Below are 57671 nucleotides of genomic sequence, written 5' to 3' on the forward strand. Positions count from 1 at the left end.
TCGGTCAGTTCGTCCAGGGCGGCGCGGGCGTCGGCGACGACCGAGAGCCCGGCCATCTTGTGGGCGTCGAAGGAGGTGACGTTGATGTTCAGAAAGCGGACGGCGGGGTTCTGGAAGAGGGTGGAGGAGGCGGTGGTGAAGTCGGACCAGCGGGTGCCGACCCCGATCACGAGATCGGCGGTGCGGGCGAGTTCATCGGCCGTCGCCGTACCGGTATGGCCGATACCGCCGATATCGCGGGGATGGTCGTACGGCAGGGCGCCCTTGCCCGCCTGGGTGGCCGCGACGGGGATCCCGGTGGCCTCGGCGAGTCTGCGCAGCGCGTGCTCCGCCTCGGCGTGCCGGACACCGCCGCCCGCCACGATCAGCGGTCTCCGGGCCGCCGTGACGCCGTGGGCCGCGCCGTCGAGCACCGCCCGGTCGGGGCGGATCCTCGGCACCCGCCAGACGCGGTCGGCGAGAAACTCCTCCGGCCAGTCGTACGCCTCGGCCTGGACGTCCTGCGGCAACGCGAGGGTGACGGCGCCGGTCTCGGCGGGGTCGGCGAGTACCCGCATGGCGGCGAGGGCGGCCGGGATCAGCGCCTCGGGGCGGGTGATCCGGTCGAAGTAGCGGGAGACAGGCCGCAGCGCGTCATTGACCGACACATCGCCCGCGTACGGCACCTCCAGCTGCTGGAGCACCGGATCGGCGGGCCGGGTCGCGAAGACGTCACCGGGCAGCAGCAGCACCGGGAGCCGGTTGACGGTGGCGAGCGCGGCGCCGGTGACCAGATTGGTGGCCCCGGGACCGATGGAGGTGGTGACGGCCTGGGCGGAGAGACGCCGTGACTGACGGGCGTAGCCGGCCGCCGCATGGACCATGGCCTGCTCGTTGCGGCCCTGGTAGTAGGGCATCACGGCCCCGGGGCCGGTGCCGGACTCGACCAGCGCCTGGCCGATCCCGGCCACATTGCCGTGGCCGAAAATGCCCCAGGTGGCGGCGATCAGCCGATGGCGGCGGCCGTCGCGTTCGGTGTACTGGCGGCCGAGGAAGGCGACGAGCGCCTGGGCGACGGTGAGCCGACGGGTGGTCATCGGTGTTCCTCCTCGGGTGGTGGCGCGGCGGGCCCGGAGGCGGCCGGGGTGCCGGGGACGGTCCGGGGCCCGGAGGCCGTCGGCGTCTCCCCGGCGGCACCGGAACCCCGAACGGCCCCGGAACCGGGGGCGGTCCGGGTTCCGGGGGCGGAGCGGGGCGCCTCGTACAGCGGCAGTCTGGGGTCGACGGGCTGCTCCGGCCAGGTGTCGCGGATCCATTGGTGATCCGGATGGTCGCGGATCAGCCAGCGGCGCTCGGGCCCGGGGCCCGCCATCACATTGAGGTAGTACATGGTCCGGCCGGGCGGTGCGATCGACGGGCCGTGCCAGCCGTCGGGGATCAGTACGGCGTCGCCGTCGCGGACCTCCGCGAGTACCTCCGTACCGCCGGGCCGGGACGGGGAGACACGGTGGTATCCGAGTCCGCCGTGCTCGATCTCGAAGTAGTAGATCTCCTCCAGCTCGGACTCGGTGCCCGGCCGGTGTTCGTCGTGCTTGTGCGGAGGATAGGAGGACCAGTTGCCGCCCGGGGTCAGTACCTCGACCGCGATCAGCCGGTCGCAGTCGAAAACGTCCGCCGCGGCGAAGTTGTTGATCTGCCGGGAGCAGGGGCCCGAGCCCCGCAGCTCGACCGGTACCTCCGGCGCGGGGCCGTAGCGAGCGGGGAGTCGTCGCTCGCACTTCGCTCCTGCCAAGGCGAAGCGGCCTCCCGCACCGGAGGCGATCTGTGCCCGGGCGTCACGGGGTACGTAGGCGAAGTCGGAGACCCCGCTGAACACGTTTTCCCGGCCCAGCAGTTCGAAAAACTCACCGTCGACGGTGATCGTGCAACCGCCCTCCAGGGGCAGCACGATCCATTCGGCGTCTCCGGTGGTGAAGGAGTGCGCGGCGCCGGGGGCCAGCTCGACGACGCGCAGGCCGGTGTACTCCCGGCCGGGTCCGCCGGGGTCGAGCCGCAGGGCGTACGGTCCGTCGGCGGCCGTCCCGGCGGCCACGTACCGCTCCCCGTACCGTTCGCCCTCGTCGGTGCTCATCGGTCTGTGCACTCCCTGTCCGGATGGTCCGCCGTGCCGTGGTGCCCTGATACCCGTGGTGCCGTGTGATGGTGCGCCGTGCGGTGGTGCCGTGGGGCGCCGCCCCAGTCTTCCGTGTCCCCCGGGTACCGCCGCGTCCCCCGCCCGCGCCCCCGGCGACGGGGCCGGTCAGAGCAGGGAGACGGCCGTGTCGACGGCCTTGGCGACATCGCCGTCGACGGGGTAGAGCAAGGAGCGTCCCACCACCAGCCCCTGCACGGTGGGAAGTCGCAGCGCCGTCCGCCACCGCTCGTACGCGCCGTGCTGATCGTCCCCGATCTCGCCGCCGAGGATGACGGCGGGCAGGGTCGAGGTCTCCAGGACCGCCGCCATGTCGTCGGGGTCGTCGGTGACCGGGACCTTCAGCCAGGTGTACGCGGACGTCCCGGCCAGGCCCGACGCGATGGCTATCGACCGGGTGACGGCCTCGGCGGTCAGATCCGTCCGCAGCCGTCCGTCCACCCGGTGGCAGACAAACGGTTCGACGAAGACCGGAAGGTGATGCTCCGCCATCTCGTCGATCGTGCGGGCGGCGGTGTGCAGGGTGTCCAGCGACCCGGGGTCCCCGTAGTCGATCCGGAGCAGCAGCTTCCCGGCGTCGAAGCCGAGCCGGGCCAGATCGCGGGCGCGATGGCCGGTGAAGCGGTCGTCGAGTTCGAAGGCGGCCCCCGCGAGCCCGCCGCGGTTCATCGAGCCGATGACGGTCTTGTCTTCGAGGGCGCCGAGAAGCAGCAGGTCGTCGAGGATGTCGGCGGTCGCGAGGACGCCGTCGACCCCGGGGCGCGAGAGCGCGAGACAGAGCCTTTCCAGCAGATCGAGCCGGTTGGCCATGGCCAGTCGGCTCTCCCCGACGGCGAGGGCGCCCCGGGCGGGGTGGTCCGCCGCGATGATCATCAGCCGGCCGGAGTCGCCGAGGAGCCGGGATCGCCGGCTGCGCCGGACGGCGGCCTCGGCGACGGCTTCGGGGTGGCGGGTGCGGATCCCGGTCAGCTCGCCGATGGAGACCCGGCTCACGAAGGCTCCCCCGGGCCTGCCGACGGCCGTCCCCGGCCGGTCGTGGACGCGGCGGCGCGACCGGGCTCGGGAGCGGTGGATCCGGCGCCGGGCTGCGGAGCGGCGGAGGTACCGGGCTCCGGGGCCGGGGCGGGCTCGTCCCCGGGGGCGTGCTCCGGGGCGGGCCGCCCTTCCGTACGCTCCGGTTCCGTACGCCCCGGGCGCCCGGTCAGCTCCCCGCTCCCCGGCGGCCGCTCGCGCTCCGGTGGCACGGGGCCGCCGCCGAGGACCTGCTCGACCTCGGCCCCGTACGGCATGGCGCTGGAACACGCGAGCCGGGCCGCGACGATCGCCCCGGCCGCGTTGGCGTACCGCGTCACCCGCTCCAGGGGCCAGCCCGCCAGCAGTCCGTGGCAGAGCGCGCCGCCGAACGCGTCCCCCGCCCCCAGGCCGTTGACGACCTCGACGGGGACCGGCGGGACCTCGGCCCGGGCGCCGTCGCTCCGGAGCGCCAGCACGCCCTCGGGGCCGCGCTTGACCACCGCCAGCTCCACCCCGGCGGCCAGCAGCGCCCGGGCGGCCGCCTCCGGTTCGCGCTCCCCGGTGGCGATCTCGCACTCGTCGACATTGCCGACGGCGACGGTGGCGAAGCGCAGGGCCTCCCGGTAGTACGGCCGGGCCGTCTCGGGGTCCCGCCAGAACATCGGCCGCCAGTCGAGGTCGAAGACCGTGATCCCGGCGCGGTCGCGGTGGGCGAGCGCCGTCTGGGTGGCGCCCCGGCTGGGTTCGGCGCTCAGTCCGGTGCCGGTCGTCCAGAAGACCCGGGCGCGCCGGATCGCGTCCAGGTCGAGTTCGTCCGTCCGGATCTCCAGATCGGGGGCCTTGGGCCGCCGGTAGAAGTAGAGGGGGAAGTCGTCCGGCGGGAAGATCTCGCAGAAGGTGACGGGGGTGGGGTACTCGGCCACCGGGGTGACCCACCGGTCGTCGACTCCGAACTCGCGCAGCGCCTGGTGGAGATAGTCCCCGAAGGGGTCGAGGCCGGTCCGGGTGATGACGGCGGTACGGCGCCCGAGCCGGGCCGCGCCGACGGCCACATTGCTCGCGGAGCCGCCGAGGAACTTGCCGAAGGTCTCGACCCGGGCCAGCGGGACGCCGGTGCGCAGCGGGTAGAGGTCCACCCCGATCCGCCCCATGGTGATCACGTCATGGGGTGCGGCGGCCGCGTCGTGCGGCGGTGGCCCGTCCGGCTGAGGCATGCGCGTCCCTTCGGTCCCTGCGGTTCGGCGCCCGGCCCCCAGATCTAAAGGCCCTCGCCGAGCCCTGTCAATATTTTGTCCTGACATTCGGACGAAGGCTTGACACCCTTTCGGCGTGGCCGGAAAGCTCGGCCGTATGACCACGCCCGTCGCTCCCCCGCACCGCATCCGGGTCGGCTCGGCCCCCGATTCCTGGGGCGTGTGGTTCCCCGACGATCCGCGCCAGGTGCCCTGGGGGCGCTTTCTGGACGAGGTCGCGGCGGCCGGGTACGAGTGGATCGAGCTGGGCCCCTACGGCTATCTCCCGACGGATCCCGCCGTCCTGGCGGAGGAGACGGCGCGCCGGGGGCTGAAGGTGTCGGCGGGGACGGTCTTCACCGGGCTGCACCACGGCCCCGCGGTCTGGGACGAGACCTGGGCCCGGGTCTCGGAGGTCGCGGCCCTCGCCCGGGCGACCGGCGCCGGTCATCTGGTGGTCATCCCGTCCTTCTGGCGGGACGACAAGACCGGCCGGGTGCTGGAGGACCGGACCCTGACGGCCGGACAATGGCGCGATCTCGCCGCTCAGACGGAGCGGCTGGGGCGGGAGGTACGGGAGCGGTACGGACTGAAGATCATGGTCCACCCGCATGCCGACACCCATATCGACGGCGAGGAGAACGTCCGGCGGTTCCTCGACGCCACGGATCCCGGGCTGGTCTCCCTCTGCCTCGACACGGGCCACTACGCGTACTGCGGCGGCGACAGCGTCAAGCTGATCGAGACCTACGGCGAGCGGATCGGCTATCTCCATCTGAAGCAGGTGGATCCGGCCGTACTCGCCGAAGTGGTTGCTGACGAGGTGCCGTTCGGCCCGGCGGTGGCCCGGGGTGTGATGTGCGAGCCACCGGGCGGCGTACCGGCGCTGGAGCCGGTCCTGGCCGCCGCGCGGGCGCTCGACGCGGAGCTGTTCGCGATCGTCGAGCAGGACATGTATCCGTGCCCGCCGGACCAGCCCTTCCCGATCGCCCGGCGCACCCGGCGTTTTCTGCGCTCCTGCGGGGTCTGACCAGGACCCCCGCAGGTCCGACCAGGACTTCCGCAGGGTTCTGACCAGGGCTTCGGCGGTAGCCGGCGGGGGCACTGCCCTACGATCCGGCCGCGCCCGGCGTTTTATGCCGATGATCGGATATATCTCCATTACGCGGGTCTTACGTCACAGCTGATCAACATCCCGGCACTTCCCCTCCCCGGAGAGGGGCCCCCGGCACCAGGCTCGGTGCACGCCAAGCGCATCCGCCGCAGGTCCCTCACGGTCCCCCAACCGCGACTGCGGCGCTCGCAAGGAGGTGTCGCGCAGATGTCGGACAGAAGGCTCTGGTCGTACAAGGAGATCGCCGCTCACATCCGGGTGCAGCCGGACACCGTTCGCTCCTATCGCAAGCACGGGCATCTCCCGCCGCCGGACCTGGTCGAGGCCGGGAAGCCGTACTGGTACGCGGACACGATCCGTTCCTGGGTGGCGAACCGGCCGGGCAACAACCGCGGACGGCGCTGACCCCCGGGCGCGCCGCCGGAGCCGCGTACGGCGGCCTCGGCGGCGCGCCCGGGCGCCGTACGGCCCGGAAGTCGGCACCGCCCCTCGGGTCCCGTACGGCGCGGCTCCGGAGCCGCGTCCCGGGGCTCCGGCCCCGCCCGGGGCGGAGCCCGGCCGGACCCCGCCGACCCGACGACGGGAGAGCGATATCCCCCACGGCGATTCCATACCCCCTAGGGGTATAGTATGGTGTGCAGCACGGGCCCCGGGGTCACCAACCGCCCCAAGTCCACCGTGCCATGCGGCCACACCGCCCGACCGTCCACGAGGAGAACGCCATGAGCACCAAGCCCGACATCGAGTTCATCGAGACGACCGAAGCGTCCGGCTGCTGCGGCGGCAGCTCCTGCGGTACGGGTGCCGCCCCGGCCGCCTCCGAGGGCGCCGTCACCACCGTCTACAAGGTCACCGGCATGACCTGCGGCCACTGCGAGGGCGCCATCTCCGCCGAGGTCTCCGCGATCGCGGGCGTCAGCTCGGTGACCGCCGTCGCCTCGACCGGGCTGGTCACCGTCGTCTCCGAGGCCCCGCTCGACGAGGCGGCCGTACGCGCCGCCGTGGACGAGGCGGGCTACGAGCTGGCGGGCACCGCCTGAGCCGGACGCCGCTCCAGGGCCGGGGCCGGGGCCGTACGGGAACGTCCTTCGCGACGGCCCCCGTACGGCCCGCCCGCGTTTCCGGGCGGACCCGGACTCCGGGGGATGCGACGCCTCGCACCCCCCGGGCGGCATCAGCGATATTTCGGACACGTGCGAACGTGATCCGTCTCTCATCGCACCCCTGAACCGAGGCATCCGAAAGCCGCCCCAAGACCACGTCCGAGCAGCCGGAACATCCCCTCGGCGATGGAATCCGGCCAGGTCAGCGGCATGATCACTAAATCTCTACGACCCCGGTCACCCCGGCCGGAACGGCCCGTCCGGCCGGGCCCCGACCCCACCTCGGGGCTATGTGTGATGCACAAGACCTTCACAAAGAGACCTAGATCACAGATATTGAGGGGTAACCATTGAGGCCCCTCCAGGGTCTAAATGGACGATGCCAGGAACGTCTTGGGGGACGTTCATGGGATGTCTTGGGGGACATCTCAGGCAAGCGTTGGCCGGGGCACGTGCCCGGGGAGCTTTGAGCGGCCCTCCCGTCGTACGTACCCCGGCATACCGCGCGAAATCTGCGGTCGCAGACACCCGGCCGGATCCCGTGGGGGGAATCCGCTCCGGGGATATGGGAAGCGCCCCGCTCGCCGACCCGTGGGGGGATCGGCGGTGGGGCGCTTTCCGCTATCGCGGCTGTGCGCTCGCGCGACTGTGCGCTCGCGCGACTCTGCGACGACGAGGTCAGCGGGCCTCGACCGGGACGAAGTCACGGAGGACCTCGCCGGTGTAGATCTGCCGCGGACGGCCGATCCGGGAGCCCGGCTCCTTGATCATCTCGTGCCACTGGGCGATCCAGCCGGGCAGCCGGCCGAGCGCGAAGAGCACGGTGAACATCTCGGTCGGGAAGCCCATGGCCCGGTAGATCAGACCGGTGTAGAAGTCGACGTTCGGGTAGAGCTTGCGCTCGACGAAGTAGTCGTCGGCGAGGGCGTGCTCCTCCAGCTTGAGGGCGATGTCGAGCAGCTCGTCGGACTTGCCGAGGGCCGAGAGGACATCGTGCGCCGCCGCCTTGATGATCTTCGCCCGGGGGTCGAAGTTCTTGTAGACGCGGTGCCCGAAGCCCATGAGCTTCACGCCGTCTTCCTTGTTCTTCACCTTGCGGATGAAGGAGTCGACGTCGCCGCCGGACGCCTGGATGCCCTCCAGCATCTCCAGCACCGACTGGTTGGCGCCGCCGTGCAGCGGACCCCAGAGGGCGGAGATGCCCGCCGAGATCGAGGCGAACATGTTCGCCTGCGAGGAGCCGACCAGCCGGACCGTGGAGGTCGAACAGTTCTGCTCGTGGTCCGCGTGCAGGATGAGCAGCTTGTCCAGGGCCGCGACGACGACCGGGTCCAGGTCGTACTCCTGCGCCGGGACCGAGAAGGTCATCCGCAGGAAGTTCTCCACGTACCCGAGGTCGTTGCGCGGGTAGACGAACGGGTGGCCGATCGACTTCTTGTACGCGTACGCCGCGATCGTGGGCAGCTTGGCCAGCAGCCGGATCGTGGAGAGGTGGCGCTGCTTCTCGTCGAACGGGTTGTGGCTGTCCTGGTAGAACGTGGACAGGGCGCTGACGACGGAGGAGAGCATCGCCATCGGGTGGGCGTCACGCGGGAAGCCGTCGAAGAACCGCTTGACGTCCTCGTGGAGCAGCGTGTGCTGCGTGATCTCGTTCTTGAAGGCGGCCAGCTCGTCGACCGTGGGCAGCTCGCCGTTGATCAGCAGATAGGCCACCTCGACGAAGGAGGAGCGCTCGGCCAGCTGCTCGATGGGGTAGCCGCGGTAGCGCAGGATGCCCTGCTCGCCGTCCAGGTAGGTGATCGCGGATTTGTAGGCGGCCGTATTGCCGTAGCCGCTGTCCAGGGTCACGAGTCCTGTCTGGGCCCGGAGCTTCCCGATGTCGAAGCCCTTGTCACCGACGGTGCTCTCGACCACCGGGTAGGTGTATTCACCGTCCGCGTACCGCAGTACTACAGAGTTGTCGCTCACGTCATCCCTCACCGACGTAGTGCCTCTTCTTCGAGGTGCCCTGACTGTCTCTACCATCCCCCATTTGGCGCATGAGAGTGCACTCGGGGTCGGCCTTTGAGCCCATTGGCGGCACTGAGTGCCGCCAACCTGCTCATCCTGCCCCGTTCGCCCGATTTCCGGAAGTCGGGGTGCCATTTCCCACCCCACCGGCGCGCGGGCTCCCCCGGCCGGACGAGCGCCCGGGATCAGCCGGCCGAGAGCCGGTGCGCCAGCGCCGTGAACCGTCTGCCTGCGGAAACCGTTCGGACCGCCTGCCCTATCGCCCGGCGGGAGCCCACCAGCACCACGAGTTTCTTGGCCCGGGTGACCGCGGTGTAGAGCAGGTTCCGCTGCAGCATCATCCAGGCCCCGGTAGTGACGGGGATCACCACGGCCGGGTACTCGCTGCCCTGGGAGCGGTGGATGGTGACCGCGTAGGCATGGGCCAGTTCGTCCAGTTCGTCGAAGTCGTACGGCACCTCCTCGTCCTCGTCGGTCAGCACGGTGAGCCGCTGGTCGTCGAGGTGAAGGGCGGTGACGACGCCCACCGTGCCGTTGAAGACCCCGTTCCGGCCCTTCTCGTAGTTGTTGCGGATCTGGGTGACCTTGTCGCCGACCCGGAAAACCCGGCTACCGAAGCGTTTCTCGGCCACATCGGGCCGGGCGGGTGTGACGGCCTGCTGGAGCAGTCCGTTCAGCGCTCCGGCGCCCGCCGGGCCGCGATGCATCGGGGCCAAAACCTGTACATCCCGACGAGGATCGAGACCGAATTTGGCCGGAATCCTTCGCGCGGCCACATCGACGGCCAGCTTCCCCGCGTCCTCGGTCTCCTCCTCCACGAAGAGGAAGAAGTCCGGCAGACCGGTGGTGATCGGCTGCTCACCGGAGTTGATGCGATGGGCGTTGGTGACGACCCCGGACTGCTGGGCCTGGCGGAAGATCCGGGTGAGCCGGACGTGCGGCACCGGGCTGCCTCCGGCCAGCAGATCGCGCAGCACCTCCCCGGCCCCGACGCTGGGCAGCTGGTCCACATCGCCCACCAGCAGCAGATGCGCCCCGGGCGCCACGGCCTTCACCAGCTTGTTGGCGAGCAGCAGATCGAGCATGGACGCCTCGTCCACCACCACCAGATCGGCGTCGAGCGGGCGGTCGCGGTCGTAGGCGGCGTCCCCGCCGGGCTTCAGCTCCAGCAGCCGGTGGACGGTGGACGCCTCGGCGCCGGTCAGTTCGGCGAGCCGTTTGGCGGCGCGCCCGGTCGGGGCCGCCAGTACGACCTTGGCCTTCTTGGCCCGGGCCAGCTCGACCACCGAACGGACGGTGAAGGACTTGCCGCAGCCCGGGCCGCCGGTCAGTACGGCGACCCGGCTGGTGAGCGCCAGTCGTACGGCCTCCTCCTGCCCGGGCGCCAGCTCGGCTCCCGTCCGGTCCGCGAGCCAGGACAGGGCCTTGTCCCAGGCCACGTCGTGGAAGGCCGCGAGACGGTCGTCGGGGGCCCTCAGCAGCCGTAGCGTCTGGGCCGCGAGGGACAGCTCGGCCCGGTGGAACGGGACCAGATAGACGGCCGTCACCGGCTCGCCGCCCTCAGGGCCCGGCAACCGCTCCCGGACGACCCCCTCCTCGTCGGCGGCGAGTTCACCGAGGCAGTCGATGACCAGGCCGGTATCGACCTGGAGCAGCTTCACCGCGTCGGCGATCAGCCGCTCCTCGGGCAGGAAGCAGTGGCCCTGGTCGGTGGATTGCGAGAGCGCGTACTGCAACCCGGCCTTGACCCGTTCGGGGCTGTCGTGCGGGATGCCGACGGCCTGCGCGATCCGGTCGGCGGTGAGGAAGCCGATACCCCAGACGTCGGCGGCCAGCCGGTAGGGCTGGTTCCTCACGACGGAGATCGAGGCGTCCTCGTACTTCTTGTAGATCCGCACCGCGACGGAGGTCGAGACACCGACGCCCTGGAGGAACACCATCACCTCCTTGATGGCCTTCTGCTCCTCCCAGGCCGAGCCGATGAGCCGGGTGCGCTTGGGGCCGAGGCCGGGGACCTCCACCAGCCGCGCGGGCTCCTGCTCGATCACCTCCAGGGTCTCCGTACCGAAGTGGTCGACGATCCGTTCGGCGATCCGGGGACCGATGCCCTTGATGAGGCCCGAGCCCAGATAGCGGCGGATGCCCTGGATCGTCGCGGGCAGCACCGTCGTGTAGTTCTCGACGGTGAACTGCTTGCCGTACTGCGGATGGGAACCCCATCGCCCTTCCATCCGCAGCGACTCGCCGGGCTGCGCGCCGAGGAGGGAGCCGACGACGGTCAGCAGGTCGCCGGAGCCGCGGCCGGTGTCGACGCGGGCGACCGTGTAGCCGTTCTCCTCGTTCGCGTAGGTGATCCGTTCGAGGACCCCTTCGAGTACTGACAGATTGGACATGGCACGACGCTACCGCCGTGGTCCGACAGCGTGGGGAGCCTGTGGACAACCGGGACGGTACGGCCGCCGCACACCGACCGGGCCGCGCCGCCGTCGCCGGGTGACGGCGATGGACGCGGGCCACGGGCGACGGCGGTGGACGCGGAGGCCCGCACCGGCCCGCGTCCGGCGGAACCGGTCACTCCCCCGCGACGTGTTCGGCGTAGCGGGCGGCCGTGTCGGCGAGTACCTCCGCGCCGTCCCCGGTCCACAGCTCCTCGTTGAAGATCTCCACCTCGACGGGCCCCCGGTAGCCCGCCGCGTCGACCCGGCGCCGCCAGCCCCGCAGATCGACGCAGCCGTCGCCGAGCTGGGCCCGCCCGTTGAGCGCCCCGGCGGGCAGTGGTGTGGTCCAGTCGGCGAGTTGGAAGGCGTGGATCCGGCCCTCGGCGCCCGCGCGCGCCACCTGGGCGGGGGCGTCCTCGTCCCACCAGACGTGGTACGTGTCCACGACGACCCCGACCCGGGCGGGCGGGAAGCGCCCGGCGATCCGGAGCGCCTGGGCGAGGGTGGAGACCACGCAGCGGTCGGCGGCGTACATGGGGTGCAGTGGTTCGATCGCGAGCCGTACCCCCGCGTCCCCGGCGTACGGGACGAGACCGGCCAGGGCGTCGGCGACCCGCTCCCGGGCGCCCGGCAGGTCCCGGTCGCCCGTCGGCAGTCCGCCGGAGACCAGGACCAGGGTGTCGGTGCCCAGAGCCGCGGCCTGGTCGACGGCGGCCCGGTTGTCGTCGACGGCGCGGGCCCGTGCGGCGGGGTCGGCCGAGGTGAGGAAGCCGCCCCGGCACAGGCTCGTCACCCTCAGTCCGCTGTCCCGCATCAGCCGGGCCGCGGCGGCGGTGCCGTACGCCGTCACCGGTTCGCGCCAGAGTCCGGCGCCGGGGATGCCGAGCCGGGCGCAGCCGTCGGCCAGTTCGGGCAGGGAGAGCTGCCGTACGGTCATCTGGTTGACGCTGAGCCGGCCGAGGCCGCCGGGGGCCGGGAACGCGGTCACCCGGGCTCCTCTCCGGTGAGCAGGGACGCCATCCTGGCGGCGGCGCGTTCGGGGTCGGGGAGGAGGCCGAGCCGGTCGGCGAGCCGGTGCGCGCGGGCCAGATGGTCCGGCGGCCGGGCGGTGTGGAGGCCGCCGAGCATGGTGAAGCGGGGCTGGTGTCCGGCGAGCCAGGCCAGCAGCACCACCCCCGTCTTGTAGTACCGGGTGGGGGGTTCGAAGAGGTGCCGGGCGAGGTCGAGGGTCGGGTCGAGTACGGCTCTGAAGGCCCCCGTACCGGCCGTGTCGAGGGCGTGCAGGGCGCGGGCCGCCAGGGGTGCCAACGGGTTGAGGACACCGAGCAGGGCGTCGCTGTGGCCGTGTTCGTCGCCCGCGATCAGCTCGGGGTAGTGGTGGTCGTCGCCGGTGTAGCACCGTACGCCCGGCGGGAGTCGGCGGCGGAAGGCGATCTCCCGGGGCGGGTCGAGGAGGGAGATCTTGACGCCGTCGACCTTGCGGGGGTGGGCGCGGACGACGGCGAGCAGGGTCTCGGCGGCCCGGTCGGGGTCGTCGTCGCCCCAGTAGCCGCGGAGGGCGGGGTCGAAGGCGGGGCCGAGCCAGTGCAGGATCACCGGGCGCTCCGACTGCCGCAGGAGTTCGCCGTAGACCTCCTGATAGTCCTCCGGGGACCGCGCGGTGGCCGCGAGGGCCCGGGAGGCCAGCAGGACGGCCCGGGCGCCGCAGCCCTCGACATGGGCGAGCTGTTCCTCGTACGCCCGGCCGATCGCGGGCAGTCCGGCCGGTCCCGTCAGCTGGTCCGTACCGGCGCCGCAGACGAGGGCGCCGCCGGTGGTCGCGGCCTCGGCGGCCGAGCGGCGGATCAGTTCGGCAGCGGCGGGCCAGTCGAGTCCCGCGCCGCGCTGGGCGGTGTCCATGGCCTCGGCGACTCCGAGTCCGCGGGACCAGAGATGGTGGCGGAAGGCGAGGGTGGCGTCCCAGTCGACGGCGGCCGGGCCGACCGGGCCGAACTGTTCCGCGGCTCCTACGGTCCCGGTTACGGAGGCCGCTCCTATAGGTGCCGTGTTTGCTGTGTTCGCCGCGGTTCCTCGGGCCGGGGCGGCGACGACATGCGCGGCGGCGAAGAACCGCCGGGAGGGGGCGGGCCGGGCGGTGGAGGGCGGCCCGGGCCGGGGGCCCGCGGGCCTCGGAGGCCGGGAGCCCGCGGGTTCCCAGCGCCGGGGGCCGTCCGCTGAACCCGGGCGGGAGCCGGGCGGGGGCGCGGTCACAGGGCCAGCTCCGGGACCTCGATCCGGCGGCCCTCGGCGGACGACCGGAGCCCCAGTTCGGCGAGTTGCACCCCGCGAGCCCCCGCCACCAGGTCGCTCTCGTACGGCTCCCCCAGGGCGACATGGCGCAGAAACAGCTCCCACTGCGCCTTGAAGGCGTTCTCGAAGGGCTGGTTGTCGGGGACCTCCTGCCAGTGGTCGCGATAGGAGTCGGTGGTGGGCTGATCGGGGTTCCAGACGGGACGCGGGGTGGTGGACCGGTGCTGGATCCGGCAGCGGCGGGGCCCGGCCACGGCGGAACCGAGGACTCCGTCCACCTGGAACTCGACGAGTTCGTCCCGCATCACCCGGACCGCCCAGGAGGAGTTGATCTGTGCCACGATCCCGCCGTCGAGCCGGAAGACGGCGTAGACGGCATCGTCGGCGGTCGCCTCGTACGGCTTGCCCCGCTCGTCCCAGCGGTTGGGGATATGGGTGCTGACCTGCGCCATCACACTGGTGACCCGGCCGAAGAGCCGTTCGAGCACATAGGCCCAGTGGGGGAACATGTCGATGGTGATGCCGCCGCCGTCCTCGGCCCGGTAGTTCCACGACGGCCGCTGGGCCGGTTGCCAGTCGCCTTCGAAGACCCAGTAGCCGAACTCGGCGCGCACGGAGAGGATCTCGCCGAAGAAGCCCCCGTCGATCAGGCGTCTCAGCTTCAGCAGCCCCGGCAGGAAGAGCTTGTCCTGGACGACACCGTGGCGGATCCCGGCCGACCGGGCCAGCCGGGCCACCTCCAGGGCGTCGGCGAGACCGGTCGCCGTCGGCTTCTCCGTATAGACGTGTTTGCCCGCGGCGATCGCCCGGATCAGCGCTTCGGGGCGGGCGGCGGTGATCTGGGCGTCGAAGTAGACGTCGACGGTGCCGTCGGAGAGTACGGAGTCGAGGTCGGTGTCCCAGTGGCGCAGTCCGTGGCGCTCGGCGATGGCGCGGAGCGCCGGTTCGCGGCGGCCGACGAGTACGGGTTCGGGCCGCAGGGTCCGGCCGTCGCCGAGATCGAGGCCGCCCTGGTCCCGCAGGGCGAGCAGGGACCGGACGAGATGCTGGCGGTAACCCATGCGCCCGGTGACGCCGTTGAGGGCGATCCGTACGGTTTCGCTGTCCATGGCGCTGCCTCCGGGCTCGTCGGTTCGCCGGGCGGTGGTGTCCACGGCGGTGCTGCCTCGGGCCCGCCGACGCGTCCGGCCGTGGTCCGAGCGGTGCCGCGGCCCGCTCGGCGCTTGCGTACCGGACGGGACGAACCGGCCGCGTGCGGCTGGATTCCAGCAGGTCGAAATGGTGCGCGGAGGTCGGCAAGCGCTTTCTTCGCGGGAGGACGCTAGCCTGCCGACAGCGGCCCGGACAAGGGTCACGGCCCGTATCCCGCGGAGGGAACCGATGACAATCACTCTGGCGGATGTCGCCGCACGGGCCCGGGTGTCCCCGGCGACCGTGTCCCGGGTGCTCAACGGCAACTATCCGGTCGCCGCCTCCACCCGGGAGCGGGTGCTGCGGGCGGTCGACGAACTGGACTACGTCCTGAACGGACCGGCCAGTTCACTCGCCGCGGCCACCTCCGACCTGGTCGGCATCATGGTCAACGACATAGCGGACCCCTTCTTCGCGATCATGGCGGGGGCCGTCCAGGGCGAGATCGGCGGCAAGGGCTCGGGGCGCGGCGGCGGCGAGAAGCTGGCCGTGGTCTGCAATACCGGCGGATCGCCGGAGCGTGAACTCACCTATCTCACCCTGCTCCAGCGGCAGCGGGCGGCGGCCGTAGTGCTGACCGGAGGCGCGCTGGAGGATCCCGGGCACATGGCCGCGATGTCGGCGAAGCTGGCCCGGCTGGCCGACGCGGGGACCCGGATCGTGCTCTGCGGCCGGCCCCCGGTGCCGGGGACCAATGCCGTACTCGCGGCTCTCGTCTTCGACAACTTCGGCGGCGGACGGCGATTGACGGAACATCTTTTGTCCCTCGGACACCGCAGGATCGGCTACGTCGCCGGGCCCGCGGAACGTACGACGACCCGGGCCCGGCTGGAGGGCCACCGGGCGGCTCTGCGCGCGGCCGGGATCGGCGCGGACCAGGAGCGGCTGACCCTGAACGGGCCGTACGCCCGCCGGTCGGGGTACGACGCGACGCTGGAACTGCTGCGGCGCGAACCCGGTCTGACCGCCGTGGTCGCGGCCAATGACACGGTGGCGCTGGGGGCCTGCGCGGCCCTGCGGGACCAGGGGCTGCGGATTCCGGAGGACGTCTCCGTCGCGGGATTCGACGATCTGCCGTTCTCGGTGGACGTGGTTCCGGCGCTGACGACGGTACGGCTGCCGCTGTTCGAGGCGGGCGCGCGGGCGGGGCGGCTGGCGATGGGGGCGGAGGAGGCCCCGCCGGGGGGTATCGCGGCCATCGAGGCGGAGTTGCTGGCCCGCTCGTCGACGGCGCCGCCCCGGGGGTGAACCGGCCCGGCGGGGACGTACCGGCTCTTCGGGACGGCCCGCGCTCGGCGACGGACCGGTGGACAACAGACCGGCGGACGACGGATCAGTGGACGACTGATCAGTGGACGACGGAGACGATCCGGCAGGCGGCGACGGCCAGCCGGTGGTCGCCCTCGACCCCGGCCAGGGGCAGGGCCTCGGCCGGTTCGATCCCCCGGGTGCACAGCAGCCAGGCGGTCTCGGTGTCGAACCGTACGGTCGCCTCGGCCGGGCCGGGTTCCGGGTGTGCGAGGGACCAGTGGTGTCCGGGGGCGGCCGAGGCGGTTTCGGTGGGGGTCCCGGTGGCGGGGACTCTGGTGGCGGTCCAGGTTCCGGCGCCCGGACCGGTCACGACGACCCGGATCCGGGTTCCGCCGGAGGCGTCGACATCGCGGAGGGTGTGCGGCAGGGCTCTCATGAAGGTGTCGACGACCAGTGAGGCCGCCACCGGATCGGGGTCGGTGCCGTCACCGGTGGCGCGGCGGATCTGCTGACGGTGGGTCCAGAACTCGGTGAACTCCCGGGCGCAGTCCAGCCACATGGGCGCCGGGTCGGCCCCGGCCCAGGACACGCCGAGCGAGGGGGCGCCGGGGTCGGCCGTCGCGAAGAAGCGGGTGACCTGGGCACCGATCAGCTCCAGGGTGTCGACGAGTGCCGCGGGGCTGATCCGGGCGCAGGCGTCGACCCACTCCTGGTTGGCGCGGTGGAGAAAGGTCTCCAGGGTCTCGCCCGGCGCGAAGGACGGGCCCTCGCGATGGGCGTCCCGGTCGCGTCCGAGCCTGCCGTAGTAGTCGCCGAGGAGATGGGCCGCGAGATCGCGCACGGTCCAGCCGGGAACGGCCTCGCGCCGCCAGTCGGCCGGTGCCAGCGACCGGAGGCCGGCCAGCAGCGCCGTGTGCTCACGGGCGAAGTGGGGGCGGGCGTCGACGGGGGCTCCGAGCCGGGTGTGGTCGGTGGCCGGGCGGTCGCGATGGGGTCCCATACGGCCCCAGGGTGGCAGGCGGCGGCGCGCCGGGCCACGGAATTCCTCGCGCCGCGACGGGCCGCGGGCCCGGGCGGTAGCGGTCGGCGACGGGGGCGCGGGTGGTGGCCGTCGTGGCGGCGGCGCGGGGTACGGACGCCTGCGGATCTTTCCCGGAAAGCGGGTTTGCGGTCCCACGAGGCGGGAAAACCATTGACTGAGTCAAGGAAACTCGGGGGAACGGGGAGGTGGTGGACGTGGTGATCCAGGAGGTTCGCGCGTTCAACCGGTTCTATACGAATCTCATCGGCGCGCTGGACTACAGCAAGCATCTGTACACGCCGTACACGCTCACGGAGTCGCGCGTGCTGTACGAGCTGGCGCACAGCCCGCGGACGGACGCGGCCGACCTGCGGGTCGAGCTGTCGCTGGACGCGGGGTATCTCAGCAGGCTGCTGGGGAAGTTCGAGCGGGACGGGCTGGTGGAGCGGGCCAGGTCGCAGGAGGACACCCGGCGGCAGCGGATCACGCTCACGGGGCGGGGCCGGGAGGCGGCGACCCTGCTCGACGAGCGGTCCCGGGAGGCGGTGGGGGTGCTGGTGTCCCGGGTGCCGGCCGAGGAGCGCGAGCGGCTGGTGGCGGCGTTGCGGACGGTCCGGGAGGCGCTGGCGCCGGGCCGGGCCGCCGGGGCGGAGGGCCCGGTGCTGCGCGAGCCCGCGCCCGGGGAGCTGGGCTGGACGGTGGCCCGGCACGGCGCGCTGTACGCGGCGGAGTACGGGTGGAACACGGAGTTCGAGGGCCATGTCGCGCGGATCGTGGGCGACTTCGCCCGGGACCGCGATCCGGAGCGGGAGCGGATGTGGATCGCGGAGCTGGACGGCCGGCCGGTGGGTTCGGTGATGTGCGTCCGGGACGAGGCGGAGGAGGGGACGGCGCGGCTGCGGCTGCTGCTGGTGGAGCCGGAGGCCCGGGGCCACGGGATCGGTGAGCGGCTGGTGCGCTCGGTGGTGGAGTTCGCCCGGGAGCGGGGTTACCGGGATCTGGTGCTGTGGACCAATGATGTGCTCGGCGGGGCCCGCCGGATATATCAGCGGGCCGGTTTCACCCTGGTCGCGGAGGAGTCGCACCATTCGTACGGGGTGGATCTGGTCGGCCAGGACTGGCGGCTCGGTCTGGGCGGGCGGGAGGCGGTGCCCGGATGAACCGGACGACGGGCCGGGGTGGTGGTACGGGCCGGGGCGGTGCGGGTTCGCCCGGCGGGCCGGTGGGGCCGGCGGGTCGGACGAGTCCGGTGGATCCGCGCGGGCCGAGAGGAACGGCATGGGGGTTCGCGTTCTCGACGCTGGGGGTGCCGGGGATGCCCGCCGCTGAAGTGGCCGCGCTCGCCGCCGATACGGGCTATCAGGGGGTCGAGGTCCGGGCGCATCCGGAGGAGCCGGTGCATCCGGGGATCGGGCGGAGCGACCGGGCGGCGGTGGCGCGGGCCTTCGAGCGGGCGGGGGTCGGGGTGCTGGCCGTCTGCGGCTATCCCCGGGTCGCGGCGGCGGGCCCGGACGGGCCGGTCCTGGCGGAGATCGCGGATCTGGTGGAGCTGGCCGGTGATCTGGGGGCGCCGTATGTCCGGGTCTTCCCGGGAGCGGCCGTACGGGACAGCGGAGGCGGCACGCCCGTGCCCGGCGGCGGTGGCGGGGGCGCGGGAGCGGAGCCCGGCGCCAGGGGCGCCCCTGGGGAAGAGAGCGGCCCCGGCGGCCCCGGCGCCGGCGGTGATGCCGTGGCGGCGCGGCGGCTGGCCCTGGCGGCGCGGGAGGCGGCGCCACGGGGGGTGCGGATTCTGCTGGAGACACATGACTCGCATCGCACGGGCGAGTCGGTGGCCCGGGTTCTCGACCGGGCCGGAGCGCCGGACGCCGGGGCCCGGTCCGGCTCCGGCGGCGGGGCCGACAGCGGATCCGGTCCGGGATCCGGCGTGAGACCGGGTCGGGGATCCGGCCTGAGATCCGGACCGGGGTCCGGCCTGAGACCTGCTCCGGAGTCCGGCGGCAGCGGGCCCGGGGCGGTCTGGGACGTACTGCATACCTGGTTGGGCGGGGAGTCGCCGGAGGGGACCTGGCGGGCGCTCGGGCCGTCGGTGGGTTATGTCCAGGTGAAGGATGTGGCGTCGCGGGAGGACCTGGCGCCGCTGGCGCTGGGCGAGGGGGTGCTGCCGCTGGCGGACGTGCTGGCCCGGGCCAGCGGGCGGACCTGGCTGAGCTGGGAGTACGAGAAGCGCTGGGCGCCGGAGGCGGCGGAGTTGCCGGGGCTGCTGGTGCCGGGGCGGGAGTATCTGGAGCGGCTGATCGGGAGAGGGATGTGACGGCGATACCGCCGACGAGGAGGGCGGCGGAGAGCCAGCCGAGAGGGGTGATCCGTTCGCCGAGGAGCAGTGCGGCCGACGACATGCCGAAGAAGGGCACCAGCAGGGAGAAGGGGGCGACGGAGGAGGCGGGGTAGCGGCGCAGCAGATATCCCCAGGCGCCGAAGCCGAAGACGGTGGCGCCCCAGGCGAGGTAGAGGACGGTTTCGGCTCCGCTCAGGTCGAGGCCGCGCAGGGCACCCCCGATCGCCCCGGGGCCCTCGAAGAGGAAGGAGAGCGCGAGCAGGGGCAGTACGGGGACGACGGAGACCCAGATCATGAAGTTGAGGGCGTCCGGCGGGGCGGCCCTGCGGGTCAGCACATTGGACACGCCCCAGCAGAGGGCGGCGGCGAGGACCAGGGTGAAGCCGGTGAACGGGGCGGAGGCACCCCGGTCGACCGCGGCGACGGCGATCCCGCCGAGGGCGACGGCCATTCCGGCGATCCTGGTCCGGCCCGGGCGCTCGTGGAGGAAGGCGGCGGCGATCAGGGCGGTGAAGACGGCCTGGATCTGGAGGACGAGGGAGGAGAGCCCGGCGGGCATCCCGTGGTCCATGCCGATGAAGAGCAGACCGAACTTGGCCACGCCGAGGGCGAGCCCGACGCCGGCGATCCACTTCCAGGCGACCTCGGGGCGGCCCACGAGGAAGACGGCGGGTACGGCTACCGGCACCACCGGAAGGAAGGCCGCGGATGCTCGATCTGGGACGGCTGCGGGCGCTGCACGCGGTCTGGGTGCACGGTTCGGTCGCCGCCGGGGCCACGGCCCTCGGCTATACCCCGTCCGCTGTCTCGCAGCAGATCACCAAGCTGGAGCGGGAGACCCGTACGCCCCTGCTGGAGCGGCGGGGCAGGGGCGTCGCCCTCACCGACGCGGGGGTCCAGCTCGCGACCACGGCCCGGGAGCTGCTGGCGATCGTGGAGCGGGCCGAGACGGTGCTGGAGGAGCGCCGGGGCAAGCCCGCGGGGCGGCTGACGATCGCCGCGTTCGCCTCGGCGGCCCGGGGCCTGCTGCCCGGCACGCTCGCGGCGCTGGAGCGGGCGCATCCGGGTCTGGACGTCCGGATGGCCGAGGTCGATCCGCATCTCTCGGTGGATCTGGTGGCCCGGGGCAGTGTCGATCTCGCGGTCGCCCATGACTGGGACATCGCGCCGCTGCCCGCGCCGGAGGGTGTCGAGCAGGCCGTGATCGGGGACGATCTCTGCGATCTGCTCGTCCCCGACGGGCATCGGCTGGCCGGGCGGACGGGGGTGCGGCGCGAGGAACTGACCGGCGAGCGATGGATCTGCCAGCCGCCGGGGACGGTCTGCCACGACTGGTTGATCCGTACGCTGCGTACGGCGGGGTGCGAGCCCGATCTCGTCCATCAGGCGGAGGAGAACCACACCCAGATCGCGCTGGTGGCCGCCGGTCTCGGGATCGCCGTGATGCCCCGGCTGGGGCGGGGGCCGCTTCCGGCGGGAGTCACGGCGGTACCGCTCGACCCCGTACCGCGACGGCGGCTCTACGCGCTCTGGCGCTCCCGCGCGGCCCGGCGGCCCGCCATCGGCGCGACGGTGACGGCGCTTCAGGAGCGGTTCGCGCCGCATGCCGGGGAGCGGCCGGAAAAGATGGGGCCGGCGGGCCTCTGACGTCCGCTCACGAGCCCGGCCGGGGGCGCCGGGAGGCATCCGCGAGCCCGGGGACGATCTCCACAAAGGAGCCCGGAGAGGACTCCGGCAGGGGCGGGCATTGGTCCGAACCATTAATCAAGAGGTCCACACCACCCCATCCACAAAACCTTCACATCTTTCACAATCTTTCACCAGCGCGCCCGTCGGCACCCCGATGACCATTCATTTTTATACTCGCGGGTCTTATTGCCCTACCTACACATTGGCAGTTAGTTTCAGCTCCGTCCGAGCGATTCTGGACGTTTCCTTCAACTCCCTTGCCAGCAAGGCCGGAAGGAGCACCCCCATGCACGATCCGCACCACCAGCTCTCCCCGCACACCCAGGCCCGGGTCTCCAGGCGTACGCTCCTCGCCGCCACCTCGGTCGCCTCCGCCGTCGTGACCGCGGGCGCCGCGCCGGCGGTCGCCGGGACGGCACAGCACAGACCGGACCGGGACGCCCGGCTCAAGAAGCTCATCGCGCGGATGAGCCTCGAGCAGAAGGTGGGCCAGCTCTTCGTCCACTGGTTCTCCGGGTACGACGCGCACAACCCCGAGCCCGCGCACGCCGCCGACAACCTCCGGCGCAACGGGTACAGCACGCCTGCCGAGATCGTGAAGAACTACCACCTCGGCGGTGTCATCTACTTCGGCTGGTCCAACAACGTCCGCAACCCGCGGCAGTTGGGCGGCCTCTCCAACGACCTGCAGAAGGCGGCGCTCAGCCAGCCGAACTCGGTCCCGCTCGTGGTCTCCATCGACCAGGAGCACGGCGGTATCGTCACCCGGGTCGGCCTGCCCGCCACCCAGCTGCCCGGCGCGATGGCGCTCGGCGCCTCCGGCTCCCGCGGCGACACCCGTACCGCCGCGTTCATCGCCGGTACGGAGCTGGCGGCGATGGGCATCCGGGAGAACTACGCCCCGGTCGCCGACGTCAATGTGAACCCGGCCAACCCGGTCATCGGCATAAGGTCCTTCGGTTCGGACCCGACCGCCGCGGCCCGGCTGGTCGCGGCCCAGGTCGACGGCTACCAGGCGGCGGGCGTCTCCGCCTGCGCCAAGCACTTCCCGGGCCACGGCGACACCGGCCAGGACAGCCACACCGAGCTGCCGGTGATCACCCACACCCGCGCGGAGTGGGAGCGGCTGGACGCGCCGCCGTTCCGGGCGGCCATCAAGGCCGGGATCGACTCGATCATGACGGCGCATCTCCAGGTCGCCGCCCTGGACCCGAGCAACGACCCCGCGACGCTCTCCAAGCCGATCATCACGGGCATCCTCCGTGAGGAGCTGGGCTTCGACGGCGTCATCGTGACGGACGCCCTCAACATGCGGGGCGTACGGACCAAGTACGGCGACGAGCGCATCCCGGTCCTCGCCCTCAAGGCGGGCGTCGACCAGCTGCTCTTCCCGGAGTCGCTGCCGATCGCCTGGAACGCGGTGGTCAAGGCCGTCCGGGACGGCGAGCTGACCGAGGCCCGGATCGAGGAATCGGTCCTGCGGATCCTGCGGCTGAAGGAGAAGCGGGGGATGCTCAACGACCCCGTCGTCTCCCTCTCCCGGCTGGACCGCGTCGTCGGCAACCGGAAGCACCGGGCCGCCGCCGACCGGATCACCGACGACACCACGACCCTGCTGGTCAACCAGCGCGGCGCCCTGCCGCTCAGCAAGCGCCGGCAGAAGAACGTCCTGGTCGTCGGGGTCAACCCGGCCTCGCCCACGGGCACGGACCGGCCCGGGACCACGGTCGCCGCGGAGACGCTGTCCGGGCTCGGGTTCAGCGCCACGGCCATCGGCTTCACCGGGAACGCGGCCCTCACGCCCGCCGCGATCGAGGCCGCCGTCGCGGACGCCCGCGGCCGGGACGCCGTCGTGGTCCACACCTCGAACGTAGGGGCCACCAGCCCGCAGCGCACCCTCGTCGCCGAGCTGGTGAAGACCGGGGTCCCGGTCGTCCATCTCGCGGTCGGCAACCCGTACGACATCGCCCAGCTCTCCGGAGTCGCCGCGTCGGTGGCCTCGTACGGCTGGACCGAGACCGAGGTCCGCTCGGCGGCCCGGGTGATCGCGGGCAAGGTGGACCCGGAGGGCCGCCTGCCGGTGCCGGTGCTGCGCGCGGACAACCCGGCGCAGGAGCTGTACCGCGTCGGCCACGGGCTGTCGTACGACGACTGACGGTCGACGCCCCCCGATAACGACCGACGGCCCGCCGAGCGAATGCTCCGGCGGGCCGTCGCCGTACGTACCTGAGGAATCCTGAGGAATCCTGAGAAGACCTGAGAAGACCTGAGGAATCCTCACGGGTCAGGCGATCAGCGGCGCAGGCCGCGCTCCCGCTTGACGTCCTGCTGGTCGAGGCGGACGTCGAACTTCGTCAGCCGCTTCGCCTTGCCCTCGTCCTGCTGGACGGCGGCCGGGGCGACCCCGGCCCACTTCAGCAGCGACGCCGTCGCCGCCGCGCGCTGCTCGGCGGGCAGTTGGGCGATGTTGGCCCCGTGGTTGCCGCCGGGCACCGTGTAGACATAGCTGTCCCGGGCGCCCTTGCCCAGCCGGAACGGTTCGGCGCTCCACGGGTCGTTCCCGCCGTTGACGAACATCATCTGCCGGGCGTTGTCACGGACCCAGCGGTCGACGTCCTTCATGGCGTTCTTCTTGAACCGCATCGGGATGTCCCGCGGCACGAAGTTCCGCGGCGGCTGGTAGCCGTACCGGCTCAGCCCGTCGAGGTGCGGCTGCTCGACGTCGGGCGAGCCCAGCTCCGTACCGGCCTGGTAGTAGTACGGCGTGTACGGGGTCAGGCCCTGGTCGCTGTAGAACCTGAAGCCCGAGATGTCGTCGATCGAGTTCCACAGCTCCTGGTCGGTCGCGGTCTTCGCGTCCGGGATCACACCGCAGTTGGCGTCCAGGTTGTACTGCCAGTAGCCCCAGGTGTAGTCGAGGACGACGGCCTCGAAGGCCCGGTCGAGCGAGCCGACCGTGTTGAAGGTGAGGTTGTTGGCCGCCGCGAAGTCGGTATAGATCTTCGACAGCGCGTCCCGGCGGACCAGGGCCTCCCGCTGCACGCCGTTCAGCCGGTCGCGGCACTCCTTCGAGCCCACATTGGCGAGGAAGTCGTCGTACGCCGAGTCCTCGTCGTTGCGGACGTCGTTCGGGGCCACATAGGCGACGACGCCGTCCATGTCGCGCGGGTAGAAGCGCTCGTAGTACGTGGCGGTCATGCCGCCCTTGGAGCCGCCGGTGGAGACCCACTTGCGGTCGTAGATCCCCTTCAGCGCCCGGTGGATCCGGTGCTGGTCGCTGGCGGCCTGCCAGATGTCCAGCTTGGACCAGTCTGCGGGCGCGGGCCGGGACGGGGTGAAGAAGCGGTACTCCATGGAGACCTGGTTGCCGTCGACGATGGCCGTCGGCTCACTGCGCCGGGGGGTGGTGCTCAGCCCGTACCCGGAGGTGAAGAAGACGGTGGGACGGCTGGTGTCCTTGTGCAGCAGGGTCAGCCGCTGCTGGAAGGTGCCCTTGCGCGGATTGCGGTGGTCCACCGGCTGGGTGTAGTTGAGGACGAAGAACCGGTACCCGGGGTACGGCTTCTCCTCGATCAGGCTCATGCCGGGTATCGCGAGGATCCGGTCCTTGATGTCCGCGGTCGCCGGTGCCCCGGCGGCTTCGGCGGCCGGCTCGGCGGCGGTGGCCGCTCCGGCCGTCGCGCCGGTCGCGCTCACGGTGCCGATGAGCAGCGCGAGCGGGAGCACTCCCCTGAGCGCCTTACGCATGAACCCTCCCCTGACTTGTCGTGGGTCGCCGTGAACCTAGCGGCGCGAGGGTGTCCGCCGCCAGACCCCAACGGCCATGACCTGCGAAGACTTTGCCCAGGAAGCCGCGAAACGGGATCTTTCACATGACTTTTCGGACTCGACACGAGTTCGGAATCCGGACACCAGGGTTCGGACCCCGGTAAATGACGGTGCCTCAGCAGAGAATCCAGCCGGTTTTGGCACCATGGCCCGAGATGGACCCGGCGGCCCTGACACACCGTCCGGGGGCATGGACCTTCCGGGGTCCGGCCTGCCGGGTGTAGCGGCCCTCGTCCACCACGGGCCGGCCCCCGTACACCTGGATCGAGAGCCTCATCGGCCGGGGCGCGCCCGCCTTCCGGGCGACCGTGACCGCGCAGACGTACCGCCCCTTCTCGAACACCCTCAGCTCTCCGGTGCGGAACGCCATCCGCTTCACCATCCGGCCCGCGCAGGCAGCCGCCGTGGCGCGGACGTCGGACCCGGCGGCGGGCCCGACGGCGGCTGGTACGAGGGCGGCCCGGCCCGGGGCGTTCACCCGGGCGACGGCGTGCTCGGTACCCGGGGCGGCGAGGGTCAGGGTGGTCGCCGCCAGCAGCACGGCGAGACCGTACGTCAGCAGCCGCCGTGCCCTCACCAGGGCCGCGCCGGGGCCCCGCCGCCCGCTCCCCCCGTCCGCCGTGCCGCCCGCGCGTCCGACGGTTCTTCTGAGCTTCAGCACTGCCGTATCCCCTCACCCGTGACGGTGTCCTCGGCCGGTGCGCCCGCCCGACCGTCCGGAACGGCTCGTTCCGCCGCCCGGGCGCCGTCGGTGCGCGGTCCCGTATGTGCCTACGACGTGTCGGGAAGCCGGAACGGTTGTCCGGGCCCTGTCCCGATCCCGTGCCGGCCCCGGGGCAGGGCCGCAGCGGGCGCCGGTACGGGGGGCCGTAACGGGACCGGTACGGGGCCCGGGAGGCCGGGCGAGGCGCGGTACGGAACCGGGGCGCGCCGGAGCCGGGACGGAGCCGCCGCTACGGCCCCGGCCCCCGGCCCGGCCCGTCAGCCGACCGCCAGCGGGGCGCGCTCCCCGCCGCCGTCGCCGTCCCCGCCGTCTCGGCCGTCCCCGTCCGTGGGTTCGCCGATGAAGGTACGCCAGAGGGCGGCGTACCGGCCGTCGCGGGCGAGCAGCTCCTCATGGGTGCCGTCCTCCGCGACCCGGCCGCCCTCCATCACGACCACCCGGTCGGCCCGGGCGGCGGTGGTCAGCCGATGGGCCACGACCAGGGTCGTCCGACGGCCGGTGAGCCGGTCGGTGGCCTGGTTGACCTGGGCTTCGGTGGCCAGGTCGAGCGCGGCCGTCGCCTCGTCCAGCAGCAGGATGTCGGGGTCGACCAGCTCGGCCCTGGCCAGGGCTATCAGCTGGCGCTGTCCGGCGGAGAGATTGCGCCCCCGCTCGGCGACCTCGTGCAGATAGCCGCCGTCGAGGGTGGCGATCATGTCGTGGGCGCCGACCGCGCGGGCCGCCGCCTCCACCTCGGCGTCCTCGGCGCCGGGGCGCCCGTAGGCGATGGCGTCCCGGACGGTCCCGGCGAAGAGATACGCCTCCTGCGGGACGACGCCCAGCCGGTGCCGGTAGGCGGTCGTGTCCAGCTCGCGCAGGTCGACGCCGTCGGCGGTGACCCGGCCGCGCGTCGGATCGTAGAACCGGGCGACCAGCTTGACCAGGGTCGACTTGCCCGCACCGGTCTCGCCGACGAAGGCGACGGTCTGTCCGGCGGGTATCCGCAGATCGATTCCGGTCAGGGCCCGTTCCTTCACCCCCGATGCCGGTGCCGGCGCCGGGTCCGAAGACTCCACCGCCGGTACGGTCCCGTCCGCGCCCGGCTCCCCGGCACCGCCCCCGTCGGCGACGGTGCCGGCGGCGGCAACGACCGGGGCGCCCTCGCCCGTGTAGGCGAAGTCGACGCCCTCGAAGGCGATCTCGCCCCGCAGCTCCCGGACCGGCGCGGGCCGCGCCGCCGGGCTGGTCGACGGCTTCTCCTCCAGCAGTTCCTGGATCCGCCCGAGGGAGACCGCGGCCTGCTGATAGCCGTCGAAGACCTGGGAGAGCTGCTGGACGGGGGCGAAGAACAGATCGATGTAGAGGAGGTACGCCACCAGGGCGCCGGTCGTCAGGGTGCCGGCCTCGATCCGGTTGGCGCCCACGATCAGTACGGCCGCCGCCGCCACCGAGGCCAGCAGCTGGACGAAGGGGAAGTAGACCGAGATCAGCCACTGGCCGCGGATCCTGGCCTGCCGGTAGCCGTCGCTCCCGGCCGCGTAACGCGCCCGGCCCTTCTCCTCGCCGCGGAACGCCTGGACGATCCGCAGCCCGGACACCGACTCCTGGAGGTCGGCGTTGACCCCGCTGACCCGCTCCCGGGCCAGCTCGTACGCCTTCACGCTCTCCCGGCGGAAGAAGTACGTCCCCAGGATCAGCAGCGGCAGGGTGGCGAAGACGACCAGGGCCAGGGAGCCGTCGATGACGACCAGGACCACCAGGACGCCGAAGAAGGTGACGACCGAGACGAAGGCCGTGACCAGACCGGTCTGGAGGAAGGTCGAGAGCGCGTCGACGTCGGTCGTCATCCGCGTCATGATCCGGCCGGTCAGCTCGCGCTCGTAGTAGTCGAGACCGAGCCGCTGGAGCTGGGCGAAGATCCGCAGCCGGACCGAGTAGAGCACCCGTTCACCGGTCCGCCCGGTGGCCCGCGCCTCGCCGACCTGCGCGACCCACTGCACCAGTACGGCGGCGAGCGCGAGCCCCGAGGCCACCCAGACCGCGCCCAGCGCCGCCTGCTCGACTCCCTGGTCGACGCCGTGCCGGATCAGTACGGGCAGCAGCAGGCCCATGCCCGCGTCCACCGCGACCAGCAGCAGGCTGAGCAGCAGCGCCGGGCCGAAGCCGTGCAGCAGCAGCCGCAGCCCGCGCCGCTCGGGGTCGGGCCGGACCGCCCGCTCCTCGTCGACGTCCGGGGTGGCGTCGGCCGGGGGCAGCGCCGCGACCCCGGCGAGCAGCTCGGGGGTGGCGTCCGGGGCGGCCCCGGGGACGACCGTGTCGTCCCGTACCCACAGCCGGGGGGTGATGCCGCGCTCCGGGTCGTAGGCGGAGGCGTTGTCGAGATCGCGGTCGAGTTCGAGGACGCCGTCCCGGCCGGGCTCCTCCGGCGCCCCGTCCAGGGCGGGGGCGTGGCCCGGGGAGACCCCGCCCAGCTCGTCCGGGTCGGTGAGCAGCCGCCGGTAGAGGGCGGAGCTCTCCACGAGTTCGTCGTGGGTGCCGATGGCGGTGAGCCGGCCGCCGTCGAGGACGGCGATCCGGTCGGCGAGGTTGAGGGTGGAGCGGCGGTGGGCGATCAGCAGGGTGGTCCGGCCCGCCATCACCGACCGCAGCGCCTCGTGGATCTCGTGCTCGACCCGGGCGTCGACGGCGGAGGTGGCGTCGTCCAGCAGCAGCAGCCTGGGGTCGGTGAGGATGGCCCGGGCCAGGGCGATCCGCTGGCGCTGGCCGCCGGAGAGGGTCAGGCCGTGCTCGCCGACCCGGGTGTCGTAGCCGTCGGGGAGTTCGGCGACGAAGCCGTCGGCACGGGCGGCCCGGGCGGCGGCCTCGATCTCCTCGTCCGTGGCGTCGGGCTTGCCGTAGGCGATATTGGCCCGGACCGTGTCGGAGAAGAGGAAGCTGTCCTCGGGGACGAGGGCGATCGCGGAGCGCAGGGACGCCAGGGTCAGTTCGCGGACGTCGTGGCCGCCGACGAGTACGGCGCCCCGGTCGACGTCGTAGAAGCGGGGCAGCAGCAGGGAGACCGTGGACTTCCCGCTGCCGGACGCGCCGACGACGGCCACGGTCTCACCGGCGCCGATCTCCAGGGAGAAGCCGTCGAGGACCGGCCGGGCGGCGTCCCCGGTGCCGTAGCCGAAGCCGACGTCGTCGAACTCGACGGTGGCGGGGGCGTCGGCGGGCAGCTCCTTCGTACCGTCCTTCAGGGCGGGCTTCGTGTCGATCAGCTCCAGTACCCGCTCGGCGCCCGCGCGGGCCTGCTGGCCCACGGTGAGCACCACGGCCAGCATCCGGACCGGCCCGACGAGCTGCGCGAGATAGGTGGAGAAGGCGACGAACGTACCGAGGGTGATCTCGCCCCGGGTCGCCAGCCAGCCGCCGACGGCGAGCATCGCGACCTGGCCGAGGGCGGGGATGGCCTGGAGGGCGGGGGTGTAGCGGGAGTTCAGCCGGATCGTCCGCAGCCGGGCGGCGAACAGGTTCCGCCCCGCGTCCCGCAGCTTGGCCGACTCCTGGCCCTCCTGGCCGAAGCCCTTGACGACCCGGACGCCCGACACGGCGCCGTCGACGACACCCGCGACGTCCGCCGCCCGGCTCTGCGCGTACCAGGTCGAGGGGTGGAGTTTGGCCCGGCTGCGCCCGGCGACCCACCACAGGGCGGGGCCGACGGCGAGCGCGATCAGGGTCAGCGGCAGCGACAGCCAGGCCATGATCACCAGGGAGACGAGGAAGAGCAGCCCGTTCCCGATGGTCATCGGGAGCATGAAGAGCAGGCTCTGGATCAGCTGGAGATCGCTGGTGGCCCGGCCGACGACCTGGCCGGTGGAGAGCTCGTCCTGGCGGCGGCCGTCGAGCCGGGTGATCGTGTCGTACATCCCGGTACGGAGGTCGTGCTGGATGTCGAGGGCCAGCTTTCCGCCGTAGTAGCGGCGGACGTACGTCAGGGCGTAGACGATCACGGCGGCGGCGATCAGCAGCCCGGTCCACAGGGCGAGGGAGCCGGAGCCCGAGCCGCCCTCCCCGATGACGTCGTCGATGACGACCTTGGTGATCAGCGGGACCAGGGCCATCACGCCCATCCCGAGCAGGGACGAGGCGAGGGCGAGGACGGTCGTCAGCCGGTACCGCCAGGCGTACGCCCACAGGCGGCGCGCCCAGCCCTCGGGGGCGGCGGGCGTACGTCCCCCCTCGCCGCCGGGCGCCGCGCCCCCGCCCGGCTCCCCCGGTCGTACCTCCGCCGTGTCCTTCGCCCCTCGGGCCGCCGCCACGTGATGCCTCCCCGCCTCGTTCGTCGCCGCCATCGCTGTCGGCGGATCTGGTCAACGCGGCGCGATCCGATTTTCATCCCGTCGCAACAATCCGCGACGCGGAGTGACGATGCGCGACGCCCGGACATGCGTACGCCCGGCGCGCACGGAGGGCGCGCGCCGGGCGTCGGCGGGGTGGGGCAGGTCGCTCGGTCAGCCGGCCTTGATCGAGCTGATCGGGCCCATCTCGGGCGTGGCGGGCACGGACCCCTGCGGCACCCCGGTCGGGACGAAGACGCCCCGCGCCTTCGGCGTGATGTCCTTGTGGATCGCCTTGGCCACGGCCTGGATCGTGTTCACCCCGTCCTGCATGGTCTTGTTGTTCTGGGTGAGTACGACGATCGAGTAGTCGTGGGCCTTGCCGGTGAAGGCGCCGATGCTGTGGACGCGCCAGCCGTACGTCTTCCGGGGCAGCCAGCCGTTCTTCAGCTGGACGGTCGCGGTGGACGGCGCGCCCGCCGGGGTGCCCCAGCGCTGCGACGAGACGACATCGCGCATCAGGCCCAGCGCGTAGGTCCGGGACGCGTCGCTCAGGACCGTGTTCTTCCGCATCAGCCGGGACAGCAGGATCGCCTGATCCCGGGCGGTTATCTGGGTCAGGCCCCAGTAGCCGTTGGCGCCGGGCACGGTCTGCGTCATTCCGGCGGCGGTCAAGAACCGCTGGATCTTCGCCGTGCCGAGCTGCTTCCACAGGGCCGTGGTGGAGTCGTTGTCGGACTTGGTGATCATGGCCTTGGCGAGGGTCTTCTCACGGGTGGTGAGGTTCCGCTTCGCCCGCTCCGCGTCGTGGAGCAGCGCCGCGAGCACCGTCGACTTCACGATGCTGGCGGAGTCGAACTTGGTGGTGCCGCGGAGCTGGCAGGTGGTGTCGGAGATCCGGTCGTACATATAGATCGCGGTCGTCGACTGACGGCCCTTGAGCGCGGCGTTGATGTCCTTCACGAGCTTCGTGGCGAGCCCGGGCTTCTTGGAGACGCAGGTGACCTGCGGTGTGGCGGCGGCGGCCGGAGCGGCCGACAGCAGCGTGGGCACCAATGCGGCGGCGGCGAGCGCCGCGGTCATCGCGGTGCGGCGGCGAGTCATGGAAGGTTCCCATCCCCTGGAGTCGATGCGACGGCCGCACATCCGTTCGGTGCGTCCGTCGCAGGAGATGACTGTCAGGGGAGTGAAAGGTTGTGCGAGGGGGTGCGCAAGGGGGTGAACAGTTACACGCCAGTGACATGCCCTCGCCGGGGGGCCTCGCGGGGCCCCGGGGGCGCGGCGCCCTGCGGCAGCCCGCGCCCCCGGGGCCGGCCACCGGGCCGCGCCCGGCGGGCTGATCTCGTTCGCGGCCTGCGGACCGCCTGTGGCTGGCCTCGCAGTTCCCCGACCCCCTGGGTTGCCCTGCTCGTCGCCCTCGCAGAGAGGCGGGCCCCCTCTTTCAGGGGCGAGGCCGAGGAGAGCATCTAGGGGCGCGGGGAACTGCGCGACAAGCCGCCGACGGCCCGCAGGCCGCCGACAAAGTCAGGTCGCCGGGCGCGATCCGGCAGCCTGGGCCCCAGGCCTACGCCGTCTCGTGCGTCGCCGCGAACATCTTCAGCGTCGCCGGGAGGACGACGACCGAGGGGCCCGGCGCGGCCAGGGATTTCGACAGGTCCGCCGCCAGCGTCTCCGGGGTCGTACGGAGTGCCGGGACGCCGAAGGACTCCGCGAGGGTCACGAAGTCCGGCCGGGCCAGTTCCGTACCCGTCGTCTCGCCGTAGGCGTCCGTCATGTACTCGCGCAGGATGCCGTAGCCGCCGTCGTCGACGATCAGCCAGGTCACCGGCAGGTCGTACTGGCGGGCCGTGGCCAGCTCCGCGATGGAGTACATCGCGCCGCCGTCGCCGGAGACCGCGAGCACCGGCCGGCCGGGGTCGGCGACGGCCGCCCCGAGCGCGGCCGGGTAGGCGTAGCCGAGGCCGCCCGCGCCCTGGGCGGAGTGCATGGTGTTCGGTTTGCGCGCGTCGAACGCCGCCCAGGCCCAGTAGGCGAGGATCGTCATGTCCCAGAAGGCGGGCGAGTCGTCCGGCAGGGCGTCCCGTACGGCCGTCAGCAGCGACTGCTCCAGCGTGCGGTCCTGGGCGGCGATCCGGGTGTGGACCCGGTCGAGCAGGGCCCGGACCCGTTCGGGCGCCTCGGGGTCGGGGCGTTCGGGCGCGGTCTCCAGCAGGGCGGAGAGCGCGATCCTGGCGTCGGCGTGGATGCCGATCCCCGGATGGTTGGACTCCAGTTTCCCCGCGTCGGCCTCGATCTGGATCACCCGGCCGCGCGGCGCGAAGGTGTGGTAGTTCGAAGAGAGTTCGCCGAGGCCGGAGCCGACGACGAGGAGTACGTCGGCGTCCTCCAGGAAGTCCGTGGTGTGCCGGTCCTCGATCCAGGAGCGGAGCGACAGCGGATGCTTCCAGGGGAAGGCGCCCTTGCCGCCGTAGGTGGTGACGACGGGCGCGTTCAGCCGTTCGGCGAGCGCCCGCAGCTTCCCGGTGGCGTCGGAGCGGATCACTCCGCCGCCCGCGATGATCGCCGGGCGTTCGGCACCGGCCAGCAGATGGGCGGCGACGGCGGTCAGCTCGGGGCGCGGAAGGACGTCCTCCGGGGTGGCGTCCACGGCCGTGACGACGGGCAGCACGGTCGGTGCGGTCAGTACGTCCTGCGGGATCTCGACCCAGACCGGTCCGTGCGGCGCGGTCAGCGCCGAGCGCCACGCGTCGGCGATCACGGACGGGATCTGGGAGGCGGTACGGGCGGTGTGCACGGACTTGACGACGTCCCGGAAGGACGCCTGCTGGTCGCGGAGTTCGTGCAGATAGCCGTGACGGCCGCCGCCGAGCCCGGCGGCGGGCACCTGGCTCCCGATCGCCAGTACGGGCGCGGAGGCCGCCGCCGCCTCCTGGAGGGCGGCCAGCGACATCAGCGCCCCGGGCCCGGTGGAGAGCAGCAGCGGGGCGACCTCGCCGGTGATCCGGCCGTACGCGTCGGCGGCGAAGCCCGCGTTGTTCTCGATCCGCAGCCCGATATAGGTGAGGGACGAGCGGCGCAGCGCGTCGAACACGCCGAGGGCGTGCTGTCCGGGCAGTCCGAAGACGGTGGTGGCGCCGAGGCCGTGGAGGGTCTCGACGACGAGGTCGCCGCCGGTGCGGCCGGGCGGCGGGTTGAGCGCGGCCTCGGTCTGCCGGGCCGTCGGCTTCAGTACGACGTCGTGGTCGTGGGTCACCGTCCGGCCCTCCCGGCCGCGATCTGCCGGCTCATGATCGTGGTGAGTTCGTACGCCGTGTGGGAGGCGGCGACCGAGGTGATCTCGGCATGGTCGTACGCGGGCGCCACCTCGACGACATCGGCGGAGACCAGGTTGCAGGAGGCCAGGCCGCGCAGGATCTCCAGCAGCTCGCGGGAGGTCATACCGCCCGCCTCGGGGGTGCCGGTGCCGGGGGCGTGCGCCGGGTCGAGGCAGTCGATGTCGATGGAGATGTAGAGGGGCCGGTCGCCGATCCGCTGCCGGAGCTGGTCGGCGATCTCGTCGGCGCCGCGCCGGTAGACGTCGGCGGAGGTGACGATGCCGAAGCCCAGCTTCTCGTCCTCGGTGAGATCGCCGCGGCCGTACAGCGGGCCGCGGATGCCGACGTGGGAGAGGGCGGAGGTGTCGAGGATGCCCTCTTCGACGGCCCGCCGGAACGGGGTGCCGTGGGTGTATTCGGCGCCGAAGTACGTGTCCCAGGTGTCCAGGTGGGCGTCGAAGTGGAGCAGCGCCACCGGGCCGTGCTTCTTGGCGACGGAGCGCAGCAGCGGCAGGGCGATGGTGTGGTCGCCGCCGAGGGTCATCAGCCGGGCGCCGGTGTCGAGGAGGCCGTCGGCGGCGGCCTCGATGGTCTCCACGGCCTCGTTGATGTTGAACGGGTTGGCGGCGATGTCGCCCGCGTCGGCGACCTGCGCCAGGGCGAAGGGCGAGGCGTCCTGTGCCGGGTTGTACGGGCGCAGCAGCCGGGACGCCTCGCGGATGGCGTTGCCGCCGAACCGGGCGCCGGGCCGGTAGGAGACCCCGGCGTCGAAGGGGACGCCGACGACGGCGACGTCGGTCCGGCCGACCTCGTCGAGGCGGGGCAGCCGGGCGAAGGTCGCGGGGCCCGCGAACCGGGGGACGCGGGAGGAGTCGACGGGCCCGCGCGGCGCGGCGGAGGCGGCGCTGTCCGCCGTACCACCGCTCTCGGTGCCGCCGGTGTCGCCGCTGTTCGGAGCGGTGCTCATACCCTGTTGCCCTCTTCCTGCGTTTCCGCGTCTGCTGCTGACGCCGCCGCTTGTGACGGCCGCGTGGGTTACCGCTTCGGGGATCTCGGTGGAGATCCTCCGGTTCGCCCGCTTTCCACGGTAGCCAGCGGGCGCGGGCGGGCCGACCCGGGGCCGCCGCTCGGGGCCGTAGACCCTGGTCCCGTGGCACCCGGACCCGGACCCGAGCCCCGGCCCGGACCCGGGGACCGTACCCCGGCCGGTGCCGCCCCCCGTACCGTGGCCCGGCGGATCAGGAGCGATATCACACCCCGGCCGACCCTGGACAGCCCAGATGACCAGCGGGTAACTTCGACCCCAGGAATGCTCTGAGCAAGCGCTTGGACAGACATCCCGGGGCGGACACCGGGGACGGATACCGGCGAGAAGGAGGCGTTCGTGCGCCGCAGCGTTTACCAAGAGGACCACGAGGCGTTCCGGGAGACCATCCGCGCCTTCGTCGAGGCCGAGGTCGTCCCGGTGTACGACGAGTGGCTCGCCGCCGGGCAGGCGCCCCGCGACTTCTACGACAAGCTGGGCGAGCTGGGCGTCTTCGGGATCGAGGTCCCCGAGGAGTACGGCGGCGCCGGGGAGTCCTCCTTCAAGTTCCAGGCCGTGATCACCGAGGAGTGCGCCCGGGCCGGGGTCTCCTTCGGCGGCTCCGGGGTCCATGTCGCGCTCTGCCTGCCGTATCTGATGGCGTACGGCACCGACGAGCAGAAGAAGCGCTGGCTCCCCGACTTCGTCTCCGGCGCCACCATGTACGCCATCGCCATGACCGAGCCGGGCACCGGCTCCGACCTGGCGGGGATGAAGACCACGGCCAAGCTGTCGGACGACGGCACCCACTACGTCCTGAACGGCGCCAAGACCTTCATCACGGGCGGCGTCCACGCCGACCGGGTGATCGTCTGCGCCCGGACCGCCCCGCCCACCCCCGAGGACCGCCGCCACGGGATATCCCTCTTCGTCGTGGACGCGTCCCTGCCCGGGTACGCGGTCGGCCGCACCCTCGACAAGCTGGGCCTGAAGGCGTCCGACACCGCCGAACTCTCCTTCACCGATGTGCAGGTCCCGGCCGCGGACCTGCTCGGCGAGGAGCACAAGGGCTTCTCCTACCTCGGCCAGAACCTGCCGCAGGAGCGGCTGGCGATCGCCGTCGGCGCGTACGCCCAGGCGTCGGCCGCGATCCGGTTCGCCCAGCGGTACGTCACCGAGCGCGCCGTCTTCGGGCAGCCGGTGGCCGCCTTCCAGAACACCAAGTTCGAACTCGCCGCCTGCAAGGCCGAGGTCGACGCGGCCGAGGCCGTGGTGGACCGGGCGCTGGAGGCCCATGACGCGGGCGAGCTGACCGCCGCCGAGGCCGCGTCGGCGAAGCTGTTCTGTACCGAGGTCGCGCACCGGGTGATCGACCGCTGCCTCCAACTGCACGGCGGCTACGGCTATATGAACGAGTACCCGATCGCCCGGCTCTACGCCGACAACCGGGTCAACCGGATCTACGGCGGGACGAGCGAAGTGATGAAGTCCATCATCGCGAAGTCCATGGGACTGTGAGCCGCGGGGCACACCTTCTCCCATGAACACGCCATCACCGCAACAGCCGCCGCACGGAACACCGGACGGCCCGTCCGAGGGCGCGGCGGACCCGGCCGCGCCGGGTGCCACGAGCGCGCTCGACGGACTGCTCGAACTGCTCGATCTCGAACAGATCGAACGGGACATCTTCCGCGGCCTGTCACGCCCGACCATCGTCCCCCGGGTCTTCGGCGGCCAGGTCGCCGCGCAGGCCCTGGTCGCGGCGGGCCGTACCGTCCCCCCGGACCGTACGGCCCACTCCCTCCACGCGTACTTCCTGCGGATGGGGGACCCCGGGGCGCCCATCGTCTACACGGTCGACCGGATACGCGACGGGTTCTCCTTCACCACCCGCCGGGTCGTCGCGGTCCAGCACGGCCGCCCCATCTTCCATCTCTCCGCCTCGTTCCAGCTCTACGAGGAGGGGCTGGAGCACCAGGCCCCGATGCCGCCCGCCGCCGACCCGGAGTCGCTGCCGACGGCGGGCGACATGCTGGCCACGTACGCCCAGCACTTCGCCGACCCGGCCGCCGTCGACCGGCTCAAGGAGGCCAGGGCGGCGATCGACCTGCGGTACGCGGCGCCGCCGCCGTACGCCACGGTCGGCGAGCCGCGCGAACCCCGCTCGCAGGTCTGGTTCCGCACCATCGGCAAGCTCGCCGACGATCCGCTGCTCCATGTCTGTCTGGCGACGTACGTCTCCGATATGACGCTCCTGGACTCGGTCCTGCTGGCCCACGGCCGGGGCGGCTGGGCGGTCGGCGACGTCATGGGCGCCTCCCTCGACCACGCGATGTGGTTCCACCGGCCGTTCCGGGCGGACGAGTGGCTGCTCTACGACCAGGAGTCGCCGTCGGCTGCGGGCGGCCGGGGCCTGGGGCAGGCCCGGATCTACACCCAGGACGGGCGGCTGGCGATCTCGGTCATCCAGGAAGGCGTGATCCGCGCGACGCGTAAGTAGCCGGGCAGGGCCGGGGCGTGGCGCGGCGGTCATAGGGCGGACGGATGGTTACCGTCCGCCCTATGACCGATCAGGACGCACCGGACACCACGGACGCGCCGGAGCCGCCGGAGAGCGCCACGACAGTTCTGGTGGCGGCGCTCGCCAATCTGGGGATCGCGGCGGCCAAGGCGGTCGCGGGCGTCCTCAGCGGCTCCAGCGCGATGCTCTCCGAGGCCGCGCACTCCGTCGCCGACACCGTCACGGAGGTGATGCTGCTGACGGCCCTGCGCCGCTCCGAACGCCCCGCCGACGACGACCACCCCCTCGGCTACGGCCCCGAACGGTACATCTGGGCCCTGCTCGCGGCGGTCGCCACCTTCGTCGGCGGCGCGGTCTTCGCCGTCTACGACGGAATCCACACCCTCACCCACGGCGAGGACCCCGGCGACCCGCTGGTCTCCTACCTCGTCCTCGCCGCCGCGTTCCTGCTGGAGGCGTTCTCCCTCCGGACCGGACTGCGCCAGGTACGGGCGGAGGCGGCCCGGATCGACGCCACGGCCAAGCACTATCTGCGGGTCACCCCCGACACGGCCGTGAAGGCGGTCGTCATGGAAGACTCGGCGGCATTGGCGGGCCTGCTGCTCGCGGCGGCCGGCCTGCTCGGCACCCAGCTCTCCGGCTCGGCGGTCTACGACGGATTGGCGTCGATCCTGATCGGCGCCCTGCTGGTCTACGTCGCCTGGGTCCTCGGCCGCAGCAACGCCCGCCTCCTGATCGGCCGCCCCCTGCCGCCCGCCCTGCGGGAAGCGGTCCGCGAGGAGATCCTCACGGTGCCGCACATCGTCCGCGTCCTGGAACTGACAACCTTGATCCAGGGCCCCCGGGAGGTCCTGATCGCGGCCAAGGTCGACTTCCGCGACGCGTCGAGCGCGGCGCAGGTGGAATGGGCCTGCGAGGAGGCGGAACAGCAGCTCCGGGAGCTTCTTCCGGCAATCCGCCGCGTGTATCTGGACCCGACCCCGGCGGTGTCGCCACGCCGCTGACGGCCGCGCGGTACGGGTGCCGCGACTGCTGGGGGATCACGGGGTACGCGCCCCCTTGCGGCCGCAGCCGCCCACGGTCGCACGAGCGACGTATCCCGCTGTGCGGACCACGTTGACGGCACGTGGACTGGACCCCCGGACCATTACCCGAGAACAGCGATATGAGCGGCAGGCACATCAACCGACGAAAGCCACTTCGTACCCGCGCGGCGCCCCGTATCGTCAACACTCACCGACGAACGGGGCAGGAAGCATGCGGCAAGGTATGGGCCAGAGATCGCCCCATTCACACCCTTCGCTACTTTCGCCGGAGTCGGCACTAGTAATGAAAAACCGCACCCCCGCCTGAGAAAACCGCAGGTGGGAAAGGGTGCTCCCCGCGCGTGCGGGGATGTTCCTTGCGTGGCACGCCCACACGAACCACCAGTCGAGTGCTCCCCGCGCGTGCGGGGATGTTCCCGTCCTGGACGAGTCGATGATCCTCGGTGACGAGTGCTCCCCGCGCGTGCGGGGATGTTCCCCAGTGGACCGCCACCGAGGACAGCCCGTACGCGTGCTCCCCGCGCGTGCGGGGATGTTCCCGCGGGCTTGATGCCGCTGTTCCACAGCCACGTGTGCTCCCCGCGCGTGCGGGGATGTTCCCACCGGGGCGAATTCACCGAAGGTGGTGGCTCGGTGCTCCCCGCGCGTGCGGGGATGTTCCCGACGCTGCGCTGGGGTCGACGATCGTCCACTCGTGCTCCCCGCGCGTGCCGGGATGTTCCCAACATCGCGACGCCGGCCATGAGCCCGGCAGCGTGCTCCCCGCCTGTCCATCTTGGCCGACCTGACCAGGTCCGGGACCCACGCGCGCGGGGAGACGCTCCCGTCTCCCGCTCGGGGTAGACAGGAACAGCAACCGGGTCGTCGAACGCACTGAGATCATGGCGGTGTGACGATGACTCCCGAGCACCGGCGGATTGACGCGGAACTCCAGATCGACGATATCCGGGGCACCGAGGAGGAAAGGGCGACCTTTGTCGTGTGGTGCGTCCGAGGACCAGTCCGCCTCGGGGCGCGGTTTCACCGCATCCGCGATATTGCGGTCGCGATCGACCTGGAGCTGACGGAGATCCTCTTCCATGGGCATCCGGTCGACGAACTCGATCCCTCCCACACCGCTCTCGTCACCCTCCAGGGAGCAGGAACGCATCACCTTGCTTCAGGAGAAAAAACTCACGACTGGAAGATCATCCAGGGCGCCAACCCCTTGCCGTAAATCCACCCACCCGCAGGTTTTGGCGCTTACTCCCCTGCCCGAGGCGGCATAGTGGAACCTGCCGCTGGAGGGAAAAGACCCTCTGTGAGCGCTTCCGGAGCGGAGCGAGATACGCCGGGTTCGGGTTCCTCGACTATGCCCAGGAAGGACGAGGAGCACCAGCAGGCGGGGTATCGGCTGGCACCACGGCGGGGGTCGCCATGTTGTTCGAGGCAAGGTCGACGTGGTCCAGCACCACGCTCCGTACCAGCACCCCGGGGAAGTCTTCGAAGCGGCTCAGGGCATCAGCGATGGCGGCCGTGAGGGATTCGGCCCGGACGACGCAGAGGAACCCCGTGTACCCAGGGCCCTCTTGCAGCCCGATGCCGCCCTCTGCGAAGCGGTCGAGTCCGTCCAGGAGGTCCGACTGCTCCGGAGTGAGCGGAGCGTCGAGGACCAGGTTGAAGTACCAGCTACGCACAGTTCCGGTGCTTCCCGGTGAATTGGTCATGGCGATTCTTGTCATGCGTCACCTTGAGGCCCGCCGCCTCCGCGCGCTTCAGTGCCGCTTCCACATCCTTCTTCTGGTACCGGTCTCCTTTGCCCATGGCGGTACGTCTACTCGACACCACCCGGGTGCGCAGGCCGGGCTCGACGCTGTCACCCGATCGGGCGAGGCTCGCCAGAGGCAGGGAAAGAGGGGCGCTCCCCCGCGCGCAGTCAGGGACCCGAGCAGGCCGCAACCGTTTCGGTCACCGGAGTCGGCGGACCATCGTGGCGTAGATCGGGGAATCCGGGAACGGCTGCTGGGGGCCGATGTTCTCGTAGCCCCAATCCTCGTAGAGATTCTGGACCTTGGGGTGGGTGGGCTCGACGAGGAGAGCGACCCGCTCCTCCGGCCGGTCGGCCAGCAGTTCTTCGTGGATACGGCGGGCAGTTCCGGTCTTGCGCCAGGGCGCGCGGACCATGAGTTCGAACAGGGCGAGGGTGCGTTCTCCTCCGTACTCGTCGGTGAACTCGTCGGGGAGCGGGGTGAGCATCGTGGACCACCAGCCGGTCCCCTGGGGGAGCCTGGAGCCGTAGGCGTAGCCGATCGGCTCATCGGCGGCGTAGCCCATCACGACTTCCCATCCGGGCCGTGACGTGTGTCCGTCGAGGCGGTCTTCGAAGCCCTGAACGGAGAAGAAGGGGTCCGAGAGCCGGTCGGCGTAAACCTCCGCGTAGATCTCGGTGAGTGTGGGGCGCACGGCGGCAAGGTCATCGAGACCGTGGCGGCGAAGAGTGATCACCGGCTGCTGGTTGTTCACAGTTTCTCCTGTTCGGCCGCAAGGTGGAGTGCGGCCCGCTTGGTGGCCCTGGCACCGGGAGCGGCGTTGAGGAAGAACTCCGCCTGTTCTTGAGGGTCGTTCCGCTCGTGCTCGCACGATAGTGCGGGGAGTAGCGTTCTGAGTGTCGAAGCCCAGAACGGAGTTCAGTGTGTCTGACACCGGAGATGAGCACATCGGGGCGCGTATCGCGTCTCTGCGCAAATTGAGCGGCTACACACAGCGCGAGTTCGCCGACGCCGCCTATCTGTCCTTGGGAGCCGTCCGCAAGGTAGAACGGAGCGAGCGGCTTCCGACGAACGGATTCCTGATCTCCGCCGCTCGCGCGCTACGCAGTACGGTCGAGGAGCTTTCCGGCCAGCCCTACAGGTCCGAGAACGCAGCGGATCAGAAGGTTCACGGCCCGATCCAGGGGATCCGTACAGCAGTACGCCGGTACGACCTCCCCTCGGACGCCTACGCCCGCCCCCGGCCGTTGCCCGAGCTGAAGGCCGATGTCCGGATGGCCGCGGAGTACCGCAAGAGCGCCAAGTACTCACGTCTCGGTGTGCTGCTCCCCGGCCTGCTGGAGGAGCTGACGGCCACGTTCCATCTGGTGGAGGAAGAGCGGAAGCGGAAGGCCGTGGCCGGCTTGCTGGCCTCCTGCTACTACATGGCACACGGCCTGGCGTTCCGGCTCGGCTACGCGGACCTGACGGGCCAGTTGGAAGACCGGATGCGGTGGGCCGCCGCCCGCGCCGACGACCCGCTGATGTGCGCTTTGGCCGAGTGGACCCACTCCTACTCCTTCTCCTTCCATGCTTTCGGTGACTACGACGGCGCCCTGCGCGTCCTGCGGGCCGCGCGCGGAGAACTGGAGTCGGACGACGCGGTGAGGGGCGCGGCTCGTGTCACCCTGCTGGGAAGCCTTCGCCTCCGGGAATCGTCCATCGCCTCGTTCGCCCGGGACCCGGATCTCACGGCCGATCACATCAGGGAAGCCGCCGTACTCGCTGACCGGATTCCGGATGGCCGCGACCAGCTGCACTACCACATGACATTCGGCCCGGCGAATGTCGCTGTCCACGACGTAGCCGCTCATGTAGAACTGAAGCAGCCCGGCAAAGCGGTCAAGCGGGCAGTCGATATCCGGTTCCCGGCGGATATGGCACGCACCCGGCAGGGGCACCACTTCGTCGCGGTCGCCCGCGCCCATCTGGATCTCGACCGGCGCGAGGACGCCCTGGGGTATCTGAAACGAGCACGGGCGATTGCACCGGAGCAGACACGATTCCACCCCATCGCTCGCGAAACCGCCCGCATGCTCACCACGACGTACCGCCGTACGACCGAGGATCTGCGTACGTTCACGAACTGGCTGGGGATCCTTTTGTAGTCGATCTTCCGCCCTCTGTGCGTCGGCATTCCGCCGGGTGCACAGCCCGCGCGTGCGGGGGTGATCCCACGATGACGCTGATGCCGTCCTTGATCTCGGAGTGATCCCCGCGAGCGCGGGGACTGCACGGCACAGGATTCCGAGAGGTGCCGAGGCCCTCGACAACCCGTGCCACGCGCAGCGGCCACCGGTACCGTTCCCAAGTGGAGGCTGAGAACCAGGAGACCCGTATGGCGCGTTGGAGCGAGTACACAACAGGTCAACGAATCAGGATCCTTCGGGGGAAGGCACTGCGGCAGTCCGACCTCGCCGAGATGACCGGGCTGTCCCTGCCGACGATCCAGCAGGCCGAGCAGGACAAGCGCCTCACTTTGCAGACGCTTCTTCTGATCGCGTCAGCTCTGGGGACGGACACATCCGTGATCCTCGGACAGCAAGGGCCACGCCGGGGCATGGAGCAAGACGACCGGGCCACAGTCAGGGAGCTGTCGAGAGCAGTACATGACATCTCCGCCGGCCTGTTCCCCGACACCGTCACGGCACCACCGCTCGCCACCGTCATCGAAAACGTTCGGCAGTGCTGGGCGCGGTACTGGGAAGGCAAGTACGTGGCCGCCGGGTCCTTGGCGGGCCCGCTCATCGCGGAGGCCGCAGCCTGCGTACGGGCACAGCCCGACGGCGAGCAGGCGAAGGCGTGGACGGTGCTGTCGGACGCCTATCGACTCGCCGCGTATGTGGCGAACTTGATGGGGGCCCGTGACCTCGCCTACGCCGCGATCGGACACGCGCAGACCGCCGCGTCCCGCGCCGACAACGGACTGAGCAGCGCGCTCGTGATGTCGGGACGGGCGTGGATCTACTTGAGGGATGCTCGGCTCAAGGAGTCGTTGGCGCTCGCGGAGAAGGCCGCCACGGACATCGAACCCCGGTTCTCCCAGGCGACGACGGGCGAGTTGGTCGCGTACGGATCCCACATCAACTTCGCCGCCGTCGTCGCCTCCCGTATCGGAAACGGCGGGCTGGCCGGTGACTACCTCAGCCAGTCCCACGCCGCCGGAGCCCGGATGGGGCACGAGGCTCGGGCCCACGGCACCGTCTTCGGGCCGGTGACGGCGAGCACGCAGGCGGTGGGGGTCAAGGTCGCCCTAGGGCAGACCGCTCAGGCGCTGGGGCTGATCGCCGACATCAAGCCGCATCATGAAGCATCCCTGTCCGGGGCCGCGCGCAGCCGGTATGCCATGGACAAGGCCATGGCGCAGGCGGACGCGAAGTTGTGGGACGCGTCGCTGGACACACTGGAGCGGGCTCTGCTCGATCACCCCGTCTGGGCCCGGCATCAAGCACTGCCGTCCGTCATCGTGGAGAAGATCGGCCGCGCCTCCACGGCTCGGCTCCGGCGGGTCTCAAAGCTGGTCGCGACCGGACTCGATGGGGCTGACGGCTTCTCCCCCGCGACATCGAGGACGGCCCTCTGACTCATACGCCGCATACGAGTCCGGCTCATTGCCCGACGCGGCTCATATGCCCCGTACGAGCTGGAGCTTGACGGATCGTCGGGCTCGTAGGGGCTTTTCTTCCACCCGCGTCACTGTCGCGGGATCGTCGCGGTATGAGCCGAACCGGACCTCAGCGAGCCCTCCGAGCCCGCCTCGCCGACGCGGCAGCGGGCCTCATGCCGACCTGTGAACGTGACCGGGTCGGTGTCGTCATCCACTCCGCCGCACACGGCCAGGACGCCATATCCCGACTGCGCGTCTACGCCCGTGCGCGCGACTGGACCGTCACGGCCGAAGCGACATCGTGGGCTGGCGCCCTCCGACTCCTGGTGTCCACCGGGGCACAGGGGATCGTGACGGATCAGACTGGCTCTCCGTCCGACGCCCTGCCGACTCACTGCTTCGTAGCGGTCGTCGAACAGGAACCACAGGAGCCGACCGGGAGCTGAGCCGGTGTCGAGCCTGGCGCGCGACGACACTCCTGCCCCGAATCCACCTGCCCCCATCGGGGCGGGATGCCCATCAAAGACGCCCCGGAGGGGCCGCCGCTAACGGTCCGCCGGGGCTCGACGGAGCAGCTTTGCTAAGGAGCTGATCAGCCGTATGCGTGACTCTATCGCCCATGCGTTCGCACGTGCCTTGGTCTTACCGTTTTCACGCCAACGTCCGGGTCGGCACACCGCCGCGCACTTCTCGGCGCTGCCCGACACCGTCGTGCCGCCGCCCGTGAGTCCTTGGTCGCGGCCTTGGACGGGTCCGACGAAGGAGCAGGCCCGGGAGTACTTCCGGACCCAGCCGACGGTGCTCGACTGCCTGCTCGCCGAAGAGCCGCCCGCCGCCACGACGGAGGTCTGTCTGGTCTGCGCGCGGGAGACGACCGCGCCGGTCGAGGTACGGCCCGGACTCACCACCTGCCCGGCACACATCCTCGACGCCGACACCGTCCGGGCGGTGCCCCGATGAGCAGAACCGGACTGCCGGTGTTCCGGGGCCGTGTCGTCCCCTGGATCACCCCCTGGTCCGACGCACCGAACCTCCGCGAGCCCGTCGTACTGGCGCCCGGTGGGCGGGGTATCGCGTACGCCGACGAGGGTGTCCACGACCGGACCGACGACAGGGTGCTGATCGCTCGCGGCCGGGGCCGAAGGGGGCCCGCCCCGGGGAGCCGACCGCTGTACGAAGAGGTCGACGGCCGCCGCCAACGCCGTTCCGCACAGCAGTTGCTGTGCCAAGTCTGCGGGCGACGACCGGCCCCGCACCCCGACGGGCCGCTCTGGCTCTTCCCGGGGACGGAAGAGGTGACGGACGGCTCCCTCACCGAGATCGTGCCCCTGTGCCCCGACCCCTGCGCGGCCCTCGCGGTCCGGCAGTGCCCGTCTCTCGTCCGGGGACACCGGGCCGTACGAGTGCGCTACCCGCAGCTCTGGGGCTTCCACGGCCTGCTGTACGGCCCCGACCCCGGCAACCCCGGCGGGGCGCCAGTAGCGACAACGGTCGGCGCGCGGCTCCCGCACGACGACCCGCGCCTGCCATGGCTGCTCATGGACCGAACCGTCACCCGCCTCATCGGCTGCACGCCCGCGTACGACGTGGGGAACGCGTCATGACCGTCCCGCCCGATACCGCTGCTGGGTTTCGGCCGGTGAGTAGTGCGCGGCTTCAGCATGCGGCGCTCGGTGACGCGGCTGAGGCGCTGGACGCGTACGAGGCGGATGAGGACCTCGTACGAACCCTCCATGCCCTGGGCTATCCGGTGCGGGAGGTCGCGCGGGCTACCCGGGCCTTCCGGCTGCGGGCCGTCACCCACGCGGCACGGGACTTGGGGATCGCGCAGGTCCTGGAGATCGGCCCCGGACTCCCACCCCGTTCCACCCCCGCCAGCCACCACCTCGTCCAGCGCCACCACCGCCGGGCCAGGGCCCTCTACGTCGACCACGACCCGCTGGTCACCGCCCACCTCACCACCGCCTACGAGACGGAAGAAACGGGCGGCACGGTCCGCACGATCCTGGGCGACCTGCGCAACACCGAGCACATCCTCGACGAGGCGGCCGCCCATCTTGACCTCAGTCGGCCTGTCGCTGTGGTCGCCACCACAGTCCTCGACACGATCTACGACCACGACCACCCCCACACCGCCGTACGCCAACTCCTCGACGCCCTCCCGACCGGGAGTGCGCTCATCTCCACCCACCTCACCCACGAACACCACCCGGCGACCGTTCAGCGGGCCACCCGAACCCTCCAGATCGCCGGACTCCCCACCCGCCCCCGATCTTTTGAGGGCATCGCCGCCTTCTTCGACGGACTGACCGCAGTCGGCCCCGGCCTCGTCCCGGCCAGCCAATGGCACCCCACCCACGCTGACGATCAAGCCCCGCCCGAGGACCACACCTACGCAGCCACCGGACTCCTCACCTGAAAGCCGACCCGTGCACACCATCCACGTCACCGGAGCGTTCACCATCACCCCGCCTCTGCCCCCGCAAATAACGCAGGGCACCCCCTACCACCCCGACACTCCGGAAGAACCCCCGTACGGCTGCGACCTCCTCCTACGCCTCAACACCACCGGCCACGCCACCCACCTCGAACCCCGACGCCACCACACCCACGCCCTCACCCACCAAATCCAGCACGCCATCAACACCTACCCCAACCACACCATCACCGGCCAACTCCACTGCCACGGCCCACAACCCGGCAACCAATGGCACATCACCATCACCAACAACCACCCCACCGCGACACGCCACAGAACACCCGAGACGCCCTGACGCACCGCACCACACCCCGTATCGTCAACACCCAACACCAACGAACGAGGGCCGGAAGACATGGGGCACAACAAGGGTCAACGATCGACCAGTTCACCCCATTCACCCGATACGCCGGAGTCGGCACTAGTAATGAAAAACCACACCCCCGCCTGACAAACCCGCAGGTCGGAAACTGTGCTCCCCGCGCGTGCGGGGATGTTCCCCGCCGGTGGAACGACTCGACTTCGGCGAGCAAGTGCTCCCCGCGCGTGCGGGGATGTTCCCCTCCGGGGATCCCACAAGCGGACCCGCGCGAAGTGCTCCCCGCGCGTGCGGGGATGTTCCCTGGTCGGGCGGATCGGGCAGCCGGTCAGATGGGTGCTCCCCGCGCGTGCGGGGATGTTCCCTCGATCGGCGAAACATGGATCGACACTGCTGTGTGGTCCCCGCGCGTGCGGGGATGTTCCCCGGCGGACGGCACGCTGCTGGAAACGAAGTGGGTGGTCCCCGCGCGTGCGGGGATGTTCCCATGCAGATCGGCAAGACCCTCACCCTTGAGGGGTGGTCCCCGCGCGTGCGGGGATGTTCCCGTGGGCCGGTTCCAGTACGCGGGCGTCCCCTAGTGGTCCCCGCGCGTGCGGGGATGTTCCCGGTCGGCGGCGAAGAGGGACGCGATCGTCCGGTGGTCCCCGCGCGTGCGGGGATGGTCCCCCGCTCCGGCTGACCAAGGCCAAGCGCGATGCGTGGTCCCCGCGTATGCGGGGATGTTCCCGACTGGCAGCTCAAAGGAATGGGCTTCGGCCAGTGGTCCCCGCGCGTGCGGGGATGGTCCCGACGATCAGAAGCTGATCAACACGGTCACCGCGCGGTCCCCGCCCCCACGGCGTCAGCCCTCGACCAGCCCCGCCGCCCCCAGCAGATACGCCGTCATCGGCTCGTAGAACCTCGGGTCCAAAACGTGGTCGTCCAGGGGGACCGTGACCTGGACCGTGCCCTCCGACTCGCCCAGGAACAGCGCCGGGTCGTTGGAGTCCGCGTAGCCGACCGTGTCGAAGCCGCGTTGGGCCGCGCAGCCCGCCCAGCCGTGGTCGGCGACGACCAACTCCGGGAGCGGGCTGCCGTCGCGGGTCAGGCCGTCGAGGATCGCCGCCATCGGGGTCGGGGAGTGGGTGTGCCAAAGGGTGGCGCCGTGTTCCAGGACCGCCACCCCGCCGACCTGGTAGACCATGCCCTCGTCGGTCATCAGGCCGCCGGGGATCGAGACGATCTCGCAGCCCGCCGCGCGCAGCGCGTCCGCCGTCGTGCGGTGGACGTCGAGGAGGCCGCCGGGGTGGCCGGTGGCGAAGAGGACTCGCTGTCTTCCGGCCGCCGCCTTGCGGAGTCTGGCCGCCATCCGGTCGAGGCCGTCGACGGTCAGGTCGGGGTCGATGGTGTCCTGGCCCACCCGGTGCCCGGGGTCGTCGTTGACGCCGCAGCGTTCGGCCATGACGGCGAGGACGTCCTGTTCGTCGGTCCAGCGGTCGCCCAGTTCGAGACCCAGCCAGTAGTGCCGGTCGCCGTTGGCGAGCCTGCGGTAGTGGGAGAGGTTGTTGTCGCGCGGGGTGGCGACGTCGCCCGCGATCCGGGTACGGACGAGGTGCTCGACGAGTTCGGCACGGCTGGGTATCGGCATCTCCCCATTGTGCCGCCACGGCCGGGCCGGGGCCCGTGTTCCCGGAGGTCCGGGAGTACGGCCCCCCTCCGGAGGGGCTACGGCGTGAGCGACGCGAACGCGCCGTGCGCGAGCCGGCGCAGCAACGTTTCCGTCCGGGCCCGGGAGCCCGGGAGGCCGGAGCCGCGCGAGCCCAGGTGCGGGGTGGAGTTCAGCAGGCCGAAGACTGCGTGTACGGCGGCCCGCGCCTCGGCCTCGGGGACCTCGGGGTGGAGTTCGCGTACCGCCGTCACCCACAGCTCCGCGTACTGCCGCTGGAGCTGGCGGACCAGCTTGCGGTCGCTCTCGCGCAGCCGGTCCAGCTCGCGGTCGTGCAGGGTGATCAGCGGGCGGTCGTCGAGCGCGAAGTCGATATGGCCGTCGATGAGGGACGCCAGCAGCGCCTCGGGGTCGCCGGGGCTCTCCGCGACCCGGATCCGGCCGCCGGAGAGCAGCCGCTCGCTGATGCCGACGAGCAGTTCGGCGAGCATCGCCTCCTTGCCCGCGAAATGGCGGTAGAGGCCGGGGCCGCTGATGCCGACGGCGGCCCCTATCTCGTCCACGCCGACGCCGTGGAATCCCCGCTCCGCGAAGAGCCGCGCGGCCTCTCTGAGGATCTGCTCGCGGCGGGTGGGCGCGTCCGTCCTGGTGCTCATGGAAAGTAATTCTAGACAATCCGGTTAGCGATCGTTAACCTGAAGGGGAAGTGTTAACGGTCATTAACTGGACCATCCACTGACGTCGTCCGGGCAAGGGGGCTCGATTCGATGCAGCAGGCACCCCTGTCGTCACCACGACAGGCACCCGTGCTGACCTCTGCGGCCGATCCGGCGTCCGCCGCCTGGCAGACCAATGAGGCGGCTCACCGGGAGCTGGCGGACACCCTGCGGGGCGCGCTCGCGGCGGCCAGGCTCGGCGGCGGCGAGAAGGCCAGGGCGCGGCATGCGGCCCGGGGCAAGCTGCTGCCGCGCGACCGGGTCGACGCGCTGCTCGATCCCGGCTCCCCCTTTCTGGAGCTGGCTCCGCTGGCGGCGTACGGGATGTACGAGGGCGCGGCCCCGGCCGCCGGGGTGGTGGCCGGGATCGGCCGGATCGCCGGGCGCGAGGCGGTGATCGTCGCCAATGACGCGACCGTCAAGGGCGGGACGTACTACCCGATGACGGTGAAGAAGCATCTGCGGGCCCAGGAGGTGGCGCTGGAGAACCGGCTGCCGTGCGTCTATCTGGTGGACTCGGGTGGCGCGTTTCTGCCGATGCAGGACGAGGTCTTCCCGGACCGGGAGCATTTCGGCCGGATCTTCTACAACCAGGCCCGGATGTCCGGGGCGGGCATTCCGCAGATCGCCGCCGTCCTCGGGTCCTGTACGGCGGGCGGGGCGTACGTCCCCGCGATGAGCGACGAGGCCGTGATCGTACGTAATCAGGGCACGATCTTCCTCGGGGGCCCGCCGCTGGTGAAGGCGGCGACCGGTGAGGTGGTCACCGCCGAGGAGCTGGGCGGCGGCGAGACGCATTCACGGATCTCCGGGGTCACCGACCATCTCGCCGAGGACGACGCGCACGCCCTGCGGATCGTCCGGACGATCATGGAGACGGTGCCGCCGCGCCCGCCGCTGCCCTGGGCCGTCGCGCCGGTGGAGGAGCCGGTGGCCGATCCGGCGGGGCTGTACGGGGCGGTGCCCGTGGATCCCCGTACGCCGTACGACGTCCGCGAGGTGATCGCCCGGATCACCGACGGCTCCCGGTTCGCCGAGTTCAAGGCCGAGTTCGGGCAGACCCTGGTCACCGGCTTCGCCCGGATCCACGGCCATCCGGTCGGCATCGTCGCCAACAACGGCATCCTGTTCGCCGAGTCCGCCCAGAAGGGGGCGCACTTCATCGAGGTGTGCGACCAGCGGGGCATCCCGCTCCTCTTTCTCCAGAACATCTCCGGCTTCATGGTCGGCAAGGACTACGAGCACGGCGGGATCGCCAAGCACGGCGCCAAGATGGTCACGGCCGTGGCGTGTACGCGGGTCCCCAAGCTGACCGTGGTGGTCGGCGGCTCCTACGGCGCGGGGAACTACTCCATGTGCGGCCGGGCCTACTCCCCCCGCTTCCTCTGGATGTGGCCCAACGCCAAGATCTCCGTGATGGGCGGCGAGCAGGCCGCCTCCGTCCTGGCGACGGTCCGGCGCGACCAGCTGGAGGCGCGCGGCGAGGAGTGGCCGGCCGCCGACGAGGAGGCGTTCAAGGCCCCGATCCGCGAGCGGTACGAGGAGCAGGGCAGCGCCTACTACGCCACGGCCCGGCTCTGGGACGACGGGATCATCGACCCGCTGGAGACCCGTCAGGTGCTGGGGCTCGCCCTCACAGCCTGTGCCAACGCGCCACTGCCGGCGAAGGGTGCCGACGACCCGTCGGCGCCCGGCTTCGGCGTCTTCCGGATGTGAGGACCAGGTGACCGATGTGACCATGTTCGACACCGTCCTCGTCGCCAACCGGGGCGAGATCGCCGTCCGGGTGATCCGTACCCTGCGCGCCCTGGGCATCCGCTCGGTCGCCGTCTTCAGCGACGCCGACGCCGGTGCCCGGCACGTACGGGAGGCGGACACGGCGGTCCGGATCGGCCCGGCGCCCGCCGCCGAGAGCTATCTCTCCGTCCCCCGGCTGCTGGAGGCCGCGGCCCGTACCGGCGCGCGAGCGGTCCACCCCGGCTACGGCTTCCTCGCCGAGAACGCGGCCTTCGCCCGGGCCTGCGCGGACGCCGGGCTGGTCTTCGTCGGCCCGCCCGCCGACGCGATCGCCCTGATGGGCGACAAGATCCGGGCCAAGGAGACGGTCCGTACGGCCGGGGTGCCGGTGGTCCCGGGATCCTCCGGATCGGGGCTCACGGACGACGAACTCGCCGCGGCGGCCCGGGAGATCGGGATGCCGGTGCTGCTGAAGCCGTCGGCGGGCGGCGGCGGCAAGGGCATGCGGCTGACCCGGCTGGAGTCGGCCCTGGCGGAGGAGATCGCGGCGGCCCGGCGGGAGGCCAGGGCCTCCTTCGGGGACGACACGCTGCTGGTGGAGCGGTGGATCGACCGGCCGCGCCATATCGAGATCCAGATCCTGGCCGACGGCCACGGCCGCGTCCTCCACCTCGGCGAGCGGGAGTGCTCCCTCCAGCGCCGCCACCAGAAGGTGATCGAGGAGGCGCCGTCCGTCCTCCTCGACGAGGAGACCCGGGCCGCGATGGGCGAGGCCGCCGTGCGCGCCGCCCGCTCCTGCGGATACACGGGTGCGGGGACCGTCGAGTTCATCGTCCCCGGCAACGACCCTTCGCAGTACTACTTCATGGAGATGAATACCCGGCTCCAGGTCGAACACCCGGTCACCGAGCTGGTCACCGGCCTGGACCTGGTGGAGTGGCAGCTGCGGATCGCGGCGGGCGAACCCCTGCCGTACGAACAGGACGACATCCGGCTCACCGGCCACGCGATCGAGGCCCGGATCTGCGCCGAGGACCCGGGGCGCGGCTTCCTCCCCTCCGGCGGTACGGTCCTCGCCCTGCGCGAGCCGGACGGGACCACCCACCCGGGCGTGCGGACCGACTCCGGGCTCAGCCCCGGGACCGAGGTGTCGAGCCTGTACGACCCGATGCTCTCCAAGGTCGTCGCCTACGGGCCCGACCGCGCCACCGCCCTCCGCGGACTGCGGGCCGCCCTCGCCGAGACCGTCACCCTCGGCGTCCCCACCAACGCCGGATTCCTGCGGCGGCTGCTGGCCCATCCCGCCGTCGTCGCGGGCGAGTTGGACACCGGACTGGTCGAGCGGGAGGCCGGAGGGCTGGTCCCGGACTCCGTACCGGCCGAGGTGTACGCGGCGGCGGCGGCCGTCCGGGCGGCGGCGCTCGTTCCCGTACCGGATCCGTCCGGCTGGACCGACCCCTTCGGGCAGCCCGGCGGCTGGCGGCTCGGCGGGCCGCCCGTACCGCTCGCCTTCCCCCTGCGAGTGACGGGACGTGAACCCGTTGTTCGGGAGGCGCCCGCGTCGGCCGAGGTCACGGCGGACCGGGTCGCCGTCATTCTCGACGGCGTACGGCACACCTTCCACGTCGCGGGCGACTGGCTCGGCCGCGACGGCGACTCCTGGCAGGTACGGGACCACGACCCGGTCGCGGAGTCCCTGTCGTCCGCCGCGCACGGCGGCGCCGACACCCTCGCCGCGCCCATGCCGGGCACGGTGACCGTGGTGAAGGTCGCCGTCGGGGACGAGGTGGCGGCGGGCCAGAGCCTGCTGGTGGTGGAGGCGATGAAGATGGAGCACACGATCTCCGCGCCGCACGCCGGGACGGTCACCGAACTGGATGTGGTGCCCGGGACGACGGTCGCGATGGACCAGCTCCTGGCGGTGGTCACGCCGTACGAGACCGAACCCGCGACCGGGACCGGCGAAGGGGCCGCCGAAGGGACCGGGCGATGAGCGGCGCCGAGGGTGCCGGACTGCCCATGGAGTTCCCGGCCCCCGGGCTCCCCGCCCGGGTCAGGATCCACGAGGTCGGCCCGCGCGACGGGCTCCAGAACGAGAAGACCGTGGTCCCGACCGAGGTGAAGGCCGAGTTCGTGCGCCGGCTCGCGGCGGCCGGACTGACCACCGTCGAGGCCACCAGCTTCGTCCATCCCAAGTGGGTGCCGCAGCTCGCCGACGCCGAGGAGCTGTACCCCCGGCTCACCGGCCTCACCGGCGTCGAGCTGCCCGTCCTCGTCCCCAACGAGCGTGGCCTGGACCGGGCGATCGCGCTCGGCGCCCGTACCGTCGCCGTCTTCGGCTCGGCGACCGAGACCTTCGCCCGGCGGAACCTGAACCGGACCGTCGACGAATCACTCGCCATGTTCGAGCCGGTGGTGGCCCGGGCGAAGGCCGACGGCATCCGGGTCCGGGGCTATCTGTCGATGTGCTTCGGCGACCCCTGGGAGGGCCCGGTCCCGCTCCGCCGGGTCGTCCGGGTCGCCACCGCCCTGCGCGATCTGGGCTGCGACGAACTCTCCCTCGGCGACACCATCGGCGTGGCCACCCCCGGCCACGTCCGGGAGCTGCTCACCGGGCTCGCGGAGGCCGGGGTGCCCGTCTCCGCCCTCGCCGTCCACTTCCACGACACGTACGGCCAGGCACTGGCCAACACGCTGGCCGCCCTGGAGCTGGGGGTGACCACCGTCGACGCCTCCGCGGGCGGCCTCGGCGGCTGCCCCTACGCGAAGAGCGCCACCGGAAATCTCGCCACCGAAGACCTCGTGTGGATGCTCCGCGGCCTCGGCATCGAGACCGGGGTCGATCTCGGCCGGCTCACCGCCACCAGCGTGTGGATGGCCGAACGGCTGGGCCGCCCCAGCCCCTCCCGTACCGTCCGCGCCCTCTCCCACCAGGAGTGATCATGCCTCTCGACCACCGGCTCACCCCCGAGCACGAGGAACTCCGCCGTACGGTCGAGGAGTTCGCCCACGACGTGATCGCTCCCAAGATCGGCGACCTGTACGAGCGCCATGAGTTCCCCTACGAGATCGTCCGCGAGATGGGCCGGATGGGCCTCTTCGGGCTGCCGTTCCCCGAGGAGTACGGCGGGATGGGCGGCGACTACCTCGCCCTCGGCATCGCCCTGGAGGAGCTGGCCCGGGTCGACTCCTCGGTGGCGATCACCCTGGAGGCGGCGGTCTCCCTCGGCGCGATGCCCGTCTACCGCTTCGGTACGGAGGAGCAGCGCCGCGCGTGGCTGCCGCAGCTCTGCGCGGGCGAGCGGCTGGGCGCCTTCGGGCTGACCGAGCCCGGAGCGGGCTCCGACGCGGGCGGCACCCGCACCACGGCGGTCCGGGACGGCGACTCCTGGGTGATCAACGGCTCCAAGTGCTTCATCACCAACGCCGGTACGGAGATCACCGGCCTGGTCACCGTCACGGCGGTCACCGGCCGCACCGACGACGGCAAGCCGCTGATCTCCTCGATCATCGTGCCGTCCGGGACACCCGGTTTCACGGTCGCCCCCGCCTACTCCAAGGTCGGCTGGAACGCCTCCGACACCCGCGAGCTGGCGTTCGACGACGTCCGGGTGCCGCTGGCGAATCTGCTGGGCGAGGAGGGCCGGGGGTACGCCCAGTTCCTCCGGATCCTGGACGAGGGCCGGATCGCGATCTCGGCCCTGGCGACCGGGCTGGCCCAGGGCTGTGTGGACGAGTCGGTGAAGTACGCCAAGGAGCGGCATGCCTTCGGGCGGCCCATCGGCGCCAACCAGGCCATCCAGTTCAAGATCGCGGATATGGAGATGCGGGCGCACATGGCCCGGGTCGGCTGGCGGGACGCGGCGTCCCGGCTGGTGGCGGGCGAGCCGTTCAAGAAGGAGGCCGCCCTGGCGAAGCTCTACTCGTCGACGGTCGCCGTCGACAACGCCCGGGAGGCCACCCAGGTCCACGGCGGCTACGGCTTCATGAACGAGTACCCGGTGGCCCGGATGTGGCGGGACTCCAAGATCCTGGAGATCGGCGAGGGGACGAGCGAGGTGCAGCGGATGCTGATCGCCCGGGAGCTGGGGCTCACCGGCTGACACCGGCCGGTCCGCAACCGGGCCCGGTGGCCTTCGGGCCGCCGGGCCCGTTCGGCACGACCGCCCGATCGGCTCCGGGACCGTTCGGCGTGACTAGACGTACGCCGGATGTACGCCGACTCCCCCGGCCCGGCCCGCGGGATCCCGGCCCCGGGCCCCCAGGCGCGCGGGGGTCCCCCATTGCCTGAGCCGCAGGGCGAACCCGCGCGGGCGACCGCTCACGCGTGAGGTCCGAGGCCGGGCCTGCTCGTGGAGGTGCCGGACGGCTTCGAGGGAGACGCTGTCCGCCGTGGCGGCTCGCGCGGAGTTCCGGCCGCGCGCCGTCGGCGGCTCGTCGCGAAGTCCCCGGCGCCCCCGGAGACTCCGGTCGGCTGGCGGATCCGCGCCCGGCCGCCCGGCCGGTGACGCGTACCGCCGCCCGCCCCCGGACCACCGCCCCGGACCGTCCGGACTCCCGTAACGAGGGAAGGTTAGGCTAACCTGACCATCACTTGTCCGGGCAGCACGAAGAAGCAGCACGAAGAAGAGGTCGTTCCGCGCATGGCTACCGCCCCCGACGCCGTTCCCTTCCGGTTCTTCGATCTCCGGGTCGAGCGGGCCCGGCGGCTCTCGCCGTCGATGGTGCGGGTGACCTTCCGGGGCTTCCCCGGGGACGAGGCGCTGGCCGGATTCGCCTCCGGCGGCCGCGACCAGTCGCTCTCCCTCTTCCTTCCGCATCCCGGCCAGGACGCCCCCGTCGTCCCGGTCGACGCCGGTGACGGCAGTGCCATCTTCGCCGCCTGGCGGGCGCTGCCCGAGGACGTCCGGGCCGTGATGCGCTCGTTCACCGTCCGGGAGCAGCGGCGGACACCGGCCGGGATACCGGAGTTCGACATCGACTTCGCCGTCCACGAGGACGGCGGGCCCGCCTGCCGGTTCGCGCTGGCCGCCGAGCCCGGCCGGCGGGCGATGGTGCTGGGCCCGGCCGTCGCGGAGAACACCTCGGTCCGCTGCCGGCCGCCCGCCGACACCGACTGGAACCTGATCTGGGGCGACGAGACCGCCCTCCCCGCCGTCGCGGCGATCCTGGAATGGCTGCCCGCCGGAGCCCGGACCCGGGTCTGGCTGGAGGTGCCGCACGCCGGTGACCGGGTCGAACTGAAGACCGATGCCGATGCCGAGATCGTCTGGCTGGTCCGCGACGAGGGTGCGCCGTCCGCCGTCGAGGCCGTGGCCGCCGCCGAGTTGCCGGAGGGGACTCCGTACGCCTGGATCGCCGGGGAGTCCGGCTCCGTCAAGGCGCTCCGGCGCCATCTGGTGAGCGAGCGGGGCTTCGACCGCCGCCGGGTCACCTTCGTCGGCTACTGGCGGCGCGGGGTGAGCGAGGACGGGCTGCGCGACGATCCGGCGTCGGCCGAGACCGACGAATCCTGAGCCCGGCCCGCCGCGCGCCCGGGGCCGCCAGCCCCGCGCGGCCGGCTCTGAAGGCCCCACCGGACCCCCTATCACCATCTACTGGTAGTTTCCGGCCAAATTCTGACCGACCATCGCCGTCCGGGATCCACCCGGCGATCGATGGGGCATTCATACTTCCGGCCGTCACGCGTTCCGCTTCGGGGCGGGACCACCGGACGGCCACACCTCCCGCCCCACCCTCCGCACCGACTCCTCACACCGCGCCGCACCCCCGGCCCGCCCGGTCCGCGCCGGACCGGCGTCCCGCCGCGCCCGGGTGAACAGCCCCCGGACACCGGCCCGGCAGGCGCCGCGTGAAGAACGCCACAGGCGGACGGGCGACCGATTGCCGGGGCCCGATTCACAGAAAAGGTTAGGTTAGGCTAACCTTCCCCAGGTCGCCCTCGCACCCCCACCTGTCCGGAGAGCGACAAGTCCCCGTATCCGGGAGGACATTGCATGCGCTCGCACCTGCTCAATGACGTAACGGCGGAGAGCTACCGGCGCTCCGTGACAGAAGGAGTCGAGCGGGTGGCGAACCGACTCGCCACAACCCGGCGGCCGTTCACCGGTATCACCCCCGACGCCCTCGCGCCGGAGATCGCCGAGATCGACCTCGACCAGCCGCTGGGCGACTCCTCCGCCGCCCTCGACGAGCTGGAGCGGGTCTATCTGCGGGACGCCGTCTACTTCCACCACCCCCGCTATCTGGGCCACCTCAACTGCCCGGTGGTCATCCCGGCCGTGGTCGGCGAGGCGGTGCTCTCGGCCGTGAACTCGTCCATCGACACCTGGGACCAGAGCGCGGGCGGCACCCTGATCGAGCGCAAGCTGATCGACTGGACCGCGGGCCGGATCGGTTACGGCACCGCCGGTGACGGGATCTTCACCAGCGGCGGCACCCAGTCCAACCTCCAGGCGCTGCTGCTGGCCCGGGAGGAGGCCAAGTGCGCCGACCCGGCCAAGCTCCGGATCTTCACCTCCGAGTGCAGCCACTTCAGCGTCCAGAAGTCGGCCAAGCTGCTCGGTCTCTCCCGGGACGCCGTGGTCTCCCTGCCCACCGGCCGTGACCGCCGGATGCGGACCCTCACCCTCGCCGCCGAGCTGGACCGCTGCGTCGCCGACGGACTCGTCCCGATGGCGGTGGTGGCCACCGCCGGTACCACCGACTTCGGCTCGATCGACCCGCTGCCGGAGATCGCCGAACTCGCCGAGCGGTACGGCGCCTGGATGCATGTCGACGCGGCGTACGGCTGCGGGCTGCTGGCCTCCCCCACCCGCCGCCATCTGCTCGACGGCATCGAGCACGCCGACTCCGTGACCGTCGACTACCACAAGTCGTTCTTCCAGCCGGTGAGTTCGTCCGCCGTCCTGGTCCGGGACGGGGCGACGCTGCGGCACGCCACGTACCACGCGGACTACCTCAATCCGCGCCGTACCGTCGAGGAGCGGATCCCCAACCAGGTCGACAAGTCGCTCCAGACCACCCGGCGGTTCGACGCGCTCAAGCTCTGGATGACCCTGCGGGTGATGGGCGCCGACGGGATCGGCTCCCTCTTCGACGAGGTCTGCGACCTGGCGGCGGCGGGCCATGAACTGCTCACCGCCGACCCCCGCTACGACGTGGTCGTCGAGCCCCGGCTCTCCACCCTCGTCTTCCGCTGGCTCCCGGCGGGCGTCACCAGCCCCGCCATGATCGACCGGGCCAATCTCTACGCCCGCAAGGCGCTCTTCGCCTCCGGGGAGGCCGTGGTCGCCGGGACCAAGGTCGACGGCCGCCAGTACCTGAAGTTCACCCTGCTCAACCCCGAGACGACGGCCGACGACATCGCCGCCGTACTCGATCTGATCGCCGGCCACGCCGAGCAGTACCTGGGAGAGAACCTTGTCCACGCCTCTTGAGCCCCCGCGCGGGCCGGCCGGGACCCCCGCCGCCGGCGAACCGTACGACTTCATCGGGATCGGGCTCGGCCCGTTCAATCTGGGTCTGGCCGCGCTCACCGAGCCCATCGAGGAGCTGACCGGTCTCTTCCTCGACTCCAAGCCCGACTTCGAGTGGCACTCGGGGATGTTCCTGGAGGGCTCCCACCTCCAGACCCCGTTCATGTCGGATCTGGTCACCCTCGCCGACCCGACCTCCCCGTACTCCTTCCTCAACTATCTGAAGCAGGTCGGACGGCTCTACCCGTTCTACATCCGGGAGAACTTCTATCCGCTGCGGACGGAGTA

At 71.8% G+C, this 57671-nt stretch carries 45 protein-coding genes, 1 pseudogene and 2 CRISPR repeat arrays (2 of these 48 cut by a window edge); of the genes and pseudogenes, 25 read left to right on the forward strand and 21 right to left on the reverse strand.

All coding sequences use genetic code 11. The features are described from left to right. The 4 genes from iolD to iolC all read right to left on the reverse strand — a co-directional run. A protein-coding gene (iolD, locus tag ABZ714_RS11660) for a 3D-(3,5/4)-trihydroxycyclohexane-1,2-dione acylhydrolase (decyclizing) (protein WP_358824996.1) crosses the window boundary here: on the reverse strand, window positions 1–1076 show its 5' portion. The gene continues 853 nt to the left of window position 1, outside the view; the window shows 1076 of its 1929 coding nt (coding positions 1–1076); the start codon lies at window positions 1074–1076; its stop codon lies beyond the left edge, outside the window. Next, entirely contained in the window at window positions 1073–2110 is a 1038-nt protein-coding gene (gene iolB, locus ABZ714_RS11665; RefSeq protein WP_358824997.1) for a 5-deoxy-glucuronate isomerase, read from the reverse strand. Before iolB ends, iolD begins: the two co-directional genes overlap by 4 nt. 168 nt (window positions 2111–2278) lie before the next feature. Then, complete coding sequence (locus tag ABZ714_RS11670; protein WP_358824998.1) at window positions 2279–3163, reverse strand: deoxyribose-phosphate aldolase; 885 nt, start codon at window positions 3161–3163, stop codon at window positions 2279–2281. Then, window positions 3160–4398 carry a 5-dehydro-2-deoxygluconokinase gene (iolC, locus tag ABZ714_RS11675; protein WP_358824999.1) on the reverse strand — a complete coding sequence of 413 codons (1239 nt, stop codon included), beginning with the start codon at window positions 4396–4398 and terminating at the stop codon, window positions 3160–3162. Before iolC ends, ABZ714_RS11670 begins: the two co-directional genes overlap by 4 nt. 136 nt (window positions 4399–4534) lie before the next feature. On the opposite strand from iolC, the gene ABZ714_RS11680 reads away from it, so the two are divergent. The 3 genes from ABZ714_RS11680 to ABZ714_RS11690 all read left to right on the forward strand — a co-directional run bounded on the left by ABZ714_RS11680 (window position 4535) and on the right by ABZ714_RS11690 (window position 6570). Further along, on the forward strand, window positions 4535–5446 hold the full coding sequence (locus ABZ714_RS11680; protein WP_358825000.1) for a sugar phosphate isomerase/epimerase: 912 nt from the start codon (window positions 4535–4537) through the stop codon (window positions 5444–5446). Between the two features lie 291 nt (window positions 5447–5737). Next, window positions 5738–5935, forward strand: a complete 198-nt coding sequence (locus ABZ714_RS11685; protein WP_358825001.1) for a MerR family transcriptional regulator — start codon at window positions 5738–5740, stop codon at window positions 5933–5935. A gap of 317 nt (window positions 5936–6252) precedes the next feature. Further along, on the forward strand, window positions 6253–6570 hold the full coding sequence (locus ABZ714_RS11690; protein ID WP_358825002.1) for a heavy-metal-associated domain-containing protein: 318 nt from the start codon (window positions 6253–6255) through the stop codon (window positions 6568–6570). Between the two features lie 741 nt (window positions 6571–7311). On the opposite strand, the gene ABZ714_RS11695 is transcribed toward ABZ714_RS11690, so the two are convergent. From ABZ714_RS11695 to ABZ714_RS11715, 5 genes are all read right to left on the reverse strand, one after another. Beyond that, complete coding sequence (locus ABZ714_RS11695; protein WP_358825003.1) at window positions 7312–8601, reverse strand: citrate synthase; 1290 nt, start codon at window positions 8599–8601, stop codon at window positions 7312–7314. A gap of 227 nt (window positions 8602–8828) precedes the next feature. Beyond that, window positions 8829–11036, reverse strand: a complete 2208-nt coding sequence (locus ABZ714_RS11700; protein ID WP_358825004.1) for an ATP-dependent RecD-like DNA helicase — start codon at window positions 11034–11036, stop codon at window positions 8829–8831. Window positions 11037–11214: 178 nt separating this feature from the next. Continuing rightward, complete coding sequence (locus tag ABZ714_RS11705; protein ID WP_358825048.1) at window positions 11215–12018, reverse strand: sugar phosphate isomerase/epimerase family protein; 804 nt, start codon at window positions 12016–12018, stop codon at window positions 11215–11217. Between the two features lie 47 nt (window positions 12019–12065). After that, window positions 12066–13331 carry a DUF993 family protein gene (locus tag ABZ714_RS11710; RefSeq protein WP_358825005.1) on the reverse strand — a complete coding sequence of 422 codons (1266 nt, stop codon included), beginning with the start codon at window positions 13329–13331 and terminating at the stop codon, window positions 12066–12068. Then, window positions 13328–14479: a Gfo/Idh/MocA family oxidoreductase gene (locus tag ABZ714_RS11715; protein WP_358825006.1), complete on the reverse strand. Its 1152-nt coding sequence runs from the start codon at window positions 14477–14479 to the stop codon at window positions 13328–13330. Before ABZ714_RS11715 ends, ABZ714_RS11710 begins: the two co-directional genes overlap by 4 nt. 271 nt (window positions 14480–14750) lie before the next feature. On the opposite strand from ABZ714_RS11715, the gene ABZ714_RS11720 reads away from it, so the two are divergent. Further along, complete coding sequence (locus ABZ714_RS11720) at window positions 14751–15809, forward strand: LacI family DNA-binding transcriptional regulator (RefSeq protein ID WP_358825007.1); 1059 nt, start codon at window positions 14751–14753, stop codon at window positions 15807–15809. A 100-nt stretch (window positions 15810–15909) separates the two neighbouring features. Here ABZ714_RS11720 and ABZ714_RS11725 read toward each other — a convergent pair whose 3' ends face one another. Then, entirely contained in the window at window positions 15910–16812 is a 903-nt protein-coding gene (locus ABZ714_RS11725) for a maleylpyruvate isomerase family mycothiol-dependent enzyme (protein WP_358825008.1), read from the reverse strand. A 236-nt stretch (window positions 16813–17048) separates the two neighbouring features. On the opposite strand from ABZ714_RS11725, the gene ABZ714_RS11730 reads away from it, so the two are divergent. Continuing rightward, window positions 17049–17993 (forward strand): helix-turn-helix domain-containing GNAT family N-acetyltransferase, encoded by a 945-nt coding sequence (locus ABZ714_RS11730; protein ID WP_358825009.1) that lies wholly within the window; start codon window positions 17049–17051, stop codon window positions 17991–17993. 155 nt (window positions 17994–18148) lie between these two features. After that, window positions 18149–19144, forward strand: a complete 996-nt coding sequence (locus ABZ714_RS11735) for a TIM barrel protein (RefSeq protein ID WP_358825010.1) — start codon at window positions 18149–18151, stop codon at window positions 19142–19144. Here the strand turns inward: ABZ714_RS11735 and ABZ714_RS11740 are convergent. Beyond that, window positions 19134–19859 (reverse strand): annotated as a pseudogene (locus tag ABZ714_RS11740) (EamA family transporter); the annotation flags it as partial. The gene ABZ714_RS11735 and the pseudogene ABZ714_RS11740 overlap by 11 nt on opposite strands. Window positions 19860–19876: 17 nt before the next feature. Between ABZ714_RS11740 and ABZ714_RS11745 the strand changes: the two are divergent. After that, window positions 19877–20815: a LysR substrate-binding domain-containing protein gene (locus ABZ714_RS11745; RefSeq protein WP_358825011.1), complete on the forward strand. Its 939-nt coding sequence runs from the start codon at window positions 19877–19879 to the stop codon at window positions 20813–20815. 328 nt (window positions 20816–21143) lie between these two features. Further along, a complete protein-coding gene (locus tag ABZ714_RS11750) occupies window positions 21144–23012 on the forward strand; it encodes a glycoside hydrolase family 3 protein (RefSeq protein ID WP_358825012.1) in 1869 nt (622 codons plus the stop codon). 137 nt (window positions 23013–23149) lie between these two features. Here the strand turns inward: ABZ714_RS11750 and ABZ714_RS11755 are convergent, their stop codons facing one another. The 6 genes from ABZ714_RS11755 to speB form a co-directional block, all read right to left on the reverse strand. Further along, complete coding sequence (locus ABZ714_RS11755) at window positions 23150–24604, reverse strand: S28 family serine protease (protein WP_358825013.1); 1455 nt, start codon at window positions 24602–24604, stop codon at window positions 23150–23152. Window positions 24605–24800: 196 nt separating this feature from the next. Further along, a complete protein-coding gene (locus ABZ714_RS11760; protein WP_358825014.1) occupies window positions 24801–25346 on the reverse strand; it encodes a hypothetical protein in 546 nt (181 codons plus the stop codon). Window positions 25347–25666: 320 nt separating this feature from the next. Continuing rightward, window positions 25667–29566, reverse strand: a complete 3900-nt coding sequence (locus tag ABZ714_RS11765) for an ABC transporter ATP-binding protein (protein ID WP_358825049.1) — start codon at window positions 29564–29566, stop codon at window positions 25667–25669. Between the two features lie 315 nt (window positions 29567–29881). Beyond that, window positions 29882–30811, reverse strand: a complete 930-nt coding sequence (locus tag ABZ714_RS11770; RefSeq protein WP_358825015.1) for a serine hydrolase — start codon at window positions 30809–30811, stop codon at window positions 29882–29884. A 460-nt stretch (window positions 30812–31271) separates the two neighbouring features. Then, window positions 31272–32960: a thiamine pyrophosphate-binding protein gene (locus ABZ714_RS11775; RefSeq protein ID WP_358825016.1), complete on the reverse strand. Its 1689-nt coding sequence runs from the start codon at window positions 32958–32960 to the stop codon at window positions 31272–31274. Further along, entirely contained in the window at window positions 32957–33988 is a 1032-nt protein-coding gene (speB, locus tag ABZ714_RS11780) for an agmatinase (protein WP_358825017.1), read from the reverse strand. Before speB ends, ABZ714_RS11775 begins: the two co-directional genes overlap by 4 nt. A 417-nt stretch (window positions 33989–34405) precedes the next feature. Here speB and ABZ714_RS11785 point away from each other — a divergent pair, with 417 nt between their 5' ends. From ABZ714_RS11785 to ABZ714_RS11800, 4 genes are all read left to right on the forward strand, one after another. Next, the gene (locus ABZ714_RS11785; RefSeq protein ID WP_358825018.1) at window positions 34406–35563 is read left to right on the forward strand and encodes an acyl-CoA dehydrogenase family protein; all 1158 of its coding nucleotides are present in this window, start codon (window positions 34406–34408) and stop codon (window positions 35561–35563) included. A gap of 22 nt (window positions 35564–35585) precedes the next feature. Further along, window positions 35586–36545, forward strand: a complete 960-nt coding sequence (locus ABZ714_RS11790) for an acyl-CoA thioesterase II (RefSeq protein ID WP_358825019.1) — start codon at window positions 35586–35588, stop codon at window positions 36543–36545. A 62-nt stretch (window positions 36546–36607) separates the two neighbouring features. After that, window positions 36608–37570, forward strand: a complete 963-nt coding sequence (locus ABZ714_RS11795) for a cation diffusion facilitator family transporter (RefSeq protein ID WP_358825020.1) — start codon at window positions 36608–36610, stop codon at window positions 37568–37570. A gap of 370 nt (window positions 37571–37940) precedes the next feature. Continuing rightward, window positions 37941–38396: a CRISPR direct-repeat array (repeat unit 29 nt; unit sequence GTGCTCCCCGCGCGTGCGGGGATGTTCCC). Between the two features lie 105 nt (window positions 38397–38501). Beyond that, window positions 38502–38828: a hypothetical protein gene (locus tag ABZ714_RS11800; RefSeq protein ID WP_358825021.1), complete on the forward strand. Its 327-nt coding sequence runs from the start codon at window positions 38502–38504 to the stop codon at window positions 38826–38828. 133 nt (window positions 38829–38961) lie between these two features. On the opposite strand, the gene ABZ714_RS11805 is transcribed toward ABZ714_RS11800, so the two are convergent. Together ABZ714_RS11805 and ABZ714_RS11810 are read right to left on the reverse strand one after the other, a co-directional pair. Further along, window positions 38962–39333: a hypothetical protein gene (locus ABZ714_RS11805; RefSeq protein WP_358825022.1), complete on the reverse strand. Its 372-nt coding sequence runs from the start codon at window positions 39331–39333 to the stop codon at window positions 38962–38964. A 226-nt stretch (window positions 39334–39559) separates the two neighbouring features. Then, entirely contained in the window at window positions 39560–40114 is a 555-nt protein-coding gene (locus ABZ714_RS11810) for an N-acetyltransferase (RefSeq protein ID WP_358825023.1), read from the reverse strand. A 169-nt stretch (window positions 40115–40283) separates the two neighbouring features. Between ABZ714_RS11810 and ABZ714_RS11815 the strand changes: the two genes are divergently transcribed. The 6 genes from ABZ714_RS11815 (at window position 40284) to ABZ714_RS11840 (ending at window position 45780) form a co-directional block, all read left to right on the forward strand. Continuing rightward, complete coding sequence (locus ABZ714_RS11815; RefSeq protein WP_358825024.1) at window positions 40284–41507, forward strand: helix-turn-helix domain-containing protein; 1224 nt, start codon at window positions 40284–40286, stop codon at window positions 41505–41507. Window positions 41508–41710: 203 nt separating this feature from the next. After that, a complete protein-coding gene (locus ABZ714_RS11820) occupies window positions 41711–42982 on the forward strand; it encodes a helix-turn-helix transcriptional regulator (protein ID WP_358825025.1) in 1272 nt (423 codons plus the stop codon). 747 nt (window positions 42983–43729) lie between these two features. Then, window positions 43730–43966: a hypothetical protein gene (locus tag ABZ714_RS11825; RefSeq protein ID WP_358825026.1), complete on the forward strand. Its 237-nt coding sequence runs from the start codon at window positions 43730–43732 to the stop codon at window positions 43964–43966. Beyond that, the gene (locus tag ABZ714_RS11830) at window positions 43963–44610 is read left to right on the forward strand and encodes a hypothetical protein (protein ID WP_358825027.1); all 648 of its coding nucleotides are present in this window, start codon (window positions 43963–43965) and stop codon (window positions 44608–44610) included. Before ABZ714_RS11825 ends, ABZ714_RS11830 begins: the two co-directional genes overlap by 4 nt. Before the next feature lie 35 nt (window positions 44611–44645). Then, entirely contained in the window at window positions 44646–45425 is a 780-nt protein-coding gene (locus ABZ714_RS11835) for an SAM-dependent methyltransferase (RefSeq protein WP_358825028.1), read from the forward strand. Between the two features lie 10 nt (window positions 45426–45435). Beyond that, a complete protein-coding gene (locus ABZ714_RS11840; RefSeq protein ID WP_358825029.1) occupies window positions 45436–45780 on the forward strand; it encodes a hypothetical protein in 345 nt (114 codons plus the stop codon). A 177-nt stretch (window positions 45781–45957) separates the two neighbouring features. Beyond that, a CRISPR array of direct repeats spans window positions 45958–46595; the repeat unit is 29 nt; unit sequence GTGGTCCCCGCGCGTGCGGGGATGTTCCC. Between the two features lie 53 nt (window positions 46596–46648). Here ABZ714_RS11840 and ABZ714_RS11845 read toward each other — a convergent pair. Both ABZ714_RS11845 and ABZ714_RS11850 read right to left on the reverse strand, forming a co-directional pair. Continuing rightward, window positions 46649–47434, reverse strand: a complete 786-nt coding sequence (locus ABZ714_RS11845; RefSeq protein WP_358825030.1) for a phosphatase — start codon at window positions 47432–47434, stop codon at window positions 46649–46651. 77 nt (window positions 47435–47511) lie between these two features. Continuing rightward, on the reverse strand, window positions 47512–48108 hold the full coding sequence (locus ABZ714_RS11850) for a TetR/AcrR family transcriptional regulator (protein WP_358825031.1): 597 nt from the start codon (window positions 48106–48108) through the stop codon (window positions 47512–47514). A 111-nt stretch (window positions 48109–48219) separates the two neighbouring features. Between ABZ714_RS11850 and ABZ714_RS11855 the strand changes: the two genes are divergently transcribed. The 7 genes from ABZ714_RS11855 to ABZ714_RS11885 all read left to right on the forward strand — a co-directional run. Then, window positions 48220–49884, forward strand: a complete 1665-nt coding sequence (locus tag ABZ714_RS11855; protein WP_358825032.1) for a carboxyl transferase domain-containing protein — start codon at window positions 48220–48222, stop codon at window positions 49882–49884. A 22-nt stretch (window positions 49885–49906) separates the two neighbouring features. After that, a complete protein-coding gene (locus ABZ714_RS11860) occupies window positions 49907–51898 on the forward strand; it encodes a biotin carboxylase N-terminal domain-containing protein (RefSeq protein ID WP_358825050.1) in 1992 nt (663 codons plus the stop codon). After that, window positions 51895–52845, forward strand: a complete 951-nt coding sequence (locus ABZ714_RS11865; protein WP_358825033.1) for a hydroxymethylglutaryl-CoA lyase — start codon at window positions 51895–51897, stop codon at window positions 52843–52845. Before ABZ714_RS11860 ends, ABZ714_RS11865 begins: the two co-directional genes overlap by 4 nt. A gap of 2 nt (window positions 52846–52847) precedes the next feature. Next, window positions 52848–54008 carry an acyl-CoA dehydrogenase family protein gene (locus tag ABZ714_RS11870; RefSeq protein ID WP_358825034.1) on the forward strand — a complete coding sequence of 387 codons (1161 nt, stop codon included), beginning with the start codon at window positions 52848–52850 and terminating at the stop codon, window positions 54006–54008. 540 nt (window positions 54009–54548) lie between these two features. Beyond that, a complete protein-coding gene (locus tag ABZ714_RS11875) occupies window positions 54549–55421 on the forward strand; it encodes a siderophore-interacting protein (RefSeq protein WP_358825035.1) in 873 nt (290 codons plus the stop codon). Between the two features lie 480 nt (window positions 55422–55901). Continuing rightward, complete coding sequence (locus ABZ714_RS11880; protein ID WP_358825036.1) at window positions 55902–57344, forward strand: aspartate aminotransferase family protein; 1443 nt, start codon at window positions 55902–55904, stop codon at window positions 57342–57344. Continuing rightward, window positions 57328–57671, forward strand: partial view of a lysine N(6)-hydroxylase/L-ornithine N(5)-oxygenase family protein gene (locus ABZ714_RS11885; protein ID WP_358825037.1) — the beginning only. Its footprint extends 967 nt past the window's final position; only the first 344 of its 1311 coding nucleotides appear in the window; it begins with the start codon at window positions 57328–57330; its stop codon lies off the right edge, out of view. The genes ABZ714_RS11880 and ABZ714_RS11885 overlap by 17 nt, the downstream gene beginning before the upstream one ends.

Origin of the sequence: Streptomyces sp. NPDC006798, assembly GCF_040635975.1 — a bacterium.
GTDB lineage: Bacteria > Actinomycetota > Actinomycetes > Streptomycetales > Streptomycetaceae > Streptomyces.

Bases quoted from the DNA above. Each gene is read 5' to 3' on its own strand.
- iolB (WP_358824997.1), bottom strand. From the start codon at position 2,110: ATGAGCACCGACGAGGGCGAACGGTACGGGGAGCGGTACGTGGCCGCC.
- iolC (WP_358824999.1), bottom strand. From the start codon at position 4,398: ATGCCTCAGCCGGACGGGCCACCGCCGCACGACGCGGCCGCCGCACCC.
- ABZ714_RS11680 (WP_358825000.1), top strand. From the start codon at position 4,535: ATGACCACGCCCGTCGCTCCCCCGCACCGCATCCGGGTCGGCTCGGCC.
- ABZ714_RS11685 (WP_358825001.1), top strand. From the start codon at position 5,738: ATGTCGGACAGAAGGCTCTGGTCGTACAAGGAGATCGCCGCTCACATC.
- ABZ714_RS11690 (WP_358825002.1), top strand. From the start codon at position 6,253: ATGAGCACCAAGCCCGACATCGAGTTCATCGAGACGACCGAAGCGTCC.
- ABZ714_RS11700 (WP_358825004.1), bottom strand. From the start codon at position 11,036: ATGTCCAATCTGTCAGTACTCGAAGGGGTCCTCGAACGGATCACCTAC.
- ABZ714_RS11705 (WP_358825048.1), bottom strand. From the start codon at position 12,018: ATGACCGTACGGCAGCTCTCCCTGCCCGAACTGGCCGACGGCTGCGCC.
- ABZ714_RS11715 (WP_358825006.1), bottom strand. From the start codon at position 14,479: ATGGACAGCGAAACCGTACGGATCGCCCTCAACGGCGTCACCGGGCGC.
- ABZ714_RS11720 (WP_358825007.1), top strand. From the start codon at position 14,751: ATGACAATCACTCTGGCGGATGTCGCCGCACGGGCCCGGGTGTCCCCG.
- ABZ714_RS11725 (WP_358825008.1), bottom strand. From the start codon at position 16,812: ATGGGACCCCATCGCGACCGCCCGGCCACCGACCACACCCGGCTCGGA.
- ABZ714_RS11735 (WP_358825010.1), top strand. From the start codon at position 18,149: ATGCCCGCCGCTGAAGTGGCCGCGCTCGCCGCCGATACGGGCTATCAG.
- ABZ714_RS11745 (WP_358825011.1), top strand. From the start codon at position 19,877: ATGCTCGATCTGGGACGGCTGCGGGCGCTGCACGCGGTCTGGGTGCAC.
- ABZ714_RS11750 (WP_358825012.1), top strand. From the start codon at position 21,144: ATGCACGATCCGCACCACCAGCTCTCCCCGCACACCCAGGCCCGGGTC.
- ABZ714_RS11755 (WP_358825013.1), bottom strand. From the start codon at position 24,604: ATGCGTAAGGCGCTCAGGGGAGTGCTCCCGCTCGCGCTGCTCATCGGC.
- ABZ714_RS11770 (WP_358825015.1), bottom strand. From the start codon at position 30,811: ATGACTCGCCGCCGCACCGCGATGACCGCGGCGCTCGCCGCCGCCGCA.
- speB (WP_358825017.1), bottom strand. From the start codon at position 33,988: ATGAGCACCGCTCCGAACAGCGGCGACACCGGCGGCACCGAGAGCGGT.
- ABZ714_RS11790 (WP_358825019.1), top strand. From the start codon at position 35,586: ATGAACACGCCATCACCGCAACAGCCGCCGCACGGAACACCGGACGGC.
- ABZ714_RS11795 (WP_358825020.1), top strand. From the start codon at position 36,608: ATGACCGATCAGGACGCACCGGACACCACGGACGCGCCGGAGCCGCCG.
- ABZ714_RS11805 (WP_358825022.1), bottom strand. From the start codon at position 39,333: ATGACAAGAATCGCCATGACCAATTCACCGGGAAGCACCGGAACTGTG.
- ABZ714_RS11830 (WP_358825027.1), top strand. From the start codon at position 43,963: ATGAGCAGAACCGGACTGCCGGTGTTCCGGGGCCGTGTCGTCCCCTGG.
- ABZ714_RS11845 (WP_358825030.1), bottom strand. From the start codon at position 47,434: ATGCCGATACCCAGCCGTGCCGAACTCGTCGAGCACCTCGTCCGTACC.
- ABZ714_RS11850 (WP_358825031.1), bottom strand. From the start codon at position 48,108: ATGAGCACCAGGACGGACGCGCCCACCCGCCGCGAGCAGATCCTCAGA.
- ABZ714_RS11855 (WP_358825032.1), top strand. From the start codon at position 48,220: ATGCAGCAGGCACCCCTGTCGTCACCACGACAGGCACCCGTGCTGACC.
- ABZ714_RS11860 (WP_358825050.1), top strand. From the start codon at position 49,907: ATGTTCGACACCGTCCTCGTCGCCAACCGGGGCGAGATCGCCGTCCGG.
- ABZ714_RS11865 (WP_358825033.1), top strand. From the start codon at position 51,895: ATGAGCGGCGCCGAGGGTGCCGGACTGCCCATGGAGTTCCCGGCCCCC.
- ABZ714_RS11870 (WP_358825034.1), top strand. From the start codon at position 52,848: ATGCCTCTCGACCACCGGCTCACCCCCGAGCACGAGGAACTCCGCCGT.
- ABZ714_RS11875 (WP_358825035.1), top strand. From the start codon at position 54,549: ATGGCTACCGCCCCCGACGCCGTTCCCTTCCGGTTCTTCGATCTCCGG.
- ABZ714_RS11880 (WP_358825036.1), top strand. From the start codon at position 55,902: ATGCGCTCGCACCTGCTCAATGACGTAACGGCGGAGAGCTACCGGCGC.